General features: G+C 70.2%; 46 protein-coding genes. 24 read left to right on the forward strand and 22 right to left on the reverse strand.

Features of this window, described 5'->3' with window-relative positions:
• Positions 1–13: 13 nt before the first annotated feature.
• The 17 genes from IEY78_RS29950 to IEY78_RS30030 all read right to left on the reverse strand — a co-directional run bounded on the left by IEY78_RS29950 (position 14) and on the right by IEY78_RS30030 (position 13,031).
• Positions 14–448, reverse strand: coding sequence for a hypothetical protein (locus IEY78_RS29950; RefSeq protein ID WP_229700255.1), 435 nt, complete (start codon positions 446–448; stop codon positions 14–16).
• Between the two features lie 110 nt (positions 449–558).
• Positions 559–843 (reverse strand): hypothetical protein, encoded by a 285-nt coding sequence (locus IEY78_RS29955; protein ID WP_189103605.1) that lies wholly within the window; start codon positions 841–843, stop codon positions 559–561.
• The gene (locus IEY78_RS29960) at positions 843–1,064 is read right to left on the reverse strand and encodes a hypothetical protein (RefSeq protein WP_189103606.1); all 222 of its coding nucleotides are present in this window, start codon (positions 1,062–1,064) and stop codon (positions 843–845) included. The genes IEY78_RS29955 and IEY78_RS29960 overlap by 1 nt, the downstream gene beginning before the upstream one ends.
• 846 nt (positions 1,065–1,910) lie before the next feature.
• Positions 1,911–3,107 (reverse strand): hypothetical protein, encoded by a 1,197-nt coding sequence (locus IEY78_RS29965; protein ID WP_189103607.1) that lies wholly within the window; start codon positions 3,105–3,107, stop codon positions 1,911–1,913.
• Positions 3,108–3,110: 3 nt separating this feature from the next.
• Positions 3,111–3,524, reverse strand: coding sequence for a hypothetical protein (locus IEY78_RS29970; protein ID WP_189103609.1), 414 nt, complete (start codon positions 3,522–3,524; stop codon positions 3,111–3,113).
• Positions 3,525–3,541: 17 nt separating this feature from the next.
• Complete coding sequence (locus IEY78_RS29975; RefSeq protein WP_189103611.1) at positions 3,542–4,612, reverse strand: hypothetical protein; 1,071 nt, start codon at positions 4,610–4,612, stop codon at positions 3,542–3,544.
• A 349-nt stretch (positions 4,613–4,961) separates the two neighbouring features.
• On the reverse strand, positions 4,962–5,249 hold the full coding sequence (locus tag IEY78_RS29980; protein WP_189103613.1) for a hypothetical protein: 288 nt from the start codon (positions 5,247–5,249) through the stop codon (positions 4,962–4,964).
• Positions 5,250–5,316: 67 nt separating this feature from the next.
• Entirely contained in the window at positions 5,317–5,595 is a 279-nt protein-coding gene (locus IEY78_RS29985) for a hypothetical protein (protein WP_229700256.1), read from the reverse strand.
• Positions 5,592–5,792 (reverse strand): hypothetical protein, encoded by a 201-nt coding sequence (locus IEY78_RS29990; RefSeq protein WP_189103617.1) that lies wholly within the window; start codon positions 5,790–5,792, stop codon positions 5,592–5,594. Before IEY78_RS29990 ends, IEY78_RS29985 begins: the two co-directional genes overlap by 4 nt.
• Positions 5,792–5,938: a hypothetical protein gene (locus IEY78_RS29995; protein ID WP_189103619.1), complete on the reverse strand. Its 147-nt coding sequence runs from the start codon at positions 5,936–5,938 to the stop codon at positions 5,792–5,794. The genes IEY78_RS29990 and IEY78_RS29995 overlap by 1 nt, the downstream gene beginning before the upstream one ends.
• A 487-nt stretch (positions 5,939–6,425) precedes the next feature.
• Positions 6,426–9,245 (reverse strand): hypothetical protein, encoded by a 2,820-nt coding sequence (locus IEY78_RS30000; RefSeq protein WP_189103621.1) that lies wholly within the window; start codon positions 9,243–9,245, stop codon positions 6,426–6,428.
• 128 nt (positions 9,246–9,373) lie between these two features.
• Complete coding sequence (locus IEY78_RS30005; RefSeq protein ID WP_189103623.1) at positions 9,374–9,751, reverse strand: hypothetical protein; 378 nt, start codon at positions 9,749–9,751, stop codon at positions 9,374–9,376.
• Positions 9,752–9,884: 133 nt separating this feature from the next.
• A complete protein-coding gene (locus tag IEY78_RS30010; protein WP_189103625.1) occupies positions 9,885–10,232 on the reverse strand; it encodes a hypothetical protein in 348 nt (115 codons plus the stop codon).
• A gap of 79 nt (positions 10,233–10,311) precedes the next feature.
• A complete protein-coding gene (locus tag IEY78_RS30015) occupies positions 10,312–10,467 on the reverse strand; it encodes a hypothetical protein (protein WP_189103627.1) in 156 nt (51 codons plus the stop codon).
• Positions 10,468–10,713: 246 nt separating this feature from the next.
• Entirely contained in the window at positions 10,714–11,274 is a 561-nt protein-coding gene (locus IEY78_RS30020) for a hypothetical protein (protein WP_189103628.1), read from the reverse strand.
• Between the two features lie 498 nt (positions 11,275–11,772).
• Positions 11,773–12,039: a hypothetical protein gene (locus tag IEY78_RS30025; RefSeq protein WP_189103630.1), complete on the reverse strand. Its 267-nt coding sequence runs from the start codon at positions 12,037–12,039 to the stop codon at positions 11,773–11,775.
• Between the two features lie 596 nt (positions 12,040–12,635).
• A complete protein-coding gene (locus IEY78_RS30030; RefSeq protein WP_229700257.1) occupies positions 12,636–13,031 on the reverse strand; it encodes a hypothetical protein in 396 nt (131 codons plus the stop codon).
• Positions 13,032–13,195: 164 nt separating this feature from the next.
• Here IEY78_RS30030 and IEY78_RS30035 point away from each other — a divergent pair, with 164 nt between their 5' ends.
• The 6 genes from IEY78_RS30035 (at position 13,196) to IEY78_RS30060 (ending at position 20,639) form a co-directional block, all read left to right on the forward strand.
• Positions 13,196–14,557, forward strand: a complete 1,362-nt coding sequence (locus IEY78_RS30035; RefSeq protein ID WP_189103632.1) for a GNAT family N-acetyltransferase — start codon at positions 13,196–13,198, stop codon at positions 14,555–14,557.
• 907 nt (positions 14,558–15,464) lie between these two features.
• Positions 15,465–18,170: a hypothetical protein gene (locus IEY78_RS30040; RefSeq protein ID WP_189103635.1), complete on the forward strand. Its 2,706-nt coding sequence runs from the start codon at positions 15,465–15,467 to the stop codon at positions 18,168–18,170.
• 143 nt (positions 18,171–18,313) lie between these two features.
• Positions 18,314–18,562: a ribbon-helix-helix protein, CopG family gene (locus IEY78_RS30045; protein WP_189103637.1), complete on the forward strand. Its 249-nt coding sequence runs from the start codon at positions 18,314–18,316 to the stop codon at positions 18,560–18,562.
• A gap of 1 nt (position 18,563) precedes the next feature.
• Positions 18,564–18,935 carry a toxin Doc gene (locus tag IEY78_RS30050; RefSeq protein WP_189103639.1) on the forward strand — a complete coding sequence of 124 codons (372 nt, stop codon included), beginning with the start codon at positions 18,564–18,566 and terminating at the stop codon, positions 18,933–18,935.
• A gap of 364 nt (positions 18,936–19,299) precedes the next feature.
• Positions 19,300–19,692 (forward strand): hypothetical protein, encoded by a 393-nt coding sequence (locus IEY78_RS30055; RefSeq protein WP_189103641.1) that lies wholly within the window; start codon positions 19,300–19,302, stop codon positions 19,690–19,692.
• Positions 19,686–20,639 (forward strand): hypothetical protein, encoded by a 954-nt coding sequence (locus tag IEY78_RS30060; protein ID WP_189103642.1) that lies wholly within the window; start codon positions 19,686–19,688, stop codon positions 20,637–20,639. The genes IEY78_RS30055 and IEY78_RS30060 overlap by 7 nt, the downstream gene beginning before the upstream one ends.
• A gap of 327 nt (positions 20,640–20,966) precedes the next feature.
• On the opposite strand, the gene IEY78_RS30065 is transcribed toward IEY78_RS30060, so the two are convergent.
• The gene (locus IEY78_RS30065; RefSeq protein ID WP_189103644.1) at positions 20,967–22,352 is read right to left on the reverse strand and encodes a hypothetical protein; all 1,386 of its coding nucleotides are present in this window, start codon (positions 22,350–22,352) and stop codon (positions 20,967–20,969) included.
• A 948-nt stretch (positions 22,353–23,300) separates the two neighbouring features.
• Between IEY78_RS30065 and IEY78_RS30070 the strand changes: the two genes are divergently transcribed.
• Complete coding sequence (locus tag IEY78_RS30070; protein WP_189103646.1) at positions 23,301–23,930, forward strand: hypothetical protein; 630 nt, start codon at positions 23,301–23,303, stop codon at positions 23,928–23,930.
• Between the two features lie 561 nt (positions 23,931–24,491).
• Here the strand turns inward: IEY78_RS30070 and IEY78_RS30075 are convergent.
• Complete coding sequence (locus IEY78_RS30075; protein WP_189103648.1) at positions 24,492–24,794, reverse strand: hypothetical protein; 303 nt, start codon at positions 24,792–24,794, stop codon at positions 24,492–24,494.
• Positions 24,795–24,975: 181 nt separating this feature from the next.
• Between IEY78_RS30075 and IEY78_RS30080 the strand changes: the two genes are divergently transcribed.
• From IEY78_RS30080 to IEY78_RS30090, 4 genes are all read left to right on the forward strand, one after another.
• A complete protein-coding gene (locus IEY78_RS30080; protein ID WP_189103650.1) occupies positions 24,976–26,769 on the forward strand; it encodes a hypothetical protein in 1,794 nt (597 codons plus the stop codon).
• Positions 26,770–27,023: 254 nt separating this feature from the next.
• Complete coding sequence (locus IEY78_RS34695; RefSeq protein ID WP_229700260.1) at positions 27,024–27,230, forward strand: hypothetical protein; 207 nt, start codon at positions 27,024–27,026, stop codon at positions 27,228–27,230.
• Positions 27,206–27,424 carry a type II toxin-antitoxin system RelE family toxin gene (locus IEY78_RS34700; protein ID WP_229700259.1) on the forward strand — a complete coding sequence of 73 codons (219 nt, stop codon included), beginning with the start codon at positions 27,206–27,208 and terminating at the stop codon, positions 27,422–27,424. Before IEY78_RS34695 ends, IEY78_RS34700 begins: the two co-directional genes overlap by 25 nt.
• A gap of 316 nt (positions 27,425–27,740) precedes the next feature.
• Positions 27,741–28,487 (forward strand): DUF5131 family protein, encoded by a 747-nt coding sequence (locus IEY78_RS30090; protein ID WP_189103652.1) that lies wholly within the window; start codon positions 27,741–27,743, stop codon positions 28,485–28,487.
• A 49-nt stretch (positions 28,488–28,536) separates the two neighbouring features.
• On the opposite strand, the gene tcmP is transcribed toward IEY78_RS30090, so the two are convergent.
• Positions 28,537–29,700: a three-Cys-motif partner protein TcmP gene (tcmP, locus tag IEY78_RS30095; protein WP_189103654.1), complete on the reverse strand. Its 1,164-nt coding sequence runs from the start codon at positions 29,698–29,700 to the stop codon at positions 28,537–28,539.
• Between the two features lie 250 nt (positions 29,701–29,950).
• Between tcmP and IEY78_RS30100 the strand changes: the two genes are divergently transcribed.
• From IEY78_RS30100 to IEY78_RS30135, 8 genes are all read left to right on the forward strand, one after another.
• Positions 29,951–30,733 carry a hypothetical protein gene (locus IEY78_RS30100; RefSeq protein ID WP_189103656.1) on the forward strand — a complete coding sequence of 261 codons (783 nt, stop codon included), beginning with the start codon at positions 29,951–29,953 and terminating at the stop codon, positions 30,731–30,733.
• 115 nt (positions 30,734–30,848) lie between these two features.
• A complete protein-coding gene (locus tag IEY78_RS30105) occupies positions 30,849–31,133 on the forward strand; it encodes a hypothetical protein (RefSeq protein ID WP_189103658.1) in 285 nt (94 codons plus the stop codon).
• A complete protein-coding gene (locus IEY78_RS30110) occupies positions 31,130–31,528 on the forward strand; it encodes a hypothetical protein (protein ID WP_189103660.1) in 399 nt (132 codons plus the stop codon). The genes IEY78_RS30105 and IEY78_RS30110 overlap by 4 nt, the downstream gene beginning before the upstream one ends.
• Before the next feature lie 1,118 nt (positions 31,529–32,646).
• Positions 32,647–34,056, forward strand: coding sequence for a hypothetical protein (locus IEY78_RS30115; protein ID WP_189103661.1), 1,410 nt, complete (start codon positions 32,647–32,649; stop codon positions 34,054–34,056).
• Positions 34,057–34,473: 417 nt separating this feature from the next.
• Positions 34,474–35,547, forward strand: coding sequence for a DUF6292 family protein (locus tag IEY78_RS30120; protein WP_229700258.1), 1,074 nt, complete (start codon positions 34,474–34,476; stop codon positions 35,545–35,547).
• A 140-nt stretch (positions 35,548–35,687) separates the two neighbouring features.
• Positions 35,688–36,335 carry a hypothetical protein gene (locus IEY78_RS30125; RefSeq protein WP_189103663.1) on the forward strand — a complete coding sequence of 216 codons (648 nt, stop codon included), beginning with the start codon at positions 35,688–35,690 and terminating at the stop codon, positions 36,333–36,335.
• A 185-nt stretch (positions 36,336–36,520) separates the two neighbouring features.
• On the forward strand, positions 36,521–36,823 hold the full coding sequence (locus tag IEY78_RS30130) for a hypothetical protein (RefSeq protein WP_189103665.1): 303 nt from the start codon (positions 36,521–36,523) through the stop codon (positions 36,821–36,823).
• Positions 36,824–37,202: 379 nt separating this feature from the next.
• Entirely contained in the window at positions 37,203–37,730 is a 528-nt protein-coding gene (locus tag IEY78_RS30135; RefSeq protein ID WP_189103667.1) for a hypothetical protein, read from the forward strand.
• Between the two features lie 49 nt (positions 37,731–37,779).
• Here IEY78_RS30135 and ku read toward each other — a convergent pair whose 3' ends face one another.
• Complete coding sequence (gene ku / locus IEY78_RS30140) at positions 37,780–38,571, reverse strand: non-homologous end joining protein Ku (RefSeq protein WP_189103669.1); 792 nt, start codon at positions 38,569–38,571, stop codon at positions 37,780–37,782.
• A 215-nt stretch (positions 38,572–38,786) separates the two neighbouring features.
• On the opposite strand from ku, the gene IEY78_RS30145 reads away from it, so the two are divergent.
• The 4 genes from IEY78_RS30145 (at position 38,787) to IEY78_RS30160 (ending at position 42,367) form a co-directional block, all read left to right on the forward strand.
• Positions 38,787–39,497 (forward strand): HNH endonuclease family protein, encoded by a 711-nt coding sequence (locus tag IEY78_RS30145; RefSeq protein ID WP_189103671.1) that lies wholly within the window; start codon positions 38,787–38,789, stop codon positions 39,495–39,497.
• Between the two features lie 213 nt (positions 39,498–39,710).
• Positions 39,711–40,742 (forward strand): Aca2/YdiL-like domain-containing protein, encoded by a 1,032-nt coding sequence (locus IEY78_RS30150; protein WP_189103673.1) that lies wholly within the window; start codon positions 39,711–39,713, stop codon positions 40,740–40,742.
• Positions 40,739–41,767, forward strand: a complete 1,029-nt coding sequence (locus IEY78_RS30155; RefSeq protein ID WP_189103675.1) for a hypothetical protein — start codon at positions 40,739–40,741, stop codon at positions 41,765–41,767. The genes IEY78_RS30150 and IEY78_RS30155 overlap by 4 nt, the downstream gene beginning before the upstream one ends.
• A 309-nt stretch (positions 41,768–42,076) precedes the next feature.
• Complete coding sequence (locus tag IEY78_RS30160) at positions 42,077–42,367, forward strand: hypothetical protein (protein ID WP_189103677.1); 291 nt, start codon at positions 42,077–42,079, stop codon at positions 42,365–42,367.
• A gap of 378 nt (positions 42,368–42,745) precedes the next feature.
• Here IEY78_RS30160 and IEY78_RS30165 read toward each other — a convergent pair whose 3' ends face one another.
• Positions 42,746–43,525, reverse strand: coding sequence for a GntR family transcriptional regulator (locus IEY78_RS30165; RefSeq protein WP_189103679.1), 780 nt, complete (start codon positions 43,523–43,525; stop codon positions 42,746–42,748).
• A gap of 98 nt (positions 43,526–43,623) precedes the next feature.
• Here IEY78_RS30165 and IEY78_RS30170 point away from each other — a divergent pair, with 98 nt between their 5' ends.
• On the forward strand, positions 43,624–43,890 hold the full coding sequence (locus IEY78_RS30170) for a hypothetical protein (protein WP_189103681.1): 267 nt from the start codon (positions 43,624–43,626) through the stop codon (positions 43,888–43,890).
• Positions 43,891–44,307: the final 417 nt, after the last annotated feature.

The raw sequence follows: 44,307 nt of genomic DNA on the forward strand, positions 1-44,307 counted from the left end.
GCTTCGCTGGACGTCAGGCAGCCAGTCGGTACACTTCCCGCAGTTCAGGGCCAGCGGCCAACACCCGAACGTGCATCAGATGCAATTCCCCGGGGTCGCCCTTGCCCGGGACGCGGCGGTCCGCGGTGTAGTGCGTGCCGAAGGAGATGGCGAGCGCGGCCGCGGCGGCAGCCGGGTGGATCCGGATGCCCAGTGCGCGGGCCCCGAGCCCCGCGACAATCGCCTGGGTGGCCGTGTAGGTGAGGCAGTGGTGCAGACATGCCTTGCGGCCGTCGACGGTGCCGTGAATGCTCGTCACCTTGGTGGCCGGGTCCTCGTAGGTCACCGGAGCCTCGTCGGAGGCGCCCTTCACTCGGGCACAGAAGTCGTTCTGGATCCAGAAGTCGCCGATCGCGCTGGCGGCACGGGTCAGTCCGAGCAGGGCGGCGAAGGTGGCGGGACGATGCATGCTGGAGGTCTCCTGATCTCGATGAAGGTGAGGAGTGGGGTAGCCGGCCCTTTGACGATGCGTGGCCGCCTCGCGGTCTCGACCCGGCCGTTGTGCCGGAGTCGGGTTGTTCAGAACGGGGGTTCGTCCGGCCAGGCCGGGAGGGGCAGGAGCCGGACGCGCAGCTCGCGCCGGTACGCCCAGCATCCGCACGCCTCCATCTCCGGGTTCGCGCCGTCGACCCACCAGCCGCCCGCGCCCTGGCAGTCGGGGCAGGAGCGGCGGGGCTGGGGCTTGAGCTCGATGCGGTGTCGATGGACGTACAGCTCCCAGCGGCTGGCCCGGAGCGCGAGGGCGGCCGCGGTGGCCATGAGTGGTACGGAGGCCGCCAGCAGCAGGGCGGTTCGCCGGGGCATCACCACTCGCGGTAGTGCCGCACCTCGCCGGCGGCGTCGGTGAATGCCTGGGCGATCGTCCTGCGGTAGAGCGGACGGCCGCCGAGGGTGGCGTCGCGGTACCAGGTGGTCACTGTCCAGCCGGCCATGGTTACCGGCTGCGTCTCGTCCGGCAGGATCACGGACGCATTGATGTGCTCCGGGTATGTGCTCTGGGCGAGTCCCTGACGCGATACAAACATGATCGACTCCTTGTCGAGTTAGGGCTGGAGGGCTGCGGTGGTGGCCCACAGGGTGGTCAGGGCGGCGGCGGTGAGGGTGAGCCAGGCGAGGGCGCCGGCCCACAGGCGGTGACCATGCCTCGACGAAGGCCGCAGCAGCAGGGCGGTTCGGCACGCCAGGTGCCCCTCTTTGAAGCGCTCGGCGAGCCGCTGTTTGGCGCCGGGCAGCAGTTGGTGCTACTGGAGCACGATGTGCGGGCACCACCCGGTCGCGTCCGACGTGGGCCCCCGCCCCCGAGTCACGAGCTTCACGGCGATCGGGTGGATCTGTTCTGCGGTCATGTCGACGCTGTCCTGGCCGTACTTCCTCACCAGGGCGTCGGGGCCCGGTCGTTCGTCACGGGCTGGAGGAGCAGGCTGGCGCGAAAGATGGCTTCCTGCTTCGCGCCAGCCTGCATCAATGGATTCCGCTTATTGGTCTGGCTGTCGTGGTGGGGCGCGGCGGGTCCTCAAGTTAAGCGTGGTGTTGGGTCACCCGAGGAAGCGCATGGCCCAGGACAGGAGGGCCAGGACCAAGAGACCGATCATGAGCTGGCGGCCAGTGATCGGTCGTACACCTTCGTCGGGGGAGTCGCCCCCGTGTCGTGCGGCGTTGTGCGCTTCGAGCGCGGCGCCCGGCCCTTCCGGGCCGTGCGGGTACGCGCACTGGCACACGTCACACCAGAACATCGGGGACAAGGGGTCCGCTCCCTTCTTCGGTCGGCCGCCGGTCGGCCGGCGCACGCCCCGGGCCGGGGTCCGGGGCGTCTGCTGGTGGACCGGTAGGCCGCCTACCTGGGCGGTAGGCGGCGGGTAGGTCAGCGGTAGTTATGCCTGGTCAGAGGCTTGGTAGGTCGGTAGTAGGCGGACCAGGTTGGATCCTTGGGTGGGCAGGGGAGTGAAGGACTGGGGGAGGTCCTCGCAGTGCACACCAGGGCGGTTACGGGTGGCCCCGTCCTTATCGGATGCGGGGGCCTTGACCCCATCCCTGATGGGGATCTGGTGGCCCTCCAGGAGGGCCCGCACATCGGCCATGGTGGGGCTCGCTCCCCCCTCCGTCTGGAGGCTCACCCAGAGCTCTCGGAGGTGTACCGCGGTGCCGCTTCCGGTGGGCTTCTTGATGCTCTCGCGCACCCATTCGTAGACCCGGATTCGCTCCCGTTCGGCTTGCTCCTCGGGGGAGAGGACCGCCACTTCCCCACCCTCCGGTTCGGCTTCCACTTCCTCGCTCCCCTGACCTTCTTCGCGATCTTCGGGGGATTCCGCTTCTGCGGCTTCCCCAGCCGCTCCTCTGTCGTGATCTTCGCTGTGGTGATCTTCTTCGTCATCGTCCGGGGCGCCGACGACTCCCCCGACGGTCCAGGCGATCACCACGAAAACGATCACCACAACGCCGGTACCCCGCGCCGCGTCCAGGGGGTGGTCAGCCACCCAGGACGCGGCGCCAGTCGCCAGACTGACCACCGCGGGGACGACGGTCTTCGTTACGAACATGACGGCCATGCCGGCGATCAGGACACCGGCCACGAGCACGTTGCCGGTGTCGGCCTTCTTCGCCGGGGCCTTCTTCTTCGCCGCCCCCTTCTCCTTCGCAGCCGACTTCCGGCCGCGCTTCACCGGGGCCTTCGTCTTCGCGCCGCCGCCAGTGTCCCCCGCGGCGGCCGGGGCCGGGGCAGCTTTCACACCCTTCGGCTTCCGAGCCGCGCGCATGACGAACACCCAGCCGCGCCGGGTCAGGGTCCAGGTGCCGCGGACGATGACCACAGTCCCAATCTTCACGTTGGCCAGGCCGGCACGGTTGAAGACGGAGTACGCGCCCAGCTCAGGCCCGGTCATGAACCGCGGGCGCGGCCCGGCACTGGGCTCGGAGTCCTCGAGGACCTGGGCCCACCAAGCCCGAAGGCGTGACGGCTGAGCCGCCACGCCTTCGTCATCCACCAGGTCGTCGACCGCCACTAGCTCAACAACGTCTGCCAGGCCCTCGTCGTCCTCACCCGGGTCCGGCTTGATCAAGTTCACGGCCATGGTTCAGCCCACGACCGTTCCGGAGATGTTGCTGATCATGTGCGTGAGCGTCGCGAACAGGCCCCCGGCCGCCGTGTACAGGGAGGGGAGCATGAGCGCGACGGCCCCGTTGCGGAGCTTGGACGGCTTGAGCCCGTACACGAGCAGGGACACCACCAGGGCGACGGCGCCCGCACCGAAGTTGGCACCGGTGCCGAAGCTGTTGCGGACCGCCTCGGACAGGCCGCCGCTCATGTCCTGAAGGAACGCGAAGGTTTGGCCGGCCTGGGCGTACAACTGGCCTGTCACGAAGCCGGCGATGATCACGCCTTCGTGACTCAGCTTGACCTTCCAGGCGCCCCGGGCGCCCAGGATCAGGAGGGCCGTCATCACGACCGCGCCGCCAGTGAAGCCGATGGTCCCGAATACCTGATTCACGTCTCTTGTCTGCCTTCTCAGTTGGTGCCGTACAGGAGGAACGCCACGGTGGCCGTGGCGGCGGGAACGTGAGCGGCCCAGACGACGCCCTTCCAGGGCCACTTGCCGCCGTGGTGGCCGACCCAGCCGCGGACGAAGCCGTAAGCGATCTGGCAACCCAGAGCCACGCCGCCACCGACGACCCGCGCAGGGTCGGCCATGGTCAGGGCGGTGATCAGGGCAAGGGAGCTGACGAAGACGACGCCGCCGCCCTTCGTCCCGGCGGCCAGGCCCAGGACGCCGGCGCCCAGGGCGCAGCCGGTCACAGGGATGGCGTACTGGGCGGAGTGGGCCATGAGGTCGGTAAGCCGGTCGTCCCAGCCCAGGCCCCAGCCCATGGCGTACGCGGAGCCGGCAAAGATGATCCGACGGCCGCGGGGGTTGTTGACCAGGCCGCCGTCCTTCAGCCTGCTTACGACAGGGCCGGCGTTCTTGACGGCGGCCGTGAACTGGCCGCCGGTCTTCCCGGCCGGCTCTGCGTCCTTCTCCTCGTTGCCGTCGCCGTCCTGGACGTCGTCGGCGGACTCCGTCTTCAACCACCACCACTTCTTGGCGGGGGCCTCGTCGTCGCCGTCATCGTCGGCCGCGTCGTCGACGGTGTCGACGTCGTCCTGGTCGCCGAGGGCATCCGGCGCGTGGCTGGGCTTCGGCGGCGTGGCCACCGGAGCGGGCGCGGCGGCTGCGGCCGGGATGTTCCCGGTGAAGGTGTCAACGTCCGCGGCGTCATCCCGGTAGACGTCGTTCCACCAGTCCTTCGCCGGCGCGGCCGGGACCGGGGCGGGCGTGGCTGCCGGTGTGGTGTCGGTGTCCGGGCCTGCCACGTCCAAAGACCGGTCGACGTCGGGCATGGGCTCCGCGGCCTCGGGCTCCGGGTCCGGCTCGGCGGCCGGGGCCGGGGCCGGGGCCGGGATCGTCGGCGCGGTCGACGTCGCCAGGACCTCGTCCAGATCCGCCAGGAAGTCGTCGACACCACGGGCCGGGGCCGTCGGCTCGGGCGCCGGGACCTCGTCGACTGTGGGGGAGACGGCTTCGGCCTGATCAGTGCTCATGCCCGCACCCCCCACCGCACGATCGCGCGAGTCATGGCGGTGCGCGCCACGCGCCGGGAGGCCCGGCCGAAGCCGGCGGGGAGCAGTTCCCCGACGGTCTGGCAGACGTCAGCGGGCGACTGGTCCGTGTTGCCGGAGCGGGAAAAGGCAAAAGGGTGCCGCAGCATGGGGATTCACTCCATGTTCTGGGGGCGTACTGAACGTATGGGCGGCGCCGGGGCGTGGCCGGCGGCGAACTCCGTCCCTCGCTCCCCCGGGGCGCCCGGGGGAGATGACCTACCTACCGGCGCCGACTACCGGCTACCGGCGGCCTACTGGCTACGCGGAGCGAGCCGACCAAGGCGTGATCTCAGTCATGACGTGCCTTTTGAGCGGCGCTGTGGGCGCGGCCGTCGATCGCGACCTGCAGGCGGGCCTGCAGGTGGCGCTCGTCGTCGTCGGGCCCGGCCGGGGACGGGAGTATCGGCTCGGCGGGCTTGAAGTCGGGCGGCAGCTGTGTGGGCTGCGCAGGAACGGCGGGGCGGGGCGGGGCGGGGTGGCCGGGCAGCAGGGTCCGGGTGGCCGGCGCGGTGGCTGCGGCGAGGCGGCGCAGGTGCCGCAGGCGGCGGGGGCGGCGGATCAACAGGCAGGCGAACAAGGCGCTCTCCGGGACAGGCAGTGGCGGGCCTGCCCGGCAAGGGCAGGCCCGCGGCGGCGTCGGGTGGTCAGGTGGCGCGGCGGTTCAGCGAGCGGGCCTTGGCACGGGAGCTGGCCATCGGCATGGCGACGCGGAATCCGCAGGTGGTGGCGAAGGGGCACGTCGCGCAGGCCGTGGCGGCCTCGATCCGGGTGGTCAGCGGCGCACGGGCGCTGGCGGCCCGGTCGAACAGGTCCACATCCGCCCTGCACGCGGCCATGCCGGCGCTGGTGGGAGCGACCGTGGCGACCGCGGCGCGTGTGTGGCGGTCGCGGCGTGCCGCCTCGGTTTTGAGGTCCTTGCTCACCGCCGCCACCGGCTCCCGCGGTCCTGACGGGCACGCTCAGCGTCCGCCCACGCCTGACCCTGGCGGTCGGCCGCGGCCGCGCTGCGGTGGTGGCCCTCGCGGCGCCTGCGGGCGGCCCGCTCGGAGGCCGACTCACGGTCGCTGTAGGTCGTCGACGCCAGCTTCTGGTCGTTGCCGACGAGGCCGAAGAACGCCATCAGCGGCCTTCCTTCTTCGGCTTGGGCGTGCCGGGGACCGGCTTGGGCTCCGGCTTGAAGTGGCCGCCGCGGGAGGCCTGGTAGGTCGTCTCGAAGCGGGGGTCGGGCCGGCTTCCGGGCGTGATGGGGATGGGGCGCAGTGGCATGCTGGGTCAGCTCCTTGAATGGGAGAGACCGTGCGGTGGCCGGGCCCTGGAAAGCGGGCCGCCGCACGGTCGATGGAAAGAGGCCGTGCGCCCGGTCAGGCCCTGGAAAGCGGGCCGGGCGCACGGCAGTGGCCGCCTGGCGGCCGTGGCCGGCCCCACCCCGCACCGTGGGGTGCGGTTGGGGCCGACACCGGTCGGCAGGAGAGGTCCGTGTGGGGTTCGCCGAACCGGTCAGTGGTTCGCGGTTCGTAGTTCGCGGTGCGGATGGGTGTGGCCCGTCTCAGGCGAGGACGAGCGACAGGTCCGCGAACCGGTGGGCCGAACAGGTTCGGCCCACCGTCCGGCAACGTGGATGGGTCGCCGTTCGCGGACCGGTTCGGCGTCCCGTCCGCGCTCCCGCCCGGTCCGCGAACGTTGAACGAACTGGTTCGCACGTTCGCCGGACGGGGTTCGCCCAAGCGGTCGAGAGGTTCGCGGACCGGTTCGCTCACGCCTTGGCGTACAGCTCGCGCGCGGCCTTCAGCCGTTCGTAGGCGGTGGTCTTGGCCATCCCGGTTCGCTCCATGACGACGGGCAGGCGAACCTCGTCGTAGCCGAGTTCGCCGATCAGTCCGAGCACTGCTCGAACCTGTTCTTCCTGCTCCATCTGCTGACGCTCGCGCGGCGTGGGGTTCGCGGACCTGGGCGAACCGGGTTCGCTGCCCGCTTCGCGAACCGGTTCGCGCTGCGGGGCCTCCAGTTCGCCCTGCGCGGCCAGTTCGCGAACTTGCCGGGAGGACGGCGCGGCCCCCTCCAGCGGAACCCCGGTGGGGCGAACCGGTTCGTCGAACCGCGTCAGGCTCACCCGGAACGCCGGAACGTGTGTGGGACCGGCCGAACCGGAGATCGGTAGCACCCGGTACGAGGACGGCAGCGGCTGACCGCCGCGCGCCGCCTTCAGGGTGTCCTTGGTGTCCTTGCGAGCCATCTCGGTCTCGGCCGCGGCCCATGCCCGGTCCAGCGTGGTGAGCGAGGCGTCGGTGATCGCCATGGACCACGCCGTAAACGAATGGCGGAAGTAGCGCACCCAGCGGATGGCGCCGATCCGCGGCCGTGCCTTGGCGATCTGTCCCTTGTCGCGCAGCGCCTTGCGGTGCAGGAGGGAGGCGTAGAGCTCCCACAGCACCATGCCGACGATGCTCATTGTGGCGAAGCTGACTGCGGACTGCGTCGCCGCACCGTGCTTGCCACAGTGGTGGGCGTAGTTCATCGCGGCCGCGCCGCCCGCGAAGATCCAGGTGAAGATGCGGTAGAGCAGGCCGGCGTCGCCGGCCTTGCGGGCCTGGTGGTACATCCAGCCGGTGAACGCGGTGGTCAACTCCCAAGCGGCCGCGAAGCCGATGGCGAAGATCGTGGCCCACTTGAACTCGGTCTTGGCGTAGTCCATCTGCGACCACCAGGCCACCGCCATCGGTGCCAGGATCGGACCGGCGACCAGGACCCTGCGGGCCTGATCGGCCGACAGACGCCGGCACCAGGCCGACAGCCGCCCGAGCCGGTCCGACCAGGAAGAGCGGCCCTCGCGTCGCTGGGCCTTGCGCGCGGCGACTGAGTCACGGCGCCGGTTGCGGGCGTTGTGCTTGAGCTCCTTGCGGGCCAGGCGCTGCTCGGTGCGGTCCGTCGCCCGGCGCAGCTCCTCAGCGGCCTGTGCCGCAGCGGCGTCGGCTTCCTGCTGCCGGTCGGCGGCCTCCGCCATCCGTGTCTGGGCCTGCTGCAGGAGTTCCTCGGCCTCCGTCTTGGTGGCGTCCGCGCTCTGCTGGGCGTCCTTGAGCAGCCGGTCGGCCTCGGCCTTCGCGGCCTCGGTGGTGCGCTGAGCGTCCTCGGCCGACTCGGTGCGCTGCCGTTCGGTGTCCTCCTCGGCCAGGCGGCGCAGCCGCCGCACCGTCTCCTGGACCGTCGCCTTCTCCCGCTGGGCGTCCTCGACAACCGTGCGGGCCTGGGCGGTGAGCCGGTCGGCTTCCGCCTGGCCGGCTGTGCGCAGACGCTGCGCCTCGGCCTCGGCCTCGGACCGGATCTCGCCGGCCTGGCTCTCACCCTGCGCACGCAACTGATCGGCGTCGTCGCGCGCCTGGACGCACAGCTCATCGGCCTCGCCCTGCGCCTGGGCCCGGATGGCGTCGGCTTCGCTACGCGATGCGGCCAGATGCTGCTCGGCCTCGGCCCGCAGGCGGCCGGCTTCATCAGCCGCACGAGCCAGGTCAGCGGCCGCATGTGCCTGAGCATCAGAGATCAGCTCCTGCGCCCGGTCAATACCGCGCTGCTCGATCGCCGCCGCAGCACGGGAAGCATGTGCACGATGCCGGGCCGCGGCCGCGCGGGCCGCGGTGACGGTGGCCTTCGCCTCCCGGCGAGCCTGCGCCCGGATTTCCTGCGCGTCCTGCCCCGCATCCTCGGTGGCCGCACGCAGCCGACGACCGGCTTCCTCAGTGGCCTCCGCGAGGAGCTGCCGGGCCTGCGCCTTCGCGTCCCGGCGCACCCGCCGGGACTGGTCGCGGGCCTGCCCGGTCAGTTCCTCGGCGCGCGTTCGGGCCTCGAGGACCAACTCCTCTGCCCGGTCCGTGGCTTGCTGCTGGATCGCAGCAGCGGCACGCTCGGCCCGGCTGCGGTGCCGGGCGGCGGCCGCGCGAGCCGCGACGGTGGTGTCCTTCGCACCACGGAGAGCCTCGTCGTGGATCGCCTGGGCATCGCGAACGGCTTCGGCTCGCACGCCATCGGCTTCGGTGGTGGCTTCGCGCAGCCGACGGCCAGCCTCCTCGACCACCTCGGCCAAGACCTGCCGGGCCCGGGCGCGAGCTGTCCCGGTCATCTCCGCGGCCAGCGCCTGCCCCCGGGCCACGACCTGGGTGGCGTCGCGCCGGGCGGCTTCACCGGCGAGGTCACAGGCGTCGGCGGCCCGGTCCCGGACATCGGCGGCGGTCTCGAACGCGGCGCCGTGCAGGGTGGCGGCGGTCTCGTGCGCCAGGTCCACGATGTCGGCGGCCCGGTCATGGGCGTCCGCGTCACGCTCAACAGCCGTACCGATGAGGACGACCGCGGTCTGCCGGGCACTGTCGATGAGGTCGGCGGTGCGGTCACGGACGTCCGCGGCCTGCGCGTCAGCCTCCGGCCACGCGACGGACGCCACCGGCCTCTGCGGGGCGGCAGGTGCGGACGGGCGCCGCGCCGGCGCCGTTGCCGTCCTCTTTGCGGCGGCGGTCGTCTTCTTCACCGCGTTCTTGTTCTTGGTGGGCGGCTTGTTCTTGGTGCGGGTCGCGGTGCGCGCGGCCATGTGCCCTTTCCTCTCTTCGTACGCGGATGGACGGCTGTCCGGCTCCCCATAGCTCGGCCCCTCCCGCCAGGTGGTGGGAGGGGCCGAGCAGGCAACCGTCAGACACGGCCGGTGTGTTCGGGGGTTGGTCAGTCGCGCTGGGCGGGCAGCTTGCTGCTGTCCTGCACGAGGTGCTGGTGAAGCCAGGCGACGGCGGCCGGGCTCATCGCCCCGGCGTCCGCCTCGGCGAGCGGCGCGGTGTCGACGTCGGCCATCGCGTCGGCCGGCGGGAGCAGCCGCATGTAGTCGGGGTCCACCTCGCCGACAAGACGGTTGGTGCTCAACTCGACGAGGTCGTAGAAGACCTTTCCGGTCTCAGCGTGCCGCCAGACCCGTTCCACCCGGCCGACGAACGTGTGGCCGGGCTGTCCCAGCCAGAACCGGCGGGCATCGCGGTAGAGGACGAAGTCGCCCTGGGTGTAGGTGGTCTGCGGCCGGGTGGCCTTCCCCTGGAGCTGCTGGGGCATGTGATCTCCTCATCTCGGGTGGACCGGCTACAGAGCCGGTGGATCCGGACTGTCCGGCTCCCCACACCGCCCTGCCCGTGCCGTCAACGAGGACCGGTGCGGGCAGGGGGAGGCAGTCGGCAGGCGGGAGGCGTCAGCGGACCCAGCGGCCGTCCTTGATGACCTGGCGGCCGTCCTTGAGCGTGAGGTTGGTGATGAAGGCCGACAGCGTGGTGCCGTCCAGGGCACGCCGGGTGTAGTTGGTTGCCCACAGGTCGTGGCCGTCGCGGTTGCCGAACAGGTGGACCCGGGTGTCGAAGGCGGGCTCCAGCGCGGCAGCGGCGTTCTCGGCCCGCGACTCGCTCGGCAGGACGAGCGTGCCGCACGAGTCGTTGATGCCGATCAAGAAGACATCGCGCAGCTCGAAGCCGCGCACGTCCAGCACGCTGAGCACCGGCTCGGTCGAGCCGTGGGTGTAGACACCGTTCGGATGGGTCTTCACCCAACGGCTCGTGCCAAATCGGCTCATATCAAAGGTCATGGTGACTCCGTGTCAGAAGGGTCGGTCCGGCTGGCTGGCTCTACTTCCGGACGTCCCGCTTGGGCCCGCTCTTGTCGCGCAGATTGATGCGCACCCGTGAAACGGGCTTCTCGGGCTTGTCGGCCGGGCTGGTGCGCTCACCGAGGTTGATGCGCACCCGCGAGACCGGCTTGTCGGTGCTGCGGTCCTTCTTCATGGCGCTCCTTTCGGAGTCCGGGCTGTCCGGCTCCCTTGCGACTCAGCCCGCACCGGCTGGGCAGGGTGCGGGCCGAGCAGGCAACTGGCAGATCGGGACTTCAGCGGGTGAGGTCAGGGGATGCGTGGGCCGTCCGGGTCCCGCAGTCGGACACGGGGCCGAGGCAGGGGAGGGGAAGGGGGCGGGCTGGGCTGGTTGTCCTGAGCCATGTGGATCTGTCCTTCGTGATCGTCAGCCGCGGCCGGCCTACTCGTCGGCCGCCGGGTCGTAGTGGTCGGCGATGGTCAGCGGGGTGATGACGTAGCCGGTGGGCTCCGGAACACCGCCGCGCCCGAAGCAGTTCGCCTCGACGGGGCTGAGCGGGTCGTCCAGGTCGTCCGCGAGCCAGACCGGCAGCGCGCCGGGCTCCTCACGGCGAAGCAGGTCGGTGACGTGCGCGCGAGCCGCCTCGGGAGTGCTGTAGTGCCCCAGCGGCAGGGCCCCGTGGGAGGGTCGGTAGACGGTGACCTCCGGGAGCGCGATGACCTTGTCGGTCTTCTCCCAGGCGGTGCAGTGGGTCTGCACGCCTCGGGCGTCCTGGATGGTGATCGCCCATCCCGCGTCCCAGCCGATCGCCGCGAGAGCGTCCGGGCCGTAGTGGATGCCGGCGACGCGGTAGGTGCTGTCCCAGTACGCGGAGTGGTAGATCCCGCCGATGACGTGCCGGCCGACCTCGGTGGCGAAGACGGCGCGGGCCTCATCAGCGGACAGGCGGGTCCGCCCGGCCGCCTCCGGCTTCGGCTTCTGCGGGGTGTTGGGATGTTCCATGGCAATGTCCCTGTGACGGTGCGGTTCTGGGGTGGAGGTCACGGACCCAGTGACCGGCCTCCCACACGCCCGCCGCCGCCAGCGCGGCGGCGGCGAGCAGCGTGTGGGCCAGCGGGTGGGCGAGTCCGTGACGGATAAGGGCTCGCTCCGCCAGCTGCTGGGCGGCGCGGGCACGGCGTATCGGGTGGTCGGGCACGGGCTCCTGCCGGTGATGTGGTGCGGCCCGCAGCGCGGTGGCCTCGGCCGCTCAAGACGGCTGGCCTTCCGCGCCGCGGGAAGGGCTGCGGTCGCTACTGGCGGCCGGAGCCGTGGCAGGATCCGCAGCTCGCGCGGTAGGTACCGGAGCCGGTGCAGACGGTCTCGCCCTGTCCGGTCCCCTGACAGGAGCCGCAACGGACGGGGGCGGGGGTGGGTGTGCTCATCGGGCCACCTCCGAGCACCGGCAGCGCCAGTAACCGCACAGGCCGCAGGCGTCGTTGAGCAGCTTCAGCAGGTTCCTCATGCCGCGCACCCCGCCCTCAAGGTGTTCTCGGCGGCGCGGGCGGCGATGCGGGCGTCGCCCTCGGCCACCAGGCGCAGCAGCAGCGCGTTCAGACGCTGCTCCGCGCCGGCCGTCTGGGCGCGGCGGGCCTTCCAGGCGTCGAGACGCCGGACGGCGTCCTCGGCCTCGTAGCCGCGGCCCTCGTCCTTCTTCTCGATGTCGTCGATGGTGTCGACGAGACCGCCGGTCACGGCGGGGAAACGTCGTGCGATGCTGTTCGGCATCAGGGTCCTCCGATTCAGGTCCTGGTACTGACAGCCCCCGGTCGCACCCGGGGGCTGTCGCCGTGGAGCGGGCGGTTTGCCCGGCTCCGAGCGGCACGTGGTGCCGCAGTGCCCCGGACCGGACTCGAACCGGTCGTACTGCTCACCTACGGGGCCCGCGATCTTCGCCCTTGTGTCACCGCGCGTTCGAATCACTTATCCGCCCGTGAGGGCGGCATGGGAAAAGGTGCTGCGGAAGCTGATCGCAGTCGATGCTGCGCACGCGGCAGGGCCGGCTTGTCGCTGTTGCCTGTCCCGCATCTCGCCTGCGGGCTGGCGGTCCACATCCCCTGCGGACTGGGCCGGTTGGCCAGAGGACTCACCATGTGGCACCGCTCTGCAGATCTCTTGCTCGGAGGTGCCGGCTAGTCGTAGCGCCGGAATGCTCGCTGTGGAGTTGAGAAGGAACAGTCATCCGGAGATCCACCCACCGCAGTGGTGGGCTTCACTCGGGCGTTGGTGCTGGCGGGGACCGTGTCCGGCTCCCTCATCCGGCGCCGCCCGCGGGGCGGTTCCGGGTGGGGGAGCCGGGTCCGTGAGGACCCGGCAGAGCAGAGCTAGGCCGCGAGCGGCAGGGGCTCGGTGGCCGGCGCGATGCGCAGCTGCGCGGCGTAGGGGAGGAGGACATCGACCAGGCGCTCGCGCACCCGGGCGCCGATCGACGGGTCCGCCACGGCGATGTCCCGCGCGGCATCCCGGCGCGCCCCGAACGCCGCGACCACCTCGGTGCGCGCCTTGGTCTTGCCCGTCGTCACCGCGGCTGCGGCATCCCACCTGGCCAGCTCGTCCGTAGTCACCAGCCCGTACATCTCCAGGGGCGTACCGAACGCGATGTCCAGGTCAACAGGGCCAAAGTCCGGCAGCTCCACGGCTACGGCGTCCAGCAGGGCGAGCGTCTCGGCGTCGAACACTTCGGTGGCGAAGACAGCAGCGGGGCGGCAGGTGATCTTCACGGGATGGGGCTCCTTCCGAGAAAGCACAGGTTAACTAGGCGACATAGATTGACTACTCAATGCCGCCGCGTCGAAGATTTGCATGGAGAGATCCGTCAGGTCAAGCCCCGAAGCCCGCGATCGGCTAGATTGACTACTCATTACTGAAGAGGTAGATATCTTCCATGGCAGTCAGCGGCAGGGCGCGCGCCCTCTACCAGCGCATCGCGGACGGGATCCGCGACCAGATCATGGACGGAACCCTTGGCGCGGGTGCCCGGCTGCCCACTGAGGCTGAGATCGCCAGTAAGTGGAGCACCACCCGGACCACCGCCGTCCAGGGTCTGAAAGTGCTGGTCAATGAAGGTCTGATCGTGAGCGATCGCCCCCGCGGCTACTTCGTCCGCAGCCGGAGGCCGATGGTCTACCGACCGCAGGGCGAGTTCTGGAAGCGCCCGCTGTCCCCCGAGATGGATGCCTTCCTCACGCAGATGTCAGAGGAAGGCCGAGAGGCCAGCCAAAACATCGAGGTCGCTGTCGAGACGCCAGGCAAGCATGTCCGCGAGCGCCTCCAGCTCGGTGAAGACGACCTCGTCGTTGTACGCCGCCGGGTCCGCTTCGTCGACGGCGTGCCCTACAACACGAACGACAGTCACTTTCCTCTCACGCTCGTGCAGAACAGCGAGATCATGCGTCCCGACGACATCGCTCGCGGCGCCAACGCGGTACTGGCCGAGCTGGGCTACGAGCAGGTTCGTGCCCTGGATGAGATCCACGTGCGCATGCCCACCCCGACCGAGGCGGACCGGCTCCAACTCGGCCCAGGAACACCGGTCGCGGTGCACCTGTGCACCGGCTACACCGAGGACGGCAAGCCGGTCCGAACCGTGATGAACGTGCTCCCGGGCGACCGGCACGTCATCACCTACGAGCGCAGCCGCCAACGGTTGGGATCCGAGCCGACGATTCGCCAGGCCAATGAGCAAGACCTCCCCATCGTCGTTGAACTCTGGGAGCACGCCGCATCCTGGCTACGCGAGCGCGGCATCGACCAGTGGCAGTACGCCCCACGCGAAGACCGGATCAAGGCAAACCTCGCCGCCGGCGAGTGCTGGATCGTGGAAGTGGACCGCACTCCCGTCGCCACCATCACCGTGGACGGGCATGCGGATAGTGACTTCTGGGACCGAGACGAGGCCGCCGAAGCCGCCCTCTATGTGCACCGCATGGTCGTGCGCCGTGACGTGGCCGGCCTCGATCTGGGCTCGGCCATGCTCGACTGGGCCAGCAAGCGCGCCGCCGACCAGGGGAAGACCTGGCTGCGCCTGGACGCCTGGCGCAGCAACGACGGCCTGCGGGCGTACTACAGCAACCGCGGCTTCACCCATGTGCGCACAGTCGAAGCGGAAGGCCGGCGCAGCGGTGCGCTGTTCCAGCGTCCCGCTGGACGGGTTCGCGGCGTTGGACCGGAACTCCGGAGTGCCGGTAGACAGACCGGCGACCAAGTCGGTCGCGCTGCTGGGATATGGGCGCACGGCCCGCGATAGGGTGACCCCGACGTTGATCAAAAAGAAGGTGGCCCCGTCAATCGCCCTTGGATAAGGCGAGAGGGGCCACATGGCTGGAGACCTTGTAGGAGGGGTCCTCAGCCTGCCGAGCACCCTTAAGCGTAAGGAAGGTGCCGCGACATGTTCAGGGTACCCGTACCCAGCACCGGACTCACCGCACCCTGCCGTGGTGCCAGCAGCTGCATGTACGGCGGGGTGTTTGTGCTGTCTGGGCACACCTCGACCAGCCCTCGGTGGAGGGGGTCGAGATGACGTAGGAGCTAGGGCGGCTCGACCGCCCGGGACGCTCAGTCATTCCTGGTGTTGGCGCACCTTGACTGGCGTCCCCCGTCACCAGAGGGGTTTGGCAGCCCCTCTGAAGGGAGTGTTCTTCCGGTTGGCCCCGGTCGAACAGTTCGAACTCGGTTCTGGAGAGAACCCGAAGCACCACGAAGGGCTTCGTTGTGCATCCACCGAAGCGGAGCGTTGTCATTTTGCAGCACCGGTCTACCTTTTACCAGCCCGCCCATGCCCCTTTGGCGTGGAATGGGTGTTCTATCCTTCCTCGCCGGTCGGTTTTCGCCACCGGCGCTAGGGGATTTCAGCCAGCCACCAGTGATCGCGACGGGTCGGTTTCCCGCCCTGCAGGACGCGGAACGCGGTCGTCGGCTCGGCCCGCGGGACGGAGCACGTTCGCGTCCGCTGTCCACAGGCAATCCGGTGGACCGTTTCGCATGATCTTTTTTCCGCCCCATGTCACATCAGCGTTTTCAGCGGTCCGCTCTCTGTATGTGACCTGCATGTATGCCCCCCAACCTCTCTCTGCCTCCTGCCCCAGCCTGTCCGCTTCCTCTCGTGGCGACGGCCCGCACGACGGGCTCGGTGGCTTGGCTGAGGGGAGGTGGCTGTGAGCGGGTCGACGATGGCGGTGCGGCCGGCGGGGCCGGTGCCGGTGTGGAGGGCAGCTAGCTGGCTGACGCATACGGAGAAGGTGCGCGGCCGGCTGCGGGGAGCGCTGCATGAGCTGATGAAGCAGCCGGGTCTGGCGGGTGCGCCGGATTCGGTGCGGATGACGACGGTGGCCCTGGCTGCGAGGACGTCGGCAGCGGACCTCACGGTCGACATGACGGCCCGGGAGCTGGGCCGTTGGGTCGGGGTGTCGGCGTCGACCATCGGCCATGAGGTGCGTCCGCATCTGAATCGGGAGAAGGTCGCCGACTCCGAGAACCGGCTGCGGCCTGGCACGCAGGTCATCACCGCCATCCGCTGGCAGCTGCTGCCGCTGCTCGATGCCCGGCACCACCAGCCCGCCGACCACCCTCTGCGGCTGCAGAAGGTGGAGTTCGCGGTCCTGTGGGGGCTGTTGGAGGCGGTGTGCGCTCCGGGCTGGTCCCATGCCGACGGTACGCAGACGCCCCCAGGGCTGCTGGGCACGCGCACCGGCCGGGGCGCTGCGACGGACCGTCTGGCGCTGCTTTTGCTGGTGCTGGAGTCGCGTGCGACGGGTGTGGTGCGGCTGTGCGGCGGTGCGGTCGACGAGCACGGGCGCATGGCGGCCACGATCGCGCGACTGCTGGGCTGCTCGTCGGCTGAGGGTGCTCAGGTCCTGGCCCGGCTGGTGGCCGCGGGCGTGGTGGAGGCCCGGGTGACGCCGGGCGGCCGGGAGCAGCTGGTGATCCCGGCGGTGGAGACGGCATACCGGGAGATGCGCCGATTCCAGCGGGCTCAGGGACGTCCTGGAGGGCTGGTTCCGGGGCCGCGAAAGGGTGCGACAACTGCAGGGGGGGACCAAACCCCGACGCAGACAGCAAAACCGCAGGCCAACATGGGTAGACCGGCCTCGGGAACAGGTTCGGCTTCTGCAGGACTGCACGCTAACCACACACCTATGGCTGATCTGGGGGATGTGGGTGCGGGGGGTAGTGGCTTTTCCGGCCATGGCCGTGGGGGGTCCGGTGATCTGCCGGGACGCGCATGCGCACGCGAGGACCAGGCCGCAGACACCGACACCACCGCTGCGCCCGTGCCGGTGACCGGTGGCGGGGACGGCCCGCTGCGCGGGGAAATGCCGAAGACTCCCCCCACCATCCCGATGCAGCCAGAAGGTCAGGAGCAGGCTGCGGGCGACGCCGGCGCCGGTTCTGGGCTGGACGCCGCCGCTGAGCTGCTCGCTGGCATGGGCAGGTGTCACAGCGGCGAGCTGCGGGGGAGGGTTCCCCGGCCGCGTCATGAACTGCAGGTAGCTCTTGCTCCGGTCGAGGCTCTGTGGGACCGGCTGGAGTGGGACAGCACCCGCCGCCTGGTGGAGAAGGCGGCTCGCCGCGAGCTTCGCCGGGCGGCGACCTGGGTGGGCGAAGACCGCGCCGGGCACTACCTCGCCCGGCGGCTGACGCGCCGTCTGACCGCCCAGCCCGGCCGCGCCTCCGGCGTCAACGACCCGGTGGGCTGGCTGCTCGGCCGGGGCCTGCCGCGCCTGAGCCCCTGCACCGACCAGCGGTGCGACGACGGCACCCTGATGCACTCCGGCGCCGACTGCGAGCGCTGCGAGGACCAGGTCCTCGACCTCCGCGCCCGCCGCCGCCGCGTCGCCGCCCAGGTCCAGGCCCAGCTGCCCGACGCCACCTCCGAACAGCAGCATGCCGCGTTCGAGGACCAGCTGCGCGCCGCGGTGGACGCCGATGCCGCGCGGTTCGAGGAGCGCCGCCGCGAGCAGGCAGCCAAGGACGCAGCGGCGGACGCGAAGGCCGCCGCGGCCCGCGCCCAGCAGAAGGCTGACGAAGCCGCGCGGCGGGCGATGCCGTGCGCACAGTGCGGCGAACCCGAAACCGGCGGGCTGTGCGGGACATGCTGGGGCTGGGAGGAGACCGAAAGACTCCTCACCGAGGCCACGACGCTCGTGGCCGCGGGATGCGGCGAACCCGACGACCCCGAGCTGACCCAGGTGCTCGCCGACATGGCCGAGGCCGAGGCCCGCACCCGCATCCAGGACGCCTGCGCCCAGACCGACGCCGCAGGTGCCACCGACAGCATGATCGCGCTGGCCGCGAAGCTGAAAGCCCAGGAAATCGTCCGCGAATACCGCACCACCGCACTGCGCACGCTCGGCTGCAGCCTCCAGGCCGACGCCGAGGCCCGCAACGCCCACGCAGCGCAGATGCGCCGCCGCCACCTTCACCCCTCGGCCGAGGCCGCCGAACAGGCTGCGGAACAGGCTGCGGAACAGGCCGCCGAACAGGCCCGCCGCCGCACCGCTGAGTACCTGCTGACCCAGCGCAGCAGCGCCTGGCTCACCGCGCACCCCCCGGTGCCGGTGGAACGGGCCTCCGACGGCCAGCCCACGGTCTACGAAACCGGCGCCGCCCAGGCCCGCGCCGCCGTGGCCGCCCGCTGCGCCCAGGACAACCACACCGACCAGCGAGTGGCCGCCCGGCCCGGCAGGCGCCTGCTGCGCCCGGAGCCCGACGCGCTGCAGGCCGCAGCCGCGGAGGACGCAACCGCGCGGCTGCGGGCGCAGATCGCCGCCGAAATGCCCGGCCTGGCAGCCATTACCGCCACCCACCACGGAACCACCTACGACATGCCCTCCGCCTCCGAGGCGGGGCAGCGCTCATGACCTGCCAGACCGCGCGCTTTCCTGTCGCAGCCCTCCGACCGGCCGATACCAACACGGTCAGCGCGCTGTCGCGCTGGAGAAGCCAGCCGTCCTGGACGGCCAAACCATCAGCACTGCTGTACAGGTTGCTGTACAGTCGGGGTATGTCGAAGCCAGTGACGATCCGAGTCGATGACCAGCTGCATGCCTTGCTCAAGGAACGTGCGGAGGCCGAGGGAACCACGGTGACTGCACTCATCGCCCGCGCCGCGCATGACGCGGTCCGCGACCCTCGCCTCGAAGGCGCCGCTGAAGTCTTCCGCGCCTTCGTCAACGACAATGCCGACGCGTTCGACGCCGCCTTCCCCGAGGACGCCCCGTCCCGGCTGGACGCACCGGGGCGGGCCGCCTGACGTGGAGCTCTACGTCGACATCCGCTGGCTCCTGGAGCGCCAGGCGGAGGTCCTCCCCAAGCATCCGCACATCCACGACTTCACGAGCCTGGTGGCTGCCGTCGGACGCCACCGCGTCAACACCCCCAGAGTCGGCGCCACCGTCGACAACTCCTGGCGCGCCGCCGTCCTGATGCACACCGTCATCCGGCTGCGCCCCCTGCCCGCTCGCAACGCTCTGTTCGGCGCGGGCCTGGTCGTGGCGTACATGGACGCCGCCGGCGAAGGCATCGACGCGCCCTACGGCGCGCTCATCGACCTCGCCCGAGACATCGACGCCGGCCGGTCCGCCGCGTACGACGCAGCCGACCGCATCCGTTCCTGGCGGATCTGACCACCACCTCGCGCCCCTGGGCGCGGAACGCACCCGCGGAGGCTCTTGCCGGATCGGCCATCGGCCACGGGCTCGGTGGCCGCGCGGCTGACCGCCCACGGCCCACTCCTGCGGGGCCACTTGGTATGTTCCGTGACCGATCGGCCGGCCGCGGCTACTGTGCCGGTCTCTGTGCTGGCCGATCGACTGGGGGACCTGTGACCACCGCACCACCACTCACCACCCGGGCGGCGCTCCTGGCCGCCGTCGCGCTGTTCGCGCTGACCGCCTGCGGCGGCGGCTCGGACAGCAAACCGGCCACCCCCGACCGGCCATCGGCCACCGCGCCGCCGGCCGACCCGCAGGCGGCCGATACAAACGCGCGGTGCTCACCGCCTATCGGGCGCTGTGGGAGGCGCGCACCCGCACCTACGCCAAGGCCGAGCTGGACCCGGCGGTAGCCCGCCACGCGGCGAACACGGCCCTGTCGAACGTCAAGCTGACGCTGGCCTACTACCAGGACCACGGCACGGTGATGCGCGGCACGCCGCGCATCGCGCCGAAGGTGACTGCGGTGAACACCACCGCCAAGCCGGCGAAGGCGGTGCTCACCGACTGCGTGGACACCCGCGACTACACCGAGGTCAACCGCAAGACCGGCAAGAAGGTGCCGGTGGGCGACGGCCCGCGCCGCCACGTCTACAACGCCACCGCCGTCCGGGTCGACGGCTCCTGGCGGATCTGGACGACGACGATCGAGCGGGACCGGACATGCTGACTCGCCGCCGCATGCGGATGCTCACGGTCCTGGCCGCTGCCACGGCGGCCGCGCTGCTGACGCCGGCGCCTTTGGCGGCCGCGGACGGCGATGGGGATGGCTCGGTGAGCTGCCCGCCTGACCGGCTGGACTGCGACCTGACGGCCAAGGACCCGGCGCCCGCCCCGGCCGGGAAGGCCGGTGTCCACCCCGGCAAGCAGCCCGGCCGCGTGCCGGGCTGCGCTATCGACGGCAAGGCGGTGCCGTGCCACCGGGACGGGATGGGGACGTTCAACAGCGCGGACGCCTGCTACTGGGCGCCGATGAAACCGCAGCCAGCCAAGGACGATCCGGTGTGGAAGATCGCCAATGGCATCCCCGACGACTTCAAGCCCGGCGACACGGGCGCCCTGTATGAGGTGTCCTGTCCCGGCGCGGGACGGGAGCTGATGGGCGGGGTCACCTTCGCTGCCGCGCCCCCGAGCGCGAAGGGGCCCGACCTCCAGGCGCTCGCCCGCAAGGCAATCAGCAAGATGCGGCTGGACGGGCCGGACATCGCCAGCCCTCGCCCGACGGGCCGGTACGTCGTGGGGATGCCCATGTGGATGTGGGCGCGCAAGGGCCCGGCCACTTACGGGCCGGCCACCACCACCGCCACCGCCGGAGCGGTGACCGTCACCGCGACGGCCACCGTCTCGCAGGTCCGTTGGGACATGGGCGACGGCTCCACCGTCACCTGCTCCGGTGCCGGCACCCCCTACCGGCCGGAGTTCGGCAAACAACGGTCGCCGGACTGCGGGCACCTCTACCGGCACCCCTCCAACGACCAGCCCACCCACCGCTACCGGGTGCGGGCCACCGCCACCTGGACCGTGCACTGGACCGGCGCCGGGCAGGCCGGAGACCTCACCACCACCCGCGCCTCGACCGTCACGACCGCGGTAGGCGAGGCCCAGGTCCTCAACTGACCAACGTTGCCCTGCTGCACCCCCGGACGAGGCGTGAGCTGGCGCTGACGCACTTCAGCAGACCTTCCTCAACGCCACCATCGCCCGGCGCAACCCCTGACCTCAAGCCGACTCGGAAGCGGATGGCCAGGCCAGGCGGACCTCGTGGCCCCGGCAATCTGCCGACCGTCGTCCTCAGCAGGTCCCGGCCGAGCCCTGCCCGCCGGTCTTCCTGACGACATGCGGTCGCGGGGCCCGGTGCGCCTGCGCCGATACAGTCGTGCGGGGTGGCCGAAGCCAGCCTCATTGGCTCCGGCCACCCCGCATCTTGCTTGAGGTGCCCTGGGTTCAGGCGACGTCCTCGTACCCGCTCGGCAGGACGAGCTTGAGGTAGTTCTCCAGGGTGGTCTCGTCCAGGGTGCTGTCCCTGTCCAGGGCCCGCTGCAAAGCCCTGCCGGTAACCGCGGCTGGCACGTCGTGACGGTCGTTCATGTCACGCAGGATGGCACCGATCGCGCTTTGCGCGGTGTCGGGGTGGTGGCGGATGAGCCAGTCGAGCATCGTGGCCACCGGCTGGGTCAGAGTGAGGTCCCAGGAGGTGACCTCTTCGTCCTTGTCGCGCAGGTTCAGGCCCTCTCCGTAGAGGTCGAGGACGGCGTGGCGCACGGTGGTACTGATCATGCCGGGGGGCAGGATGCGATCCAGGCTGAGTGCGACGGTCCACGCGAGATCGTCGGCGACCTCGCGGACGGCCTGGTCGTTGCGGTGGCGCAGTACCCACCGCTTCCTGATGTCCGGGCGCGCCCACAGGGTGTCGTGGAAGTCCTTGGCGAACCGGTCGCGCACTGCATGGGCGCCCTGGGACAGGTTGTCGTAGTCCTGGCCGGCGAGTGCTTCGCGCACCCCCTCCGACGAGCGGCGCCGTGCCTCGGCCCAGTCGGCCGCAACGGACTTCGACCACATGGAACGGCCCGAGACGTTCGCCTGCGGCTGGGGAACGCTGTTTTCCTGACGGGAGATGTAACCGCGCAGGGTCGAGGCGGTGATGCCAGCGAGCGCAGACATCTCCGGTACCCCGATGAGCTGGTCGCCGGACAGCTCAGGGCTGGCCACGCTCACGACGCACTTGCCCAGGGGCAGCGCGTTGTCCTGCTGCGCGTGGTGCTCGGCCCACAGGGCCAGGTGGTCGGCCCAGGTGTCCGGTGCGCCAGCCTCGGGGTCGAAGGTGGCGACCTTGCCCAGGTGGGCGTGGGAGGGATCGCCGGTGCCGTCCAGGAGGTCGGCGGCGCTGACAGAGAGGGCGGCCTTGGCCTTGCGGTGTTCCAGGCGCTCGGCGACCGGGTCCCAGACCTGACCGGGCCGGAACCAGGTGGTGCCGTCCCACCAGTAGCCGCCGGCGCGGAATAGCAACGGGTTGCCCCACCATTCGCTGTGCAGCGGTGAGAGGTACTTGTCGGGCATCAGCAGCACGGTGCGGCCGTGCTCGGGGTGGAAGCGCACCGACCAGCCGAGGTCGGTGCGCAGAGGGTCGGTGGTGAAGGCCAGCCAACCGCCGTTGCCGCGGCGGACCTTGTCGAAGCGGCCCCACATGCCCTCGGCGACGCCGCGGCCGACGGCCTCGATGGCCTCCGGTCCGTCGTCGAGGGGGATGTGGGAGTCGTCGACGAACGGCAGGCCGGGGACCGGGTGGTCGGTGCGAATGCCGTTCGCGAGCGGGAGATGGAAGCGAGACAAGGTGCTGTAACCCTTCTCGTAGGAGAGTGCTGTGAATCAAGTACAGCACTTAGGTTCCTCTATGGTGCAGCACTGACGGACGCTTGGCGCAGCGCTATCCGGCCGACTTCCCACGAAGAGGGCTTCGGACGGGGCCACGGGGCGCGCGGTGGTCGTGCTCGCCTGGCCCCATAACCTGGAGGAAAGCGCCGGGAGTCGTGGGCTCCCGGAAGACGTGGGGCCAGGTGGCCCGGGGTGTACCGGGAGCCTGGCCTGGCGCATGTCCCCAACGCCGCAGGTCGCTGGGCAGCGAAGTTCCCGGAATTGTCCCTGGCAGCCCTCATCTTGGCGGGGCAGGCCACACCCCCGGGGTTCAGGTGAATCGTGCCGAACAGCCCGCGAACGCCCGGCCCGGACACCCCTGGCGCGCCCAGAGGTTGATGCGCTGCAGGCCGCCGCCGACGCCGAGGAGACCGCTCGGCTGCGAGCGCAGATCGCCGCCGAGATGCCCGATCTGCCGCCCTCGCCGCCACCCACCAGGGAACCACCTACGCCATGCCCGGCTGCGCAGGCAAGTGAGGAGGGGTTCGAGTTGGGCACGTGAAAACAGGGTGTCGGGCGCAGAGCGGAGTCGTTGGGCAGTTGCTGATGTCAGCTGCCGGATCGAGAGCAGTGAGAAAACGTAGCGGGATACGCAATCTCACAACCGTGTAGTTGATGGTGCAGACATGGACAGAACAGGAGGTTCGGGTGCCGAAGAAGAAGCAGAAGAAACGGTCTCGGCATCGGGGAGGAGCACAGGCAGTCGCACGACGGGAGCTGGTGCCCCAGCCCCGCCTCAACACCCCCGCCGATACTCCCGACGCGTACGACGACTTGGAACCATGGGGCCCTGAACCAGGACCGGTTGGGTACTCAACGGGCGGCGCGCCGGTGCACCTCAAATTCGCCACGGGGACCCTGCCGGCTGTGCGCCTGAGCTTCGGCGACCTGTTCGCCCAGGAGCGCCGGCGTCCCATTCGCGAAGGCTGGGGTTTCACCGTGGAACTGCCGGCCGTGCTGGAGCTGCTGGAGCGGATCGACGATGGCCGGGTCAGCGCTCTCGACGCCCGGAGCGCCCTCGCGGAGGCAGCGGATCTGCTGTACGACACATTCCGATGCTTCGAAGCCGAAGACCCCGGCGAGCTGCGCGCAATGTGTCGGCAGGCCGGTGGGTGCGCTCTGTGCGACGATCGCCGCCCCTGGTTCGAGGGGCTTCTGAACGGTTCGGATGCCCGATGGGCGCGGCTGCAGCAGCCGGCGAAGTACCCGTTTGCCACAGGCCGACACGGTCTTCACGAGACCGAATGCTCCGTGGTCAAGCGCGAGACACCGTCGGACTACTCCCGGCCGACAGGTGATGTCTACGTCGCCGCGTTGAACGCCTTCAGCCACACCGTCGACCCCCACAGTTCCCGGGAGGACTTCGAAGGTTCTCGCGACTATCCGCGCTTTGAGGCCATGACCGCGCAGGAGGCTCGAAAATGGGTCCTCGACCGAACAGGGCCGAAGGGCGGCCGCAACTACAAGCGGTGTCAGAGGTGCGCTCCTGCAGTCTGAACGCCCCTTTCGGAGTGCTGACCGTCAGGTCGGTGAGCCGCGGCCTGGCCGCGATCACCGCCACCCACCACGGAGCCACCTACACGACGCCGCCTCGCCCGGGCCGCCCGGGCGCCGGGGCGGCCTTTCGGCGTCTACGCTGAGCGCAGCCGTCCCGGCGGCCCCCCGTGCCGCCGGGACGGCTTTCGTGGTGTTCCGGCCGAAATCCAGCGTTCGGGTATGGGTGTCCGTGGTTCTGGCTAGCGTGATCGTCGTCTGTCTGCTGGACGACGAGAGGACCGCTGGTGCCCGAACTGCCCGCCCCGACGCGGCTGTCGCCCATCCGTGACGATCACGCCTGGCACTTCCCGGACATCAACGGCCACCGCACGCATGTGCGGCTGCGGGTGTGGCGAACTGGCCGGCCAGGCCGGGAAGCTAGCGCGGGACCTGGAGGCGGCGGTGGACAGCCACCGAGGTGTTCGTGCGGGCGAAGACGCTGACCGCGTGTACGGGGTGAGGTGCCGCACCCAACGGCGTAGGCGGGGTCTGACGGCTCTCCCGGCTCCTTCCGGCGGATGATCAGCCTTCCGCTTCGAGTTGCTTGAGTAGAGAGCGTCTGGCGTCCAGGGCCGAGGATTTGGCGGCGATCTCAGCTGCCCAGGCAGCCAGTTCCACTGCCAGCTCCGTGAGGGGCTTGCCCGTGTTGATGTTGTTCGCGCGGTAGTGGGCGTGCACGTTGTAGCCCCGGCCGCTCCCGGAGCCGAGTTCCTGGTATGAGTCCGCGATTCCGTGCATTGCCCCGCTGAGGCCGGAAGTCGTCAGCTGGATCTCTTCGCGCAGCCTGGTGACCGCGTCTTGGGCTTCGCTCTCGGCATCGCTCATGCCTTCATGGTTCCAGCCGGCGCTCCAGGTCAGGGCGGGATTCCTCGAAAGGGAGCGAGCCTACGTGGGTCTGTGCCAGATCCTGGGATCTTGCGCCGAGGGCATCGCGGTGCGCTGACTGCCTTTCGAAGGATTCAGCAAAACCGCAATGCTCGCTAAGCGTTTCGTTTAGTGTGTGTGAGTGGCTTTCCTCAGGACGCGCGACTACTCCCTTGCCGATACCTACTCCAGCGCCGATCTCGCACGGCTGACCGGACTCAGCCGCGGCCGGATCTCTCAACTCCGTGCCGATACAGGCCCAGACACCCTGCCCGAGCCGGATGCCGAAGCAAGTACCCCGGCGCGGCCGCTGTGGCGCGGTGACACCGTGGCCCGGTGGTGTGCGCGGACGGGCCGGCGCCTTCCGCCGCGCACGGCATCGTGGCTGCTGCCTGGCCCGGACGGCCCCCACCTGCGCCGCGACGGTCACACCACACTCCAGCTGCGCCAGGAGGACCTCCCGGACCATCCGGACCTGCAGCGCCCGCCGATCGATGTCCATGTCACCCGCTACACGACTCACGGCGTGTACGAGCCGCACGTATGGGTGGCGACCGTGCTCGTCCCCGGTCACACGAACACCCTGCTGGGCTGGCCGCACGCCTGGCCCCATGGGAATCCCTTGCGCAACCTGGTGCACGAAATCCTCACCGACATCGACACCGATCCAGACCCCAGCGTCGCAGGCGGCCTGCTGGGCACGCTGGTGCTGCTGCCCACCCTCGCCGAGCCCCAATACACCTCCCTCTTCTGGGAGGTACGCCTGCTCGACCTGTACACCGCCGACGCTGACGACCACGCCGACGAAGACCTTCAGCGCCGCCTGCGCCGCCTGCGCCCGAACGACGCAGAACTGAGCGACCTTGTCCGTGCCCTCGGCCACCGACTGCCATGGTGGCCACCAGGCTGCGCCACTCCCAGCCTGGCCGCGAGCTGGTCACCCGACGGCCCCCACACGCCGGAACACGTCCCGCCGCCACTGGCCAGCGCGCAAGCATTCCTACGCCGCTGCCACAGAGCCGCCGCCGACCTGGACAGCACCCTGCGCGCCTCCGTCCGGGAGCTGGGCAACTCCCTGTGGCACAGCGCGATCTCCGGGTGGACCCGCGGAGGCTTTCCCGACCACGCCGCCCTGCCCGAGAACTGCGACGCCACCATCTGGCAGACGGCCGTCGAATTCAACCTGGAACCCGCCCCCGCCATCAACGGCGACTTCTGGGACGGCCTGGAATGGGTGATGGAACACGCACCGTCCCAGCGCCTGGCCGCCGACGCACTGCGCTACTTCGGCGACCCGTCCAGCGCCGGCACCGTCGTCGTCGACACGACCCTGCTGCCGCAGCCGATCAAGGCCGCTCTGACCGAGAACGTATCGACGGACACACCCGCAGGGCTGAACGGCAGTTACCGTGCCCAGCGCGTCCTTGACGCTCTCGACGCTCACCCCCACGCCGCCGCGGGGACCTTCCTGGGAACCTGGCCGGCCCCGGCTGGGCCCCCCTGGTGTGCGGTATCACCCGAGCCCCAGCTCACAGCCCTCCACGTCCCGCGCACCATGCCCGCCCCCGGCCCCCCGACCGGGACTCCACTGGAAGCCGTACTTCTGCGCACGGCCGCGCACGGCGCACACTCCTCGGCGCCCGCCATCGGGTTTGTGGTCACTGACCAGGACCAGGTCATGCTCCTGCCCGGCATGGGCCGCGCTGCCGAGCTCGCGGCCGCGGTCGAGCACGTCGTGTGGCACCCCGGCGAGCAGACCTTGGTGGTCGGCCTGATGCCGAGCGCCAACGAACGCCTCATCGCAGCGGTAGAGGCACTCGTGGAGACCGGGCCCCGTACCACGCCCTGGGAGCAGCTGACCGCCGTCGTAGGACCGCACCCGAACGACGTCTACTGCCGGTACTGCCGAAGGGGCCAGCCCGATGAGAACAGCTGAGCCAGGGGAGGGCCTCTGCCCGGAACGGCTCTGGCGCGAATTCCCGGCCGAGAACCGTTGAACAGAGAGAGCCCGGCGGTGGCAGCATCGGCCGGACGCAGAACCAACCGCCGGGCTCACCCCAAACGTACCTACCGCGCCGCCGCTCGGCGTGCCCACCCGCCAGGACCCAGTAGCCGCTGTTCGGGAAGCCGTCGAAGGCCAGCTGGCGAGCGTCACGAGGATCACCAGCAAGCCCCTCAAGGAGATGCACTATGGCGACGTTGCCCGACGAGTCGGCGCAGAGCCTCAAAGCGGAAGAAACGCAGGCCCTGGCCTGGTACCGGTCGCGCCAATCCGCTGGCAATCTGGCGTACGCGACACAGGAGCAGGTGCGGGCCCGGCTGGGCCTGAGCATCGAGGGAAGTCGTACCGCGTCGTCTGGACAGAGCCAGCCATCGACGCGGCCGCCCGGTTCCTGAAGGGCGACCCCGAAGGCCTGCGCCAGCTGATGGACGCCATCGACTTACTCGCAGAGCAGCCGAGACCGGAGGGCACCGCCGAGTACGGTTCCACCGAGCTGCGGCGGATGCACGTGGGGCGCTACCGGGTGCTGTACGAGATCACGGAGGCGACCGTCACCATCGTGGTCATCCACGTCGGCCGGACTGGCTGACCGCTGCCTCACGCGCGCTCCAGGTGCCGGCGCGGCCGACGGCGGGCCGGCACCTGCTGCCGACGACCAGGCGCCGGAGCCGGTCACCTTCCCGCCCCGGACGCCAACTCGCCAGATGGATGGTTGAGTTAACGGCACCGACGCGCGGGTTCGACTAGGTTTGGAACTGAGGTTCGATTTTGAGGTTAGGGAAAACGTCGAGAAGCTCGCCGAGTCCGGAGGGCGCACCCCGCCACCCCCGCGGCGAATGCATCGTTAGGCAGCGCATTACGCCCGGCCCGAGCGGCGGCGTGGTGCGCACGGCAGGAGGAGACCGGTGAGCGACCGCAGTGCCATTGAGTGGACCGAAGCCACCTGGAACCCCACCACAGGGTGCGACCGCGTCTCGGCCGGCTGCGACAACTGCTACGCCCTCGCGCTCGCCAAACGCCTCAAAGCGATGGGGGCCTCGAAGTACCAGAACGACGGCGACCCCCGAACATCCGGCCCCGGCTTCGGAGTCACCCTGCACTCGGACGCCCTGGACACGCCCTACGGCTGGAAGAGCCCGCGGGTGGTGTTCGTCAACTCCATGTCCGACCTCTTCCACGCACGCGTCCCGCTGAGCTTCGTCCGGCAGGTCTTCGAGGTCATCGCCGATACCCCGCAGCACACCTACCAGGTGCTCACCAAGCGAGCCCGCCGCCTGCGCCAGCTGGCGCCGAAACTCCAGTGGCCCGAGAACCTCTGGATGGGCGTCTCCGTGGAGTCCGAAGCCGAGCTGGCCCGCGTGGACGATCTGCGCCAGGTCCCCGCTGCCGTACGGTTCCTGTCCTGCGAACCGCTTCTCGGGCCGCTGCCCGGCCTCGAACTGGACGGCATTCACTGGGTCATTGCCGGCGGCGAGTCCGGACCCCGCCACCGGCCTCTCGACGAGCAGTGGGTCACCGACATCCGGGACACCTGCCAGGCCGCCGACGTGGCCTTCTTCTTCAAACAGTGGGGTGGCCGCACCCCCAAGGCCGGCGGCCGGGAGCTGGCGGGCCGGACCTGGGACGAGATGCCGCAGCCCGTCGCAGCCTGAGACGCCGCGGCCCCGGTGGGCCCTGCCGTCCACCGGGGCCGCGCCATGCTCAGGCCACCCGCGGCGGCCACACCGTGATTTCCCGCGTCCGTTTCTCTCCCACACCGTTGCTGGGCGTCTTGCCTTCCTGGTGCAGGAACTTCACCGCCTTGCGCGCGACCGGCTCGGTGACTTGGCCGTAGTACTCCCCGAACACGTCCAGGGTGTGGTCGACCAGCTTGATCGGGCGCCCGGTGCGCCGCAGCAACAACTCCAGGTTGGCCGCCATAGCCGGCACCGCTTCCTCCTCCACTTGCAGCGGATCCGGCCGCAGCATGGAGGTCGTGGAGAACAGGGTGCCCTCCTCCTTCTGTTCCTCGCGCAGCTCCAAGGTCTTCCACCACTCATCCCGCGCTCGGGCCATCGCATCGCCGAACACCCACAGGCCGTACTGGCTGCGTGTGGCGAAGACCAGGTGGTAGACCGGCTTGACGTGCGGGGCGGAGGCCACCGGCACCGACTGCACGAACATTCCCGTCTGTTCCTTCAGACGCCGCGCGTACTCGGCAGCCACAGCTTCCGCCGCGCCTTGCTCCGCTCCGTCCGAGGCGAAGTAGTCGCGCCACCAGCGCCCGCCGCAGACCTCGTCGAACCGCTCCAGAGACCGCTCGTTGCCCTTGGGGGAGCGCACATGGCCGCCCAGACGCCACACCGCCATCATGCTGAAGTTCATCAGCAGCTCGGTCGCCGGTCGCCGCTCCCGACGACACCGGGCCAGCACATCCACCAAGCGCTCCATCGGAAGGCACAGCCCGCAAGGGTCCAGGAACAGGAACAGCGGCACCCCCGCCGCCCTGCGCACCACATCGTCCAGGACGTCACCGACCTCGCCCTGATGCGCCTGGGCATGCACGCCGCGGGCCCGGTAGCTCTGGACTATCTCCCGTAACCGGGCAAAGGACTTGGCCTGTTGCTCCACAAAGAAGCAGTCCAGGTTCATCCCCATTTTCCGGTGGTGGGAGGCCACCCTCAACGCGATCTCCGCAGAGGCCGGCTCACCGCTCTCGTACCGGCCCTCGCCGGCATACCCGTCCAGGTAGACGACCCGGCCCTCCCGGGATTGCGTGCCCGTCATCCCCCCGAAGGGCGGCAGATACCGCCGCAGCAACTCATGCTTGAACACAGCCGGCAGCGCCTTGCCCTGCCAGTAGGTCCCGCCCGTACCCGTCGACACGCCCCACCCCCGTCACAAGGTCAACACACTCCGTAATGGTGTAGGACCAGGCTCCGCCAGGCAACAAGGCTTTCCGAGCCGTGGTGGGCGCAGTTCAACTGAGGCGGCCGGCCTGGCGCCTTCGGGCTCCGGTGTCCTGACGTCCACCGACCTCCTCCACCGTCGCTCGCGAACGCGCCACTGGCGTTCTTTCCAGCCAATCACTGTCCAGTGAATAGACATGTCCAGTTTCTAGACACATAATGTGTGTGTGAGTACGGAACGAGAGAACGCGCTCGCCGCACTGCGCGAGTGGTCCGTCCCCGGCCGCCGTGCGGACCTGGCCGCAGCGGCCTGGCGGGCGGGAGCCACTGTGGTGGCGATCACCGAGGCCGCTCGTGTCGGCAGCCGCCAGACCATCTACGACGACCTCAAGTCCCGGGGCATCGACCCCCGCAACCGACCCAAGGAGAAGAACGTGACCACAGTGACTGTCGACGGCCTCACCGGCGTCAACGACGACCAGCCGGGAGGCGCGCTCTACAACGCCGTCGTGGCCAAGCACGAAGGTCGACAGGCTCCCGCTCCGGCGGAGTTCAACAGGATGATGGCCCTGAGTCTGGCACTGGGGCAGTACAACGACCTGCGGTCTCGCCTCGCCGAGGAGGAAGAGGCCCGCGCCGAGCGCGACCGCGCCCTGCACCTGGTCGACGTCCGGTGGGAGGCGCTGGCGGACCCGAACTCCAAGGGCAGCTGGTTGCACGGCCACCAGGCGTACATCCGGGGCGTGGACGACGCCCATCGCGCCATTGATGCGTGGAAGGGCGCCGTTGAGACCTTGATGAGCCTGGCGTCCCTCCGTCGTGGAGAAGACTCTGACCGGCTGGTCGACGCCTACGAGCAGTCCATCCTCCCCGCCGGCCACCCGCCCGTGAACAAGCCCGACATCGATGCCGAAGTCGAGGCCACCCGACTGCACGAGGAACTGGACGCCGAGCACGCTCGCCGCCAGGCCCTCGCTGCCGAGACCCTCGGCCTGGCCGCCCGGAACTGACCAAGAGGCAGCCCGCTCCACCAGCTCCGGGCGGACATCACGGCCATGGGGTGCGCGGCACGCCGCCCGGCTCATCCTCCCGGAGGCGCCGCTGTAGAGCCTCTATGGTCTCACTATGGACTCGACGACGATTCAGGTACAGCGGGAGACCCGCGACCACCTGGCCGAGCTCGCCAAGGAACGCGGCGTGAGTATCGGTCAGGTGGTCGAAGCGCTCGCCGCCCAGCAGCCGACGGCAGCTCAGCGTGCCGAACAGCTGGCCGCCGACCGGGAGGTGGTACGCCGCACGATGGGCGTAGACATCCCCGACGAGGAGTTCGAGCAAGCCCTCGACGTGCTCGGCAACATCTACAAGATCTCTGCCGAGAAGGTCCGGGCCGCCCGGGCCACCGCAGCATGATCATCCTCGACACCAGCGCCGTGAGGGCACTCGCCGGCGGCCACAAAACGCTGAACCTCCTGGCCGGCAACATGGCGAAGACTCCCGGCGAACGTCTCTGCATCCCCGCCCTGTGCCTGGCCCATGCCGGAGTCGGCGGAGCGAACCTCGCGCAGCGCGTCCTCGCCTTCTCCTCCGTGGTCGTCGACAGCCTCGACACGAGGGCCGCCGGCAGTGTCGGCACCATGATCCGCGAAGGCTACGGCGGCCCCGACGCCTGCCACGCCCTGTACTGCGCGCTGCCACGCCCCGAGTTCACCGGTATGGCGATCCTGCTGACCGGCGACGAGGACTCCTACCCGCCCGGCGTGGTCACCGTCGACATCGACTCACCCGGAATGCTGGGCTTCCACTGACCGGGCAACGCCAAGATCGACATATCCGGCGGCCCCCCAGATCGACCACTCGTCACGCGGCGCGGACACGCCGCCCACCGGACACGAAGGCCCGACAGCCGTCGGCCGGACAAAATGGCCCGGAACGACAAGGTGAGGTGAGCGATGCGGCACTGGCACGACGACCCTGGCGCCCTGGCCTGGCGCCAGTCTGCCGAGGCAGCCGACCGGCACCGAGGGACGGTTATGCCGCCGGAGCAGCTCCCGGGCCTCATCGCCGGCAGGGCGGAGGTGGCACTCGCGTGGCAGTTGCTGGCCGGTCCCCTGACCCCGGTGGACCTGACCCCGGGGCGGATGGCACTGCGCCGGGCGCTGAAGATCTTGCCTCAGTCCGGTCCCGATCCGAACTGCTATGAGCAACGCTGGCGCGATCGGGGTTGGAGCGGTGGACAGCCGCTGGAGTTGTGCAAGCGGCCGACGTGTGGCCGGTGTGTCCCGCTGCGGCTGACCGGACACCGCTGACGTTCCGCGGCCGGGAGCTCAGGCCAGACGTGCTCGAAGAGCTGCTCTTTCGACAAGGCGTGGGGCAACTGCGGGGCTGGAGGCACTCGATGGCCGAGCACGGCCGGTAGACCGGACAGCGGGGCGGAACGAGCGAGGCGGCTACCGCTGCCGCTTCGCCGACGGAGCACCTCGTCCGGCGCCTTCGAGCCGCGCGGGAGGCCTCCCGCGGGCCCAACGGGCGTAGCCCGTCCGAGTGGAGAGATTCCAGCACGGCGTGGTCCCGGGCGTCTGATGTTGCTGGTCGGCCACCATGCTGAGCTGTAGCTGGAGGAGAAGAAGAGGCCGTGGCATCGGAGAAAGTACCCCTGGGGCGGAAACTGGCTGTCCGGCTGGTCCCCTACGGCACCCCCGCGGCCGGCGTCACCGTGATCAGCTGCCTGGGCGGCGGCTGCCCGGCAGACCCGACGCGATACCGCGATCCAGTCGATGCACGAACAGCCGCACGCACACATGTCGCCTGGCACATCAAAGAGTTCGGCCCTCCGGCGCAGCGCGCCCTGTGCCGGTGCGGCCATGGCCGCTGTGGCTGGCACCCCCGGCACAGAGTGACCCGCTGCGCCGGGCCCGTCGCCCTGGTGCTCGTACCCGACGTCGAAGGCCGAGTGTGGGTCATCGCCGAGATCTGCGCGAACTGCGCCGAGGCCATGCCCCGCGTCAAGGTGCTCAGTGGTGGCCGGCCACGGGAGCAACAGCCCGTCGCAGTCGCCGCGCGACCCGCTGCCGTCGACCCGCCGCCGACCGCGAGCCCGCCCGCGCGGCCGGACCTTTCCGTTCCACCGCCGGCGAAGAAGACGAAGACCGTCGAAGCGAAGGCATCCGAGGGCGACCGTGCCCGAAAATGCGAGATCTGCGCGACCGAGGCTCGCCCGACAACGCCCCCCGACGCAGTCCAGGAACAGGATCCGGACCAAGCCCAGCCCGTGCCCGCAAGATTCGGTGCCCTCGCCGCGGACACACTGCGCTACCTCGACTGTGGCCAGGCCGGCCACAGTCCCGAAGCCCGCCTGCTGGCACTGCTGCTCACGCTACGGATGCGCCGTGACGGCACGTTCTTCATGCGCAGCTGCGAGCTGTCGGCGCTGCGCATGGATCTACCTCCCTGGGCGCTGAAGGAACTGATCGTCTGCGGCTGGGCCGACGCTTCGTTCGAGGAGGTCTGCGCTGCGGGCCCCGGCGACAGAAATGTCGAATGCCGCATCCCCGAGCTCCGCGACGGACTCAGCCACCTGGGCATCACCCCCTCCGTGCGGTCACGTGTCAACGCCTGGGCCCTGAACGTCGCGTGCCATCCATCGCTGATGGACCGGCCCGCGGGCATCCGGCTCGGCGCCTTCTACGCCACCGCCCATTGCAACGCCACAGGCCACGCGGCGATCTACCCGCGGGACATGGCCAAGCTCTGCCGCTACACCTCGCGGGACCTGGCCCTGCCGGCCCTTGAGGCACTGCAAAAATCCCGGTGGCTCCGCCAGGTTCAACCCGGCTACCGGGCGGGGGACCCCATCAAGATCACACTCAGTCAGAGCGCGCGCCGCTTCGCCCCAGGGGCAACCTCCCTGCCCACACCCACTCAGCCGGGTCCCCATCCGAAGCCCCTTGCTGTCCGCGGCCGCGGGCACGAAATCGCCGCCTGGGTGGACTCCTACGTGGCCCGCCACCACCACGGCCCTCGAAATCGCGAGCTGTTCGCCGCCCATTATGAGGAGGACCCTCGGGCACGGTGGACGGACGTGATGATGGCCGGCGCCCTGGCGCGACTCGCCGACGACGGCTGGCTCCTCACCGACAACAACCGCTGGTACCGGACCCGCCCCGGACCTACCTATCTACGCCGGCTCCTCCGCGAACAAGCCACCGACCCGCCTCCCCAGCCCACACGGCATCGCCAGCCATCACCGCTCGCAGCCGACGCCGAGGGCCAGACCCTGCGTGGACTGTGGAACATTCCCGGTGCTGAAGCAGTACTGGGGCCCTGTCCTCAGTAGAAGTCGCCGGATCCGCATGACGTCGGCGGTAACCGGTCCCGGATGGTGTGACGGCGGTGCTGATCAGCCGTCCCGCTCTTCGGGCTCGTGGGTTCGGCTTCCACGGAGCGGAGGCGGTACGAAAAATGCCGGCGCCCACAGTCCGCCGAGGCGGGTGGCAAGGGCGCCGGCCCCGAAAAGCACTCCCAGGATTTCTCCAGGACGTTGCTCTGGTGCCAAGTGTAGCGGGACAGACGCCGGACGCCGGTCCCGTACTTGCCGACGTGACACAACATAGTTATATTTCTCTCGTCGTCTGAGCGGCGGTGGCCGCGCGCAGGAACGTGGTGTTCGGCGCTCGTGACGTCAGCGCGACCCATTCCCCCCAGGTTTCGGCTTCCGCCCTGGGCGGGCGCGCTTCGCCGGCCGCCTACACATATGAAGGAGACCGTGATGATCCGCGCTGGACGCATCGGACAGGTTCAGACCATGGCTGACCTGGCCGCCGCGCATAAGCCAAAGCCGATCTCCCTGGGGAGGTTCCGCAACATCAAGCCGCACATGCGCGAAGGCTTCCCGTCGCCGATCAGCTCGCCACGCGCCAGGGTGGTGCTGTGGGACGCGGAGCAGACGGCCGCGTACGACGCCGGCTTGCCCATCCCCGACCTCCCGAGCGAGGACAGTGACGAGGACCTGCTGGACCGCGCGGAAGCCGCCGCCGAGCTCGGCGTCACCCTGACGACGTGGAGCGACTACCGGTACGACCCCAGGATCTCCGAGCACGTCGTCCTGGTCCCCGAACGCGAACCCGGCGATGACAGGCCCCAGGTCGAACACTGGCCACGGCACGCCATCCGCGCCTTCAAGGACGGCCGGCCAGGCCAGGGCAAAGGCCCGACAGTCGGCAAGCCCAAAGGCGCCGGCGACATGATCCCCCGAGACCAGATCCGGCCGCGTATCGCCGAGTTGCTCGATGCCGACCCGGCCATCACCACTGGCGCGGTCGTCGACGAACTGGGCCTGGGCACGGCTACCGTCATGCGCGGCCTCGCCCATCTGCGGGGGCAGCGCATCACCGACCTGGTCGAAGCCGACCCTTCCCTGTCCCTCGACGCCGCGGCGGCACAGCTCGGATACCCGGCCTTCGCGCGGCGGCGTGCCATCACGGTCGCGCAGGACGAGCAGCGCCGGCGCGCTGTCCGGCCCTACCTGCAGGGCGTCGCGGACGCCCTTGCCGGCGCCGGTTCGGCTGAAGCCGGCGAGGTGGAGGTGCTGAACGCGGGGGACCACCTGGCGGCCGCGATCCTGCTCCGCCCCGAACAGCCGGCCCAGGCCTTGGTATGGGACGAGCGGTACGGATGGCGCACCGCCACCAGCCGACGGCATCCCATCGGCAAGGACCCCGTCCCCGAGGGCGAAGGGATCCGCTACCTCAGCACCGAGGTGCGACCGGAGCCGGCCGAGGTGCTGGAAGCCCTCTCCGACCGGCGCCGCGGCAGGAAGCACCCGTAGCGACGGTCGTGGTCGTCGACAGCTGCTGATCTCGACCATCCGGGCATAAGTCACGTACGGGCTGCCTGTATGGCGCGTGAACCCAGCCGGTGAGCCGAAACGGGTCCGCCGGGTGGCTCTCGGGCGGCATAGTTCGGGGGGTGCCCCCGGACCACCTGGACCTGCCCGCTCGCCGCCGCCGCCACGCGCGGCTGATCGCCGCTCTGACCGGGTTGATCGGCGCCTGTGCCGAAGCCGCCGACTTGGTGTACTGGCCGATAGCCACCGCCCCACCCGGCCAGGAGGCGGTGGCAGTGGACGTCATGCCGCTCAAAAAGGTCGCCCTCACCGCCGCCATCGCGCTGGACCACGCCCGCGATGCGGACAAAGACCGGTGGCCGACCGCTGTCGCGCGGGAGCAGGAGGACGCCGCGCGCACCTACGCCGCGCGGTGCGTCGTCGCACGGGCACAGGACCTCCTGGAGGAGCCTGGGCCACTCGACATGCCGCCCCTGACCGCGGAGCACGCTGCCGAAGCGGACCTGATCAGTGCGGGCGCCACGGTGGCCACGCGGTGGCGGCGCGATCCCGAGCAGGCAGTCGCCCTGGTGCGCGAGCTGGCCGCCGACGGCGAGCTCTCCGTGAACGAGATCCTCGACGCGGCGGTCGACTCCACCGTGCTGACCGGGCTGGTCGCGCTGCATGACGCCGTCGACACACCCGACCCGAGTACTGCGGCGGAGAAGTGCGTGGAAGCCACCCCCTACCTGGCCCTGGCTGTGACCCTGGCGAGCGTCGACCTGGACTGATCGAGTCAGCAGCACCGGACAACGGACCCCGCCTCCTGGACGACACCACCGACAGCCAGCGCTTCGCTGCCGGCGGCTGCGGCTTGGCATGCTGGGCCGAATGGGTGAGTGCGGGGCTCGGCCGGCGCGATATCGTGGGCTGCCTGATGACCGCTGATTTCCATGATCTGGCAGGAGTGCACCGCGTGGCTGAGGACCCCATCGCGCAGAGCGAGATCTCCGCGCTCACCCGCCGTTTCGAGCTGGGGCACGAGACGACCGCCCGCGAGTTCGGGATCGTCAAGTCAGATCTCACGGCGGTGCGGCTCCAGGTGGGGAACCTGGACCAGAAGGTGGGCGGGCTGGACGAGAAGGTGGACCAGCTCACTGCAGACGTGAGCGCGGTCAGCGGCCGCCTCGATGCCCTCGCGGGTGAGATGCGCACGGGGAACGCGCAGATCCTGGAGCTGCTCTCCCAGCTCGTGGGGCGGAACCCCGACGCCAGTTGACCATCGCGGACAACGGTGCCCGGACCTGATCTTCAGGCCCGGGCAGCCTTCGTCGTGGGACGCCGGGCAGCCATGCGGCCGGCGCCTCGGCGGCATCACGAGGCAGGGGCGCCCGCCGTTAACACTCTGCTCGTACGGTGCCGCATCCCGGATGGAGTCCCTTTACTACTCGGAACATCGGACGTCGTGCAGCCGCGCGGCTCCGGATCGGCAAGGGGCACGACCCGCTCGCCGATCCGGAGGCTGATGCCGTGGTACCCGACCTGATCCGCTCTCTGCCGTCTGCGGCGTTGCCCGCCTCCGCCGGCTGTTGCGCCATGCGGGCCCGCGCCGGGTCCGCCGGGTGGTAGAACCCGGTATGACGTTCACAACGCCGGCTGTGACTGCCGCCGGCATCAAGGCATCCGGCAGCCTGGCCAGCGCACTCATCGGGCGGTACCGGCCCACGGGCGTGCCCCGGCTGGGCAGCAAGGAGGAGCGACGCGAGGCGTACGGCCGGCTGCTGGACTCCGCGGCCCGCGCGTTCGGCTACGGCTACCAGATGGCCCACCTGCGGCGCGAAGCCGGCCGGGCGGCGAACAAGCTGCTGCTCGGGCAGGTTCCGCAGACCTGGGAGGTCACCAGCGACCTCATCGGCGCGCTGAACGGCGTGCAGCTGTGCGGCAGCATGCCCGTCATCGCCGCCGCGGAGAACCTCGTCACGGCGATCAGCGACCTGGACCTGAACGAGAAGAGCGACGCCCGCTTCCAGCAGCAGGCCACCGCGGTGGTCGCAGCAAGAGAAGCGTTCATGGACGCCTGCCGGACGGACCTCGCCTACACCACCCGTTGGTGGCAGGTCCGGCGACGACGCGGAGAGCGCCGCTTCCTGCGTCAGCAGCAGGCCGACCGTACAGCCGCGCGGTGACACAGGGCTGCTGACAGGGGCTCGGCGGAACCGCCCGCCGGACCCCGGACTACTGGCGGGAGCGGCGGGCGGCCTGAACGCTCTGCTCCAGCGCCTCCAAAAGGTCGACGGCGGGCTGCTGCGGCGCCGGCAGTTCCGGGACGTCGCCACCCTCGACCTTGGCCGCCACCAGCTGCTCCAGCGCGTGCCCGTACTCGTCCTCCAGCTGCTGCATCTCGATACCCGTCAGCTCGGACAGCAGCAGTTCGGCGAGCTGCAGTTCCCGGTCGGTGACGGGCACCGACGGGCCCAGGTCCCCCGGCTCGCGCACTTCGTCGGCCCACAGCAGGGTCTGCAGCACGAGCACCCCACGTCTGGGGCGCAGAATCGCGAGTCGCTCGCGCTGGCGGAGGGCGATTTTGCAGATGCCCACGGAGCCCGTGCCCGCGAGGGCCTCGGTCAGCAGGACGTACGGGCGGTCCGCGGCCGGCCCGTCGGGGGCCGCGTAGTAGGCCCGGTCGTAGCTGATCGGGTCGATATCGGCTCCCGGGACGAAGCCGAGCACCTCCGCCGTGTGCTTGGTGGGCAGAGGCAGGCGTTCGAGGTCTTCGTCGGTGATCGGCACCAGCCGTCCGTCCGGCAGCTCCACCGCCCGCCCGACGTCCCCGTACGGGACCTCTTCCTGGGTGCCTTCCCGCTCGCAGACGCGCTTGTGACGGATCCGGCCGCCGTCGCGGTGGTGAATCTCCCGGAACTTCCCGCGATGGGACTCGGTCGCGGAGGCCAAACGTACGGGCAAGGCCACCATGCCGAAGGTGATGACGCCTCGCCAGACGGTCCGCATCGGCGGGTTGGTTTCCATGCCCTTAAGCCTCCGGCGGGCGCCGGCAGGCCGCACCGCGGACTACTCCACGAAGCGCTGACGGCTCGGCCGGAGACGCCCGCCAGGAACTCCGGCGCGCCCTCGCGGTCCGGCAGTGGTCGTCGACCGACGTTCGCGGCGCGTTGCCGGGTTGACGGTCGTTGGCGCGATGGGTAGACCCATGGGGCTGATATCTCATCTGACCTGGGAGCCGTATGTTTTCCGCGCGCCGCTTGGCTGCTGTGGCCTGCCCGTTGCTGGTCTTGTCCGCGGCCGCGTGCACTCCCGGCGCCGCCCACCAGGATGCGAAGCCGCCGTCGGCGGGCCCGAGCGCCTCGTCGTCCGGCGGCAAGAACGGCGGCCTTCGTCTGACGGACGCGATCGGCCGGCTGAAGGTGGCCCGCGAATCCCGGAGCGGGTATGAGCGGGATCGGTTCCGGCTGTGGACCGACGCGGACCACGACGGCTGCGACACCCGCAAGGAAGTGCTCCTGGCCGAGGCGGTGAAGAAGCCGCGGCAGGGCAGGGGCTGCAAGCTGATCGGGGGCAGCTGGAGCTCGTACTACGACGACAAGACTGTCACCGACGCCCGCAAGCTCGACATCGACCACGTCGTGCCCCTCGCCGAAGCCTGGGACTCTGGCGCCTCGAAGTGGACGCCGGAGCGCCGGGAGCAGTACGCCAACGACCTGGGCAGCGAGCGAAGTCTCGTCGCGGTTAGCCTGGGCCCGAACAGGACCAAGGGCGACAAGGACCCGGCCGAGTGGATGCCGCCGGCGAAGGACGCCACCTGCACCTACGCCGCCGACTGGGTCACGGCGAAGCTCCGCTGGCAGCTGACCGCTGACCGCGCCGAGATCAAGGCCCTGCGCACGACCGCCGCGGGCTGCAAGGACGCGACGGTGACGGTTACACCGGCGCCGTAGCCCGCTGTTGAGCAGGGATAGTCGCGGCGGCGTGACGACTCGGTGGGCAGCCTGGAGCCAGCAGCAACAGGGGGCTGGATGGTTGGCGCCACCGAGGCTTTTCCGCAACTCTCGACATGGGCCCTAATTTAGGGTGTAGCGTGTGGGTGTGGCCGGGGAACAAGCCTCAGCCCGCTCCGTAAGACACTCGGAGATTCCCTGAGAGGGACACTCATGAGCGTTCGCATCATCGACTGCGTCACGGCCGACGAGCTGTACCGCCACTACGACGGTCAGTCCGACGCACAGGACTCCTATATCGAACTCGACCTGCGCGAGGGGGGGACCCTCCTCGCCGACTACAACTCCGAGATCGGCAACGCCGTTCCGGGGTCCGTCTACCACGGCTTCGAGATCCGCTACAGCATCCCCGCCCTCACGGCCGCCGCCGCCAACCGCGTCATGCGGGAGATCGCCCCCTTCGCCGAGCGGATGCTGGCCGACTGGGAGGAGAAGTGGGACGGCAACAACCACGTGGCCGTCCTCGGCGAGGACGCCCAGGCCGCCAGCGAGGAGATCGAGGAGCACCTGGGCTGCAACGAGTACGGCGACGGCGACGACTCCCAGGGCTTCCCCGGCAGCGACCTCGTCTCCGCGTGGGACATCGACGGCGCCACCAACGGCCTGGAGGCCGAGGAATATGGCATCACCGCCGACACCACAGACGCACGCCTGGACGAGATCGAGCGGCAGATCCTGGACGACCTGGCCGGCGTCAGCGAGTCCACGGTGGTCGTCTGCCACGACCTGGCCGGGTACCTCAAGGGCCTGCGTGACGACCTCGCCGACGAGGACCCGCTGACGGCCGCCGAACTCCGCATCGCCCGTGAGTACCTGGGCATGACCGGCGACCAGCTCGCGAAGGTCCTCGGCGTCAACCCGCGCACCCTGCGCTCCTGGGAGCAGGGGCGAGACGACGTACCCGGTCGGATCCGTCCCGAAATCGCCGAGCTGAAGGCCTCCACGGACCAGGCTGTCGCCGACATGGTGACGGCCCACAACGACAGCAACGATGAGCCTCTGCTGACCTACCGCAACGACGAGGAATTCAGCGCCGCACAGAAGGCCGGCCTGCACCAGCACTGGAACCGGTCGGCGTCCTGGCACCGGCAGGTGACCGCCCGCGCCGCCGCGCAGACCGGCGCCCGCATCGACTACGCCGAGGAGACGGGCGAGGACGAGCAGTCAGAGAAGACGCAGCGGTGAGCCCCGCCGCCGCCCGCCGTACCGCGCCCGGTACGGCGGGCTCGCCGGCTTCGGCGAAAAGGACGTGCCGCGAGTGCAGGCAGCCGCCCGCTCCCGGCCACACCCGTTGCCAACGGCACCTTGATCTGCACCGCAAGAGGAGCCGTGACGATCGGAAGCGGCAGCGGGCGGAGAACTTCACCGCGGACACGCGGGAGGCTCTGCTGGGCCTGCTGCGGGCCGGACAGCCACTGATCTCGGCGTGCGCGGACCTGAACATCCCCGTGGCCCGCGTCCATTGGACGGGCTTCGGTGATGCCCGCTGGTCCGCGGACCTGGACGCCGCCCTTATGGAGGGCCGCGATCCGACCATCCGGCACGGCACCAGCCATGCCTACAAGGTCAAGAAGTGCCGCTGCCCGGAGTGCCGGCGCGCGAAGTACCACGAACGCGGCCCCCGGCGAAAAGGCTTACCACCACAGCGGAAACCCGTGGCCCCGGCGCCGACCGCGGAGGCGAACCCGGACAGCTTCCTCGATGCGCGGGATGCGGTGGTGGCCGCCTACCTGGCCGAGGGAACCCCGGACAGGGCACTGTCCCTGCACGGCACCACCACGGCCTGGCTGAAGCGGGAACGCAGGGGCGACGTGGCCTTTGCCCGCCGGATCGACCAGGCGAAGGAGGCGTGGGCGACCCGGCGTGGGAAGGAACGGGCGGCAGCGGCCACCGTGAAGGCGCCCAGGCCGCGTAGGGACCGTCCGACGGTGGGCGAACAGGAACGCGCCGTGCACGTGGCCACACTGCGAGCGGACCTGGAACGGCTGCTGCCGCTGGTGAGGCAGGGCGCGACGCTTAGGGATGTGCAGAGGCAGCTGCAATTCCCTCACAAGCGGCTGGAGAAGATCCGGCGCCTTGTCCCAGAAGCCGAACAGCAGCTCCGCGACGCCTACGCGGCGGGGCCGGGGTTCGGAAGGCGCGGACCGCCGAACGGTACAAGCAGTCCCTTGAGGGTGAGCCGGAAGTACAGGCCACACGTCTCTTCGTAGCGGGTCTGGCGGCAGGCCGACCCCTTGCGGAGGCATGCCGGGAAGCGGGCACCAGCTCCTTGTGGATCCGGCGCCGCTACCTGCGGAACACGGAATTCAAGAAGGTCGTGGATGCCGTGCTGCCCCTGCGCCCCGATATCGACTTCCCCGCATGGATCGCTGACCAGAGCGAGGGTGGCATCCCTCCCTGTCGCCCCAGGCCGCGCTCTGTAGAAGCCGCAGTCGTCCGTGCACCCTTGGACGCTACGGATACGACGGCTGGCGAATTCCGCCCGGAACCCTGATCCGTGCAGCCGCTACCGCGTTACGATGGCCAATCATCTGCCCTGGAGGGTTCCGTTCCGGCAACAACCTCTGGAGTTGGCTATGCCCACGATCTCTCTCGTCTCCGCCAGCGTTGGCGACCAGATCCCTGGCCACGAACTCGCTGACCCTGACTGTCCATCGTTTCCGGGTCTACTCGACCGGCCCGACGTGAAGGCGTGGCTGGACGAGATCGGCTACGGCCCGGACAGCGAAGACGAGCTGGTCTATCTAGTGACCCAGGATGATCGCGGGATGATCCCGGCTGGGTTCGAGCACATCGCCATCAAGGTCTGATCCCTACCTCTACCGTCCTGTTCGCCGAACGGTCGCCGTGACCATTCGGCGAACAGGACGCCAAGCCCGCCTCCCGGGCGGCCGCGCCGCGTGATGAACCAACTTCCTCAGCCACAGATGATTCGCCACCAGCGCCAGCACGATGACGGTCTCCGCTATCAGCAGACAGCCTTTTTGACGCGCTCGTGCCCCAGGCGATGACCGGGACGATGACGCCGGCCAGGCCGATCACCCCGCTCAGTACGGGTGACCCGACGAGCGGGGTGAGCCGGCGGACCGGGTCCTGGCGCGGCGGTGCGGACATGACGAGAATCCTCCCCCTTTGCAGTCAACTGGCCTGTGGTTGATGCGGTCGCGACGCCTCTGGCCGTGGCGGCGTCAGCGCTTGTGCGGCTCCGGGGCTGCCGGGACGGTGTAGGCGAGGTCGAAGCGGTCGGCCGGGACGATGATGTCCGCGGTCTCCACCGCCCGGCCGGCCGTGTCGTAGTGGGTCCGCGCGATCACCGTGGCCAGCGAGCCGACGGTGGCGTCGGCCAGGAGCCGCGCCTGGGCGCGGTCGAGCTGGACGGGCCGCGGGACTTCCACGACCAGAGCGACGGTGATGCCGAGGTGCGCCATCCGCGCGGTGACGCCGTGCCCGGCGAGCGGGCCGCCCTCGGGCAGGACCACCACGGATGCGCCGGTGAGCTCCATGGGTTCCCAGGACGTGGAGACCATCACGGGCCGGTGGCGCGCGTCGAGGTACTCGTAGTGGGTCCTGACGCACAGGTCACCGGCGGCGATGCCCAGGCGCTCGGCGATCTCGGGCGGGGCGGGCAACTTCGCCTCGCTCTCCGCTTCCCAGGTACCGGAGAAGCCGGCCGGGGCGAGCCCAGCAAGGTTCGAGATGCCCTCGGGGCCGGGAGAGCGCAGCAAGGTGCGGCGTTCGTGCGGGGAGCGTACGTAGGTGCCGGATCCGGCGCGCCCCTCCAGCAGGCCCTCGGCGATCAGCACCTCCTGGGCGCGGCGGACGACGTTGTCGCCGAACCCGCCGAGCTCGGCGCCCAGGACGGAGCGGGACGGCAGTTTGTGGCCGGGAGACCAGGTGCCGTCCGCGATGCGGGTACGGATCGCGGCTGCCACCTGCAGGTAGGGAGCCGTCTCTCCTCGCTCGGACATGCCTCTCCTTGCCCGTGGTGCTGCCGTCATTGACAAGCTAGTCCACTAGCCGGAAGCTAGTGGGCTAGGACTGCGTCGAGTGACGGGCTGATCGAACCGTGAGCGTAAAGCGCGACAACCGACATACCGTCACCATCCACGCAGCAACCACCCAGCTCATTGTCCTGACGGGCCAACGCCCCCGTGTCATCGACGAACCCGGCGCTGTCCGGATCGAAGCCGACGTCACCGAGGACCTGCTGACCCGTCACTGGCCGCGCCTGCACGCCGTGCTCGACCTGGGCGTCGCATTCGGCCTGCGCACCACGGCCACCGGACACACCGCCTGGCTGCGCCTCGACAGGGGAGAGAAAACCCGCCCATGACCGCCGCCCCCGCACCCGCCCCGGCCGGCCCCGGCACTCCAGCACTTCGCCAAGGGGCACGGCGCCGAGAACGACTTCGTCATCCTCAGACCCGCGCCTGCGCTACCGGCGCCTGCGCCGCCGTCGCGGCCCTCCAGGCCCGCGACGCCCAGTCCGCTTTTGTGGGCGACTACACCGTGGACGCCCCCGGCGGCCGGCTGCACGTTCGCGTGCGCCCCGGCGGCGAGATGGAGCTCACAGGCCCGGCAGCGGTCATCGCCCAGGGCGCTCTGACCCTCTCCTTGGCTCACGGTCTGCCCGCATCGGGCGGTGTCGAGAAGGGGGCTTGACGGAAACCCTAGAAGCCCAGGTCAGAGGCTTACCGCGGAAGCTGCCGAAAACGCTCCGCTCCCGTTCCCGGAACACTCTGCCCATCGC

This window comes from Streptomyces kronopolitis, assembly GCF_014646275.1.
GTDB lineage: Bacteria > Actinomycetota > Actinomycetes > Streptomycetales > Streptomycetaceae > Streptomyces > Streptomyces kronopolitis.

What these genes read in the sequence shown, in the direction of transcription:
- IEY78_RS29950 (WP_229700255.1), bottom strand. Translation starts at nt 448, where the DNA reads ATGCATCGTCCCGCCACCTTCGCCGCCCTGCTCGGACTGACCCGTGCC.
- IEY78_RS29955 (WP_189103605.1), bottom strand. Translation starts at nt 843, where the DNA reads ATGCCCCGGCGAACCGCCCTGCTGCTGGCGGCCTCCGTACCACTCATG.
- IEY78_RS29960 (WP_189103606.1), bottom strand. Translation starts at nt 1,064, where the DNA reads ATGTTTGTATCGCGTCAGGGACTCGCCCAGAGCACATACCCGGAGCAC.
- IEY78_RS29965 (WP_189103607.1), bottom strand. Translation starts at nt 3,107, where the DNA reads ATGGCCGTGAACTTGATCAAGCCGGACCCGGGTGAGGACGACGAGGGC.
- IEY78_RS29975 (WP_189103611.1), bottom strand. Translation starts at nt 4,612, where the DNA reads ATGAGCACTGATCAGGCCGAAGCCGTCTCCCCCACAGTCGACGAGGTC.
- IEY78_RS29990 (WP_189103617.1), bottom strand. Translation starts at nt 5,792, where the DNA reads ATGGCGTTCTTCGGCCTCGTCGGCAACGACCAGAAGCTGGCGTCGACG.
- IEY78_RS29995 (WP_189103619.1), bottom strand. Translation starts at nt 5,938, where the DNA reads ATGCCACTGCGCCCCATCCCCATCACGCCCGGAAGCCGGCCCGACCCC.
- IEY78_RS30000 (WP_189103621.1), bottom strand. Translation starts at nt 9,245, where the DNA reads ATGGCCGCGCGCACCGCGACCCGCACCAAGAACAAGCCGCCCACCAAG.
- IEY78_RS30005 (WP_189103623.1), bottom strand. Translation starts at nt 9,751, where the DNA reads ATGCCCCAGCAGCTCCAGGGGAAGGCCACCCGGCCGCAGACCACCTAC.
- IEY78_RS30015 (WP_189103627.1), bottom strand. Translation starts at nt 10,467, where the DNA reads ATGAAGAAGGACCGCAGCACCGACAAGCCGGTCTCGCGGGTGCGCATC.
- IEY78_RS30020 (WP_189103628.1), bottom strand. Translation starts at nt 11,274, where the DNA reads ATGGAACATCCCAACACCCCGCAGAAGCCGAAGCCGGAGGCGGCCGGG.
- IEY78_RS30025 (WP_189103630.1), bottom strand. Translation starts at nt 12,039, where the DNA reads ATGCCGAACAGCATCGCACGACGTTTCCCCGCCGTGACCGGCGGTCTC.
- IEY78_RS30035 (WP_189103632.1), top strand. Translation starts at nt 13,196, where the DNA reads ATGGCAGTCAGCGGCAGGGCGCGCGCCCTCTACCAGCGCATCGCGGAC.
- IEY78_RS30045 (WP_189103637.1), top strand. Translation starts at nt 18,314, where the DNA reads ATGTCGAAGCCAGTGACGATCCGAGTCGATGACCAGCTGCATGCCTTG.
- IEY78_RS30060 (WP_189103642.1), top strand. Translation starts at nt 19,686, where the DNA reads ATGCTGACTCGCCGCCGCATGCGGATGCTCACGGTCCTGGCCGCTGCC.
- IEY78_RS30075 (WP_189103648.1), bottom strand. Translation starts at nt 24,794, where the DNA reads ATGAGCGATGCCGAGAGCGAAGCCCAAGACGCGGTCACCAGGCTGCGC.
- IEY78_RS34695 (WP_229700260.1), top strand. Translation starts at nt 27,024, where the DNA reads ATGGCGACGTTGCCCGACGAGTCGGCGCAGAGCCTCAAAGCGGAAGAA.
- IEY78_RS30105 (WP_189103658.1), top strand. Translation starts at nt 30,849, where the DNA reads ATGGACTCGACGACGATTCAGGTACAGCGGGAGACCCGCGACCACCTG.
- IEY78_RS30110 (WP_189103660.1), top strand. Translation starts at nt 31,130, where the DNA reads ATGATCATCCTCGACACCAGCGCCGTGAGGGCACTCGCCGGCGGCCAC.
- IEY78_RS30120 (WP_229700258.1), top strand. Translation starts at nt 34,474, where the DNA reads ATGAAGGAGACCGTGATGATCCGCGCTGGACGCATCGGACAGGTTCAG.
- ku (WP_189103669.1), bottom strand. Translation starts at nt 38,571, where the DNA reads ATGGAAACCAACCCGCCGATGCGGACCGTCTGGCGAGGCGTCATCACC.
- IEY78_RS30145 (WP_189103671.1), top strand. Translation starts at nt 38,787, where the DNA reads ATGTTTTCCGCGCGCCGCTTGGCTGCTGTGGCCTGCCCGTTGCTGGTC.
- IEY78_RS30150 (WP_189103673.1), top strand. Translation starts at nt 39,711, where the DNA reads ATGAGCGTTCGCATCATCGACTGCGTCACGGCCGACGAGCTGTACCGC.
- IEY78_RS30160 (WP_189103677.1), top strand. Translation starts at nt 42,077, where the DNA reads ATGGCCAATCATCTGCCCTGGAGGGTTCCGTTCCGGCAACAACCTCTG.
- IEY78_RS30165 (WP_189103679.1), bottom strand. Translation starts at nt 43,525, where the DNA reads ATGTCCGAGCGAGGAGAGACGGCTCCCTACCTGCAGGTGGCAGCCGCG.